49 protein-coding genes and 3 riboswitches are annotated in these 57,671 nt (G+C 29.0%); of the genes, 41 read left to right on the forward strand and 8 right to left on the reverse strand.

The annotated features are described in order from the left end of the window. Positions 1-161: 161 nt before the first annotated feature. The 7 genes from Tmeso_RS11500 to Tmeso_RS11530 all read left to right on the forward strand — a co-directional run bounded on the left by Tmeso_RS11500 (position 162) and on the right by Tmeso_RS11530 (position 8,341). Complete coding sequence (locus tag Tmeso_RS11500) at positions 162-764, forward strand: methyltransferase (protein ID WP_099191331.1); 603 nt, start codon at positions 162-164, stop codon at positions 762-764. Positions 765-828: 64 nt separating this feature from the next. Beyond that, entirely contained in the window at positions 829-1,998 is a 1,170-nt protein-coding gene (nagZ, locus tag Tmeso_RS11505) for a beta-N-acetylhexosaminidase (protein ID WP_099191333.1), read from the forward strand. Between the two features lie 273 nt (positions 1,999-2,271). Next, positions 2,272-2,373, forward strand: a riboswitch (glycine riboswitch). 2 nt (positions 2,374-2,375) lie between these two features. Next, positions 2,376-2,457, forward strand: a riboswitch (glycine riboswitch). 129 nt (positions 2,458-2,586) lie between these two features. Beyond that, on the forward strand, positions 2,587-3,711 hold the full coding sequence (gcvT, locus tag Tmeso_RS11510) for a glycine cleavage system aminomethyltransferase GcvT (RefSeq protein ID WP_099191335.1): 1,125 nt from the start codon (positions 2,587-2,589) through the stop codon (positions 3,709-3,711). 69 nt (positions 3,712-3,780) lie between these two features. Beyond that, entirely contained in the window at positions 3,781-4,173 is a 393-nt protein-coding gene (gene gcvH, locus Tmeso_RS11515) for a glycine cleavage system protein GcvH (protein ID WP_099191337.1), read from the forward strand. Positions 4,174-4,209: 36 nt separating this feature from the next. Further along, positions 4,210-5,550, forward strand: coding sequence for an aminomethyl-transferring glycine dehydrogenase subunit GcvPA (gene gcvPA, locus Tmeso_RS11520; RefSeq protein WP_099191339.1), 1,341 nt, complete (start codon positions 4,210-4,212; stop codon positions 5,548-5,550). Then, positions 5,550-7,001 carry an aminomethyl-transferring glycine dehydrogenase subunit GcvPB gene (gcvPB, locus tag Tmeso_RS11525; RefSeq protein ID WP_099191341.1) on the forward strand — a complete coding sequence of 484 codons (1,452 nt, stop codon included), beginning with the start codon at positions 5,550-5,552 and terminating at the stop codon, positions 6,999-7,001. Before gcvPA ends, gcvPB begins: the two co-directional genes overlap by 1 nt. A gap of 233 nt (positions 7,002-7,234) precedes the next feature. Continuing rightward, a complete protein-coding gene (locus tag Tmeso_RS11530; protein WP_099191343.1) occupies positions 7,235-8,341 on the forward strand; it encodes an alanine/ornithine racemase family PLP-dependent enzyme in 1,107 nt (368 codons plus the stop codon). A 79-nt stretch (positions 8,342-8,420) separates the two neighbouring features. Here Tmeso_RS11530 and Tmeso_RS11535 read toward each other — a convergent pair whose 3' ends face one another. After that, entirely contained in the window at positions 8,421-8,816 is a 396-nt protein-coding gene (locus tag Tmeso_RS11535; protein ID WP_099191345.1) for a hypothetical protein, read from the reverse strand. Positions 8,817-9,519: 703 nt separating this feature from the next. Here Tmeso_RS11535 and Tmeso_RS11540 point away from each other — a divergent pair. From Tmeso_RS11540 to Tmeso_RS11560, 6 genes are all read left to right on the forward strand, one after another. Further along, positions 9,520-10,893 (forward strand): peptide MFS transporter, encoded by a 1,374-nt coding sequence (locus tag Tmeso_RS11540; protein ID WP_099191347.1) that lies wholly within the window; start codon positions 9,520-9,522, stop codon positions 10,891-10,893. Between the two features lie 302 nt (positions 10,894-11,195). Then, positions 11,196-11,342, forward strand: a complete 147-nt coding sequence (locus tag Tmeso_RS16470; RefSeq protein WP_187296333.1) for a hypothetical protein — start codon at positions 11,196-11,198, stop codon at positions 11,340-11,342. A 186-nt stretch (positions 11,343-11,528) separates the two neighbouring features. Next, positions 11,529-12,794 carry a homoserine dehydrogenase gene (locus Tmeso_RS11545; RefSeq protein WP_187296334.1) on the forward strand — a complete coding sequence of 422 codons (1,266 nt, stop codon included), beginning with the start codon at positions 11,529-11,531 and terminating at the stop codon, positions 12,792-12,794. A 21-nt stretch (positions 12,795-12,815) separates the two neighbouring features. Continuing rightward, entirely contained in the window at positions 12,816-14,063 is a 1,248-nt protein-coding gene (locus Tmeso_RS11550; RefSeq protein WP_099191351.1) for an aspartate kinase, read from the forward strand. Positions 14,064-14,162: 99 nt separating this feature from the next. Continuing rightward, positions 14,163-15,599 carry a DEAD/DEAH box helicase gene (locus tag Tmeso_RS11555; RefSeq protein WP_187296335.1) on the forward strand — a complete coding sequence of 479 codons (1,437 nt, stop codon included), beginning with the start codon at positions 14,163-14,165 and terminating at the stop codon, positions 15,597-15,599. Between the two features lie 164 nt (positions 15,600-15,763). Then, complete coding sequence (locus Tmeso_RS11560) at positions 15,764-17,539, forward strand: methyl-accepting chemotaxis protein (RefSeq protein WP_099191355.1); 1,776 nt, start codon at positions 15,764-15,766, stop codon at positions 17,537-17,539. Positions 17,540-17,621: 82 nt separating this feature from the next. Here the strand turns inward: Tmeso_RS11560 and Tmeso_RS11565 are convergent, their stop codons facing one another. Further along, positions 17,622-18,584, reverse strand: a complete 963-nt coding sequence (locus Tmeso_RS11565) for an HD-GYP domain-containing protein (protein ID WP_099191357.1) — start codon at positions 18,582-18,584, stop codon at positions 17,622-17,624. A gap of 206 nt (positions 18,585-18,790) precedes the next feature. Further along, positions 18,791-18,877, reverse strand: a riboswitch (cyclic di-GMP riboswitch). A gap of 140 nt (positions 18,878-19,017) precedes the next feature. Continuing rightward, the gene (locus Tmeso_RS11570; RefSeq protein ID WP_099191359.1) at positions 19,018-19,605 is read right to left on the reverse strand and encodes a YdcF family protein; all 588 of its coding nucleotides are present in this window, start codon (positions 19,603-19,605) and stop codon (positions 19,018-19,020) included. A 220-nt stretch (positions 19,606-19,825) separates the two neighbouring features. Here Tmeso_RS11570 and Tmeso_RS11575 point away from each other — a divergent pair, with 220 nt between their 5' ends. The 13 genes from Tmeso_RS11575 to Tmeso_RS11635 all read left to right on the forward strand — a co-directional run bounded on the left by Tmeso_RS11575 (position 19,826) and on the right by Tmeso_RS11635 (position 34,553). Next, a complete protein-coding gene (locus Tmeso_RS11575) occupies positions 19,826-20,536 on the forward strand; it encodes an ABC transporter ATP-binding protein (RefSeq protein WP_099191361.1) in 711 nt (236 codons plus the stop codon). A gap of 2 nt (positions 20,537-20,538) precedes the next feature. Further along, positions 20,539-21,528, forward strand: coding sequence for an ABC transporter substrate-binding protein (locus Tmeso_RS11580; RefSeq protein ID WP_099191363.1), 990 nt, complete (start codon positions 20,539-20,541; stop codon positions 21,526-21,528). Further along, a complete protein-coding gene (locus Tmeso_RS11585; RefSeq protein ID WP_207653856.1) occupies positions 21,503-22,270 on the forward strand; it encodes an ABC transporter permease in 768 nt (255 codons plus the stop codon). The genes Tmeso_RS11580 and Tmeso_RS11585 overlap by 26 nt, the downstream gene beginning before the upstream one ends. A gap of 114 nt (positions 22,271-22,384) precedes the next feature. Further along, entirely contained in the window at positions 22,385-23,560 is a 1,176-nt protein-coding gene (locus Tmeso_RS11590; RefSeq protein WP_099191365.1) for a DUF1343 domain-containing protein, read from the forward strand. A gap of 249 nt (positions 23,561-23,809) precedes the next feature. Next, entirely contained in the window at positions 23,810-25,192 is a 1,383-nt protein-coding gene (locus Tmeso_RS11595) for a SpoIIE family protein phosphatase (RefSeq protein WP_099191367.1), read from the forward strand. A gap of 18 nt (positions 25,193-25,210) precedes the next feature. Beyond that, positions 25,211-25,603 carry an ATP-binding protein gene (locus Tmeso_RS11600; RefSeq protein ID WP_242967918.1) on the forward strand — a complete coding sequence of 131 codons (393 nt, stop codon included), beginning with the start codon at positions 25,211-25,213 and terminating at the stop codon, positions 25,601-25,603. 39 nt (positions 25,604-25,642) lie between these two features. Then, positions 25,643-27,637, forward strand: a complete 1,995-nt coding sequence (locus tag Tmeso_RS11605; RefSeq protein ID WP_099191369.1) for a methyl-accepting chemotaxis protein — start codon at positions 25,643-25,645, stop codon at positions 27,635-27,637. An 11-nt stretch (positions 27,638-27,648) separates the two neighbouring features. Beyond that, the gene (locus tag Tmeso_RS11610) at positions 27,649-27,927 is read left to right on the forward strand and encodes an STAS domain-containing protein (protein ID WP_099191371.1); all 279 of its coding nucleotides are present in this window, start codon (positions 27,649-27,651) and stop codon (positions 27,925-27,927) included. A gap of 203 nt (positions 27,928-28,130) precedes the next feature. Beyond that, on the forward strand, positions 28,131-28,475 hold the full coding sequence (locus Tmeso_RS11615) for a LapA family protein (RefSeq protein WP_099191373.1): 345 nt from the start codon (positions 28,131-28,133) through the stop codon (positions 28,473-28,475). Positions 28,476-28,563: 88 nt separating this feature from the next. Continuing rightward, positions 28,564-29,061: a GNAT family N-acetyltransferase gene (locus tag Tmeso_RS11620; protein WP_099191375.1), complete on the forward strand. Its 498-nt coding sequence runs from the start codon at positions 28,564-28,566 to the stop codon at positions 29,059-29,061. A gap of 174 nt (positions 29,062-29,235) precedes the next feature. After that, positions 29,236-31,026, forward strand: coding sequence for an aminopeptidase P family N-terminal domain-containing protein (locus tag Tmeso_RS11625; RefSeq protein ID WP_099191377.1), 1,791 nt, complete (start codon positions 29,236-29,238; stop codon positions 31,024-31,026). A gap of 282 nt (positions 31,027-31,308) precedes the next feature. Further along, positions 31,309-32,946 (forward strand): hydroxylamine reductase, encoded by a 1,638-nt coding sequence (gene hcp / locus Tmeso_RS11630; protein ID WP_099191379.1) that lies wholly within the window; start codon positions 31,309-31,311, stop codon positions 32,944-32,946. Between the two features lie 221 nt (positions 32,947-33,167). Continuing rightward, the gene (locus tag Tmeso_RS11635; RefSeq protein ID WP_099191381.1) at positions 33,168-34,553 is read left to right on the forward strand and encodes an MATE family efflux transporter; all 1,386 of its coding nucleotides are present in this window, start codon (positions 33,168-33,170) and stop codon (positions 34,551-34,553) included. A 174-nt stretch (positions 34,554-34,727) separates the two neighbouring features. Here Tmeso_RS11635 and Tmeso_RS11640 read toward each other — a convergent pair whose 3' ends face one another. Beyond that, positions 34,728-35,432: an ATP-binding protein gene (locus tag Tmeso_RS11640; protein ID WP_099191383.1), complete on the reverse strand. Its 705-nt coding sequence runs from the start codon at positions 35,430-35,432 to the stop codon at positions 34,728-34,730. Between the two features lie 264 nt (positions 35,433-35,696). On the opposite strand from Tmeso_RS11640, the gene gap reads away from it, so the two are divergent. From gap to cobO, 11 genes are all read left to right on the forward strand, one after another. Continuing rightward, positions 35,697-36,725 (forward strand): type I glyceraldehyde-3-phosphate dehydrogenase, encoded by a 1,029-nt coding sequence (gene gap, locus Tmeso_RS11645; protein ID WP_099191385.1) that lies wholly within the window; start codon positions 35,697-35,699, stop codon positions 36,723-36,725. A 157-nt stretch (positions 36,726-36,882) separates the two neighbouring features. Further along, entirely contained in the window at positions 36,883-37,791 is a 909-nt protein-coding gene (locus Tmeso_RS11650) for a ribonuclease Z (protein WP_099191387.1), read from the forward strand. Between the two features lie 10 nt (positions 37,792-37,801). Further along, positions 37,802-38,911, forward strand: a complete 1,110-nt coding sequence (locus Tmeso_RS11655; protein WP_099191389.1) for a metallophosphoesterase — start codon at positions 37,802-37,804, stop codon at positions 38,909-38,911. Between the two features lie 67 nt (positions 38,912-38,978). Further along, complete coding sequence (locus Tmeso_RS11660; protein WP_099191391.1) at positions 38,979-39,137, forward strand: rubredoxin; 159 nt, start codon at positions 38,979-38,981, stop codon at positions 39,135-39,137. 44 nt (positions 39,138-39,181) lie between these two features. Further along, on the forward strand, positions 39,182-40,519 hold the full coding sequence (locus Tmeso_RS11665) for a CCA tRNA nucleotidyltransferase (RefSeq protein ID WP_099191393.1): 1,338 nt from the start codon (positions 39,182-39,184) through the stop codon (positions 40,517-40,519). 304 nt (positions 40,520-40,823) lie between these two features. Then, a complete protein-coding gene (locus Tmeso_RS11670) occupies positions 40,824-41,189 on the forward strand; it encodes a DUF1292 domain-containing protein (RefSeq protein WP_099191395.1) in 366 nt (121 codons plus the stop codon). A 281-nt stretch (positions 41,190-41,470) separates the two neighbouring features. Then, a complete protein-coding gene (gene cysK / locus Tmeso_RS11675) occupies positions 41,471-42,370 on the forward strand; it encodes a cysteine synthase A (protein WP_099191397.1) in 900 nt (299 codons plus the stop codon). A 437-nt stretch (positions 42,371-42,807) separates the two neighbouring features. After that, on the forward strand, positions 42,808-44,154 hold the full coding sequence (locus Tmeso_RS11680; RefSeq protein WP_330400349.1) for a beta/alpha barrel domain-containing protein: 1,347 nt from the start codon (positions 42,808-42,810) through the stop codon (positions 44,152-44,154). 11 nt (positions 44,155-44,165) lie between these two features. Then, positions 44,166-46,100, forward strand: a complete 1,935-nt coding sequence (locus Tmeso_RS11685) for an aconitate hydratase (protein ID WP_099191401.1) — start codon at positions 44,166-44,168, stop codon at positions 46,098-46,100. A gap of 1 nt (position 46,101) precedes the next feature. Continuing rightward, positions 46,102-47,097 carry an isocitrate/isopropylmalate dehydrogenase family protein gene (locus tag Tmeso_RS11690; protein ID WP_099191403.1) on the forward strand — a complete coding sequence of 332 codons (996 nt, stop codon included), beginning with the start codon at positions 46,102-46,104 and terminating at the stop codon, positions 47,095-47,097. Between the two features lie 129 nt (positions 47,098-47,226). Beyond that, positions 47,227-47,745 (forward strand): cob(I)yrinic acid a,c-diamide adenosyltransferase, encoded by a 519-nt coding sequence (cobO, locus tag Tmeso_RS11695; protein WP_099191405.1) that lies wholly within the window; start codon positions 47,227-47,229, stop codon positions 47,743-47,745. A gap of 87 nt (positions 47,746-47,832) precedes the next feature. Here the strand turns inward: cobO and Tmeso_RS11700 are convergent, their stop codons facing one another. Further along, the gene (locus Tmeso_RS11700) at positions 47,833-49,434 is read right to left on the reverse strand and encodes a peptide chain release factor 3 (protein ID WP_099191407.1); all 1,602 of its coding nucleotides are present in this window, start codon (positions 49,432-49,434) and stop codon (positions 47,833-47,835) included. A gap of 234 nt (positions 49,435-49,668) precedes the next feature. Here Tmeso_RS11700 and yjeM point away from each other — a divergent pair, with 234 nt between their 5' ends. Continuing rightward, positions 49,669-51,186, forward strand: a complete 1,518-nt coding sequence (gene yjeM / locus Tmeso_RS11705; RefSeq protein WP_099191409.1) for a glutamate/gamma-aminobutyrate family transporter YjeM — start codon at positions 49,669-49,671, stop codon at positions 51,184-51,186. Between the two features lie 22 nt (positions 51,187-51,208). Here yjeM and Tmeso_RS11710 read toward each other — a convergent pair whose 3' ends face one another. After that, entirely contained in the window at positions 51,209-51,967 is a 759-nt protein-coding gene (locus tag Tmeso_RS11710) for a 3'-5' exonuclease (protein ID WP_099191411.1), read from the reverse strand. 114 nt (positions 51,968-52,081) lie between these two features. Next, complete coding sequence (locus Tmeso_RS11715) at positions 52,082-53,407, reverse strand: MATE family efflux transporter (protein ID WP_099191413.1); 1,326 nt, start codon at positions 53,405-53,407, stop codon at positions 52,082-52,084. Positions 53,408-53,499: 92 nt separating this feature from the next. On the opposite strand from Tmeso_RS11715, the gene Tmeso_RS11720 reads away from it, so the two are divergent. From Tmeso_RS11720 to clpA, 3 genes are read left to right on the forward strand one after another with little or no spacing between them, the layout of a single operon-like run. Beyond that, positions 53,500-54,339, forward strand: a complete 840-nt coding sequence (locus Tmeso_RS11720; RefSeq protein ID WP_099191415.1) for a MerR family transcriptional regulator — start codon at positions 53,500-53,502, stop codon at positions 54,337-54,339. A gap of 33 nt (positions 54,340-54,372) precedes the next feature. Beyond that, the gene (locus Tmeso_RS11725; RefSeq protein ID WP_099191417.1) at positions 54,373-54,672 is read left to right on the forward strand and encodes an ATP-dependent Clp protease adaptor ClpS; all 300 of its coding nucleotides are present in this window, start codon (positions 54,373-54,375) and stop codon (positions 54,670-54,672) included. Between the two features lie 4 nt (positions 54,673-54,676). Then, the gene (gene clpA, locus Tmeso_RS11730) at positions 54,677-56,905 is read left to right on the forward strand and encodes an ATP-dependent Clp protease ATP-binding subunit ClpA (protein ID WP_099191419.1); all 2,229 of its coding nucleotides are present in this window, start codon (positions 54,677-54,679) and stop codon (positions 56,903-56,905) included. A 45-nt stretch (positions 56,906-56,950) separates the two neighbouring features. Here the strand turns inward: clpA and Tmeso_RS11735 are convergent, their stop codons facing one another. Next, positions 56,951-57,631: a Crp/Fnr family transcriptional regulator gene (locus tag Tmeso_RS11735; RefSeq protein WP_099191421.1), complete on the reverse strand. Its 681-nt coding sequence runs from the start codon at positions 57,629-57,631 to the stop codon at positions 56,951-56,953. Positions 57,632-57,671 lie beyond the last annotated feature (40 nt).

The raw sequence follows: 57,671 nt of genomic DNA on the forward strand, positions 1-57,671 counted from the left end.
TTAATATTTACAATGCTGCAATAAAAGGTGAACCTATTAATAAAATTTTTGAAACTCTGAAAATTGCATAGGAATTCCGTTAGCTATGTAACTGTAAAAAATTTCAAGCAAAACTGCACTATTATAGTTAATAAGTATTTTTAGAAAAGAAAGGAAATTAAATGAAAGAACAATATTATGAAAATTTATTAAATATAAAAACAACAGGACATCAAAAATGGGATAAAAATGTGGTTCACTATCATCCATACGAGGCTACTTTATATTCTGCATTAGAAATATTATTCCAACAATATCAAGTAAAAAGTTACGATAATATTGTTGACTTTGGATGTGGTAAGGGAAGACTTGCTTTTTATATAAATCACTTTTACAAGTCAAATGTTACAGGTATAGAAATGAATGAGGATATATATATAGAAGCTATTAATAATAAAAATAGTTATTTGAAGAAACATAGAAATAATAAAAATGAAATTAAATTCTTATGTTGTTTTGCCCAGGAGTATGATATAAAGCCTATAGACAATAAATTTTATTTTTTCAATCCATTTTCTATACAGATATTTAGAAAAATTATAAATAATATTTTACAATCTGTAGAAGAATATGAAAGAATAGTAGAATTGATCCTATATTATCCATCGGATGATTATATATATTATTTAGAAAATAATACATCATTTGCATTAATAGATGAGATTATAATGGACAAGCTATATAATTGTGATAACAATGAGAGATTTTTAATATACAGATTTTAATATAATATATAATAGGCTCAGTTTAACTGAGTCTTTTTGTCTAGGTATTAAAAGGAGGTCAATAGTGAAGAAGATATTTATTTTAGTTACAACAATATTACTGGGACTAATATTAATTTTTGTAACTATAAAAAAGAAAGATACTGTTAAAAAAGTTGAAGAATATAAACAAGAGATGATAATAAAAGAAGAGTTAGAAGATAATGAAATAAATAATATTATAGATTCTTTGTCGTTAGATGAAAAAATAGGGCAAATGATAATAGTGGGTTTTGACGGATATGAAGTTAATTCGGATTTTATAGATTTGCTAGAAAATTATAAAGTGGGAGGGGTTATTTTATTTAAAAGGAACATAAAAAATGCACACCAGCTTTTAAATTTAAATAATAATATAAAAAGTATAAATTCAAAAAATAAATTAGGTTTGTTTATATCAGTTGATGAAGAAGGAGGAAGAATTACAAGACTACCTAAGGGAAGTACAAAATTCCCATCTAATCAAGTAATAGGAAAAGAAAATGATAAAGATTTGTCCTATGATATAGGTAAAAAAATTGGAACAGAGCTTGATGCTTTCGGATTTAATATGGATTTTGCACCAGTGATTGATATATACAGTAATCCTAAAAATACAGTTATAGGAGATAGATCCTTTGGGACAAATTCTGAAATAGTTAAGACATTGGGTACTGCTACTATGAAAGGATTACAAGATGCTAATGTTATTTCTGTTATAAAGCATTTTCCTGGTCATGGAGATACAACTGTAGACTCTCATATGGGACTTCCATTTGTAAGCCATGATAAACAAAGGCTTGATAAATTTGAATTAATTCCTTTTAAAGAAGCAATTAGCAAAGGAGCAGATGCAGTAATGTCAGCTCATATAGTTTTACCTGATATTGATAAAAATAAGAAACCAGCTACTTTATCTAAAATAATATTGACTGATATTTTAAGGAGAGAACTAAATTTTAATGGAGTGATAATTACAGATGATATGGAAATGGGTGCTATTGCAAAAAATTATGAAATCAAAAATGCATCAGTTGAAGCTGTAAAAGCGGGTGCTGATATTATTTTGGTATGTCATACTAAAGAAAAGCAAATTGAGGCGTTAGAGGGGTTAAAAGAAGCTGTAAATAGAGGGGACATTGATATAGAAAGAATTGATGAGAGCTTAAAAAGAATTATCAAGTTAAAGCGAAAATATAATTTAAACGATATTTAAATTGTCAAAAAAACTACTAACTTATAAGTTTGAATTAAAAAATAAAAATTAGATTTATAAAATATATAAAAAAATTTTATAAAGACAAGAAAGGTATGAAATTTTAATAACCTAGAATATAGTTATTGTAGGTAATCTACATAAAGAATATATATTTTGGCAATTACATTATATAAAAGCATAGATTTTAGAGTTGTTAAGTTGATAACAATTATTGAAATGTTCAGAAAAGTGATGTAATATAAATACAAATATTGGAATATGATTATCCACATGAGGGTAGCGCGAGATATCTTTAAAAGATAGCCGAAGGAGCAATATGAAAAAAGCCAAATTTTCATAGAAACTTTCAGGCAAAAGTATCGTTATCTGATGGGTCTCTGGAAAGTTGGATTGCTTCCACGCCGAAGGGGAAATGCACTATATTGTGTAAAATCTCTCAGGTAAAAAAGACAGAGAGATATAAAGGCATTGAAACTTGTCATGCTTTTGTATCTCTCTTTATTTATGCAAAAAAGCAAGACTATACTTATGCATATAATATCAGAATCATATTTGATATATACAAATTATCAAGGGGGAAATGGTATGCTAAATTCAAAAAAAACGGCTCTTTTTAATGTTCACGAAAAGTACGGAGGAAAGATAATTGATTTTTCAGGATGGCAACTTCCAGTGCAATATGAGAGTATAACCTTAGAACATGAAGCTACCAGAAATAAGGCGGGATTATTTGACGTATCTCATATGGGTGAGGTAGAAGTTACGGGTATAGATGCTTTTAAATTTGTACAGAACTTAGTTACAAATGATATATCTGCTCTTGAAGACAATCAGGTGTTATACACATTTATGTGTTATGAGACTGGTGGAGTAGTAGATGATTTATTAGTGTATAGATTTGATGAAGAACATTTTTTTCTTGTGATAAATGCTGGTAATATAGATAAGGATTTTGAATGGATGAATAAAAATTCAGAAAAATATAATATAGATATTTTGAATATTTCTGATAAGATATCTCAATTAGCAATACAAGGTCCTAATGCTCAAACAATATTACAAAAACTAACAGATATAGACTTAGGGGAAATAAATTTTTTCTATTTTAAGAGGAATGTAAATATAGCTGGGGTTAGTTGTTTGGTTTCAAGAACAGGATATACAGGAGAGGATGGTTTTGAAATTTATTTAGAAAACACTAAAGTAGAATATGTATGGGAAAAACTCATGGAAGTTGGAAAAAAGTTAGGATTAAAGCCTGTAGGTCTAGGAGCTAGAGATACTTTAAGATTTGAAGTTGCATTACCTCTTTATGGGAATGAACTATCTAAGGATATAAGCCCATTAGAGGCAGGATTTGAGTTTTTTGTAAAATTAGAAAAAGATGATTTTATAGGAAAAGAGGCTTTAGTTAAACAGTATACAGATGGATTGAAAAGAAAAATAGTAGGTTTTGAAATGATAGATAAGGGAATACCTAGACATGGGTATGAAGTATGGGCACATGGAAAACAAATAGGCTTTGTGACTACTGGATATGCTTCTCCTACAGTTAAGAAAAATATAGGGTTTGCAATAGTTCCTGTAGAGTATTCAAAATTAGGTACGATTATTGAAATAAAGGTTAGAAAAAAGTTTTTAAATGCTCAAGTGGTAAGCAAGAGATTCTATACTAAGAGCTATAAGAAACAACAGCCTTATCGAGTTTAACAAATTGTATGAATAGATTTATTATATATATGTTCATAAGATTATAAAAATATTAAGGGGGAATTTATTATGAAAATAGTAGAAGGACTTTATTATTCAAAGGATCATGAGTGGATTAAGGTACAGGGAGAAGAAGTCTGTATAGGGATAACAGATTATGCTCAAGATGCCTTAGGAGAAATAGTTTATGTTGAGATGCCTGAGATTGACGATGAACTGGATGCTGGAGAGGCATTTGGTGTTATTGAATCGGTTAAGGCTGCATCAGATTCTTATATGCCGGTTTCGGGCACTGTTATACAGATAAATGAAGAGTTAGAAGACTCTCCAGAACTTCTAAATAATAGTCCATATGAGAACTGGATACTAAAAGTGAAAATAAGTGATTTGTCAGAATTAGATACTTTAATGAATTATGAAGAGTATAGTGATTTTTGTAAAAACAAAAATGAGACTCATTAAGATACAATTTATGTAAAAGTATGAAGGAGGCAAGCTATGCATAGATATATTTCAAATACAGAAACAGATAAAAAATATATGTTGAATGAAATAAATGTAGAATCTGTAGAGGATTTATTTAGTGATGTTCCAGATGAACTTAGGTTGGGTAGAGAACTTAATTTAAGAGATGGAATGTCAGAAATAGAAATATTAGATAATATAAATAATATTGCAAGTAAGAATAAGAGCTTAAAAGATTTAACGTGTTTTTTAGGAGCAGGGGCATATGATCATTATATACCTTCAATTATAAAACATATAACTTCAAGATCTGAGTTTTTAACTGCGTATACACCTTATCAAGCTGAGATAAGCCAAGGAACATTGCAAGCTATATTTGAGTATCAAACTATGATTAGTGATCTAATGGGAATGGATGTATCTAATGCTTCTATGTATGATGGAGCAACAGCTTGTACAGAAGCAGCAATAATGGCTTGTTTGAATACTAAACGTAAATCTATATTAATATCTAAAACTGTAAATCCTGAGACAAGAAAAGTACTAAAAACTTATATGAATTATAGAGATATAGACGTAATTGAAGTAAATGTGTTAGATGGAGTTACAGATATTAAACATCTAAAGTCTTTGGTAAGTAAAAAAATAGCAGGATTTATAATGCAAAGTCCAAATTTTTTTGGGATAATAGAAGATTACTCTGAAGCAAGAGAACTAATACATGAGAATAAGGGACTACTAATAACTTGTGTAGATCCAATATCTTTAGGTATATTAAAGAGTCCAGGTAAACAAGGCGCGGATATTGCAGTGGGAGAAGCTCAATCACTTGGAAACGATTTGAATTTTGGAGGGCCCTATTTGGGATTTATGGCTGTTAAGTCAAAGCTTGCTAGAAAAATGCCAGGTAGAATAGTAGGTGAATCTGTAGATACGAATGGGAAGAGAGCTTTTGTCTTAACTCTTCAAGCTAGAGAACAACATATTAGAAGATTTAAAGCAACATCTAATATATGTTCAAATCAAGGCTTGAATATGCTAATGGCAACTATTTATTTGACTACTTTAGGGAAAGAGGGATTAAGAGAAGTTGCTACTCAGTCTGCTCAAAAAGCTCAGTATGCTTTTAATGAAATAACTAAGAGTGGAAAGTTTAAGCCTTTATTCAATAGACCTTTCTTTAAAGAATTTGTAGTTACTAGTGATTTGGGCAGTTCTAAGGTAAATGAGAAGTTATTAGAAAAAGGTATTTTGGGTGGATATGAACTGGATAAAGATTATAAAGAATACAAAAATAGCTTAATGTTTTGTGTAACAGAAAAGAGAACTAAGAGTGAAATAGATAGACTTTCAAGTGTATTGGAGGTGTTATGATGAGAAACTATGACAAGTTAATATTTGAAATATCTAAATCTGGCAAACGTGCATATAAGCTTCCTAAAAATGATGTAGCACAAAATGATTTGTCAAATATAATTCCACAGAAGTTTTTAAATGAAGAAGAGTTAAACTTACCCGAGGTAAGCGAGTTAGATGTAGTTAGACATTTTACTAATTTATCTAATAAAAACTATGGAGTGGATACAGGGTTTTATCCATTGGGATCTTGCACTATGAAGTATAATCCCAAGATAAATGAAGATGTGGCAGGGATGCAAAACTTAAGTATGATTCATCCATATCAACCTGAGAATACAGTTCAAGGATCTTTACAAATCATGTATGAACTAGGTGATATGTTAGCCGAAATATCGGGGATGGATAAGATTAGTCTACAACCAGCAGCTGGAGCTCATGGGGAGCTATTAGGGCTTATGATAATAAAAGCATACCATAATAGTAGAAATGATTTTAAGAGAACTAAAATAATAGTTCCTGATTCAGCTCATGGAACAAATCCTGCAACAGCAGCTTTAGCTGGCTATGAAATAGTAGAGATTAAATCAAACGAAGAAGGTTCTGTATGTATAGATTCATTAAAAGAAGCTTTAAGTGATGAAATAGCGGGATTGATGTTGACAAATCCAAGCACTCTTGGATTATTTGAAATAAATATTAAAGAGATAGCAGACTTGGTTCATAGCGCTGGAGGCCAATTATACTATGATGGTGCTAATATGAATGCAATTATGGGAATTACAAGACCTGGAGATATGGGATTTGATGTAATGCATTATAACTTGCATAAGACATTTTCAACTCCTCATGGAGGCGGTGGTCCAGGAAGTGGTCCTGTAGGAGTTAAGAAACATTTAACTAAATTTTTACCTGTTCCTATAGTAACGAAAAAGGATAACAAATATATATTAGATTATGATAGACCAGAGTCTATAGGGAAAATAAAAGGATTTTATGGGAATTATGGAGTTATCTTGAGGGCTTATACTTATATATTAGCCATGGGTAAAAACGGTATAAAAGAGGTTAGTGAGACGGCGGTATTAAATGCAAATTACATGATGAATAAATTGAAAGAAGATTATTATTTACCAATAAATCAATTGTGCAAGCATGAATTTGTATTAGGAGGTATAAAAGATAATCTACAAGTATCAACTCTTGATATAGCTAAGAGCTTATTAGACTATGGATATCATCCACCAACTATATATTTTCCACTTATAGTTAATGAAGCTATAATGATTGAGCCAACAGAGACTGAAAGTCTAGAGACTATGGATGAATTTATTCAAACTATGATAAAAATTGCAAATGAAGCTAAAGAAAATCCTGACATATTAAAGGGATCCCCATATAATACACCTGTAAGAAGAATTGATGAGGCAAGAGCAGCTAGGAATTTAATCTTAAAATGGAATGGATAGAAAAAAAAATTTGTAATGAAAAATAAAGTGTGTAACTGTAAGTTTATACACTTTATTTTTCATTACAAAAAGTAATAATTTTTTTAATATAGATTTTGAATTTAACTATTAAATCATATTTTGAATTTTTTATAATAATATTAAAATAATAAAGATTTTTTAACATATAAAATATATAATAAATTCAATACATATTGATACATAATACAGTGTTGTAAGGGGAGGGATTTAGTATGTCTAAAAATAGTGGAATAAACCAAAAATATCCGATATTAGAAATTGATTTAAATAAAATATATCAAAACACTAAATATATGGTTGATTTATGTGATTCTAGGGGTATTAGTATTGCTAGTGTGGCTAAAGGTTTCAATGGTCTGCCTAAAGTTGTTGAACAATTTGTGAATGCCGGATGTAAATATATAGCACATTCAAGAATTGAGCAAATAATTAAATTAAAAGAACATGGTATAAATGTACCATTTATGTTAATACGTATTCCTATGTTTAGTGAAATAGAAGAATTAGTTAAGTATGTAGATATTAGCTTAAATTCAGAATTAGAAACACTAAATCGTATAGAATATGAATGTAAATCTCAGAATAACAATCATAAGGTAGTACTTATGTTTGATCTTGGAGATATTAGAGAAGGCATAATTGATGAAAAAGAGTTTATTGAATTAGCTATGCACGTTGAAAATAAGCTTGAAAATGTGCAGCTATATGGAATAGGTACAAATTTAGGATGCTATGGATCTATTATGCCTACAAAGGAAAATCTTGGAAAACTATGTGATATTGCTGAAAAAATAGAAAAAAATATAGATAGAAAGCTGGATATTGTATCTGGAGGGGCAACAACATCAATTCCTTTAATAATTGATGGTAAAATGCCAAATAAAATAAATAATTTAAGAATAGGGGAAGGAATAATTTTAGCTAGAGACTTAAAAGATTATTGGGGCTATGATATTGATAAAATGAATCAAGATACATTTGTTTTGAAAGCTCAGGTTGTAGAAATAAAAGATAAGCCTTCATATCCGATTGGAGAGATGTTTATTGATGCATTTGGGAATAAACCTGATATTATTGATAGAGGAATACGCAAGAGAGCTATATTAGCTGTTGGCAAACAAGATTTTGCTTCTCATGATAAATTAATACCACAAAAACAAGGCGTTGAGATTATAGGGAGTAGTAGTGATCATTTGATTGTCGATGTCGAAAATTGCAAACAAGAGATACAATTAGGAGATATTCTTGATTTTCATATGTATTACTCGCATATGCTTTATTTAAGTGGATCTTCATCTGTAACAAAAGTATATGTATAAATATACAGTATTATCTAGAAAATGAAGAAAAAATATAAATGTCTCATATTTTAATATGAGACATTTATATTTTGTTTTTTTATTTTAAGAATTTCATTTGGTCTTTACGATGTTCTTGTTTTTCCATTGCTCTTTCAACATCTTGCTCACTCATATTCTCTTGATTATGAGATAAATATCCCTGAGAGTAATGATAATTTTTTTCTAAATTTTCAAGATCATTATCACTTTCATGTTGACCATATGCTATTATGTTTTTTAAATTTTTCATTTGGTGTTCTCTTTCGCGTTGAACTTCTTTAGAATGCTCAATTTGTTCAGGAGAAGAAATGTCGGAATGCTGCTCAAGATGACGCTCTGTTCTTGTATGCTTTTCAACCAAATCTACAAGCTCATCTATTCTACGGGCATTTTCTAAACCTAAATGCTCGCTTTTATTTGTATTTACATTATGATCTTTTTCAAATTGTTTCATTATAAAACCTCCTTAAATTCAATGTACTATTATTTTCTCATGTTTAAAAATTATAATACCTTATAAACATTTCCAACTAAAAAATTACATATAGGCAAACATGCTTTTAAATTTTTGTATTGAAAATTTATTGTAAAAATACTAATTAAATTTAAGTAAAATTAACTTAATTTGAATTAGAAAATTCAAAAGTATGAAAAATTTAACAATAATCATTGAAAACGTTATCCAAACGTGGTAAATTTAGAATATAGATAAATTTAAACATATAGATAAATTTAAACATATAAACAAAAAACAGATAGATAATTTTTAGTATGATATTGACGTATTACATTATTTGTACCTAACTTGAAATAATGGCTAAAGAAATATACTAGAGAACTATAATTAAAGTGCCTCCAAATAGTAAAAAAAATTATAAAAATTATAAATTAGATATATAAACTATATTGAGGCTATTTCGATTATATAAAGTAACACATTATTATATTAAAATTATGTTGTTATGCACAATTTTTTCTGCTTTGTAGAAAAATTGTATGTATAAAATTGGGTATTCTAAAAGTAGAAAAAAGAGGGGGGAAGTAGGTATTAGAAATAGGTAAAGCAAGTTTGCTATAGCGATTTAGCTGTCGATTTCATGAAAAAGATTGCTAAAACCGATAAGTGAAACTTAAAAATTTATGTTAGGAGGAGAATTATGAGTGAAATTACAGTAAATAACAAAAGACCTTTTGGTTTTTATATTTGTTCTATGGCATTTGTTCTAGAAAGAATGGCGTATTATTCTGCCAAAGGTATTATGTTTTTCTTTATTTCTTATACTTTAATAACAGGTGGATTAGGTCTTACTAAGGTTGAAGCTGCACTAATACAATCAAATCTTGTTGCATTTACCTATCTTGCACCACTTATCGGAGGATATATTACTGATAGATATATAGGAGCAAGATATTGTGTTCCAGTAGGACTACTTTTAATGGCTGGAGGATACTATGTTGGATCAACTGCAACAGATCTTACTGGTATGCATATGTTAGTAATACTTGTTTCTATAGGTACTGGTCTTTTTAAGGGTAACGTGTCTGCACTTACTGGATCTTTATTTACGGATAAAAAGCAACTAGACTCAGCCTTTTCAACACAATACTCATTTGTTAATATTGGTGCTTTTATAGGTACTACAGTTCTAGGAGCTCTTTATATGACAACTTTTAAACAAGGTGATGTTTTAGGCTTTAGACCTGTTTTCCAAATCTGTAGTGCTATTTGTGTAGTTAATGCTATTTGGTTTTTATTTGGTACAAGATTCCTTGGAGAAATAGGAAAAAAACCATTTAAAGCTGGAAAGAATACGGAAGTTAAAGAGGAAACTGAAGTTAAACCATTAACAAAATCTGAAAAGAAGAAAGTTTTTGCTATTGTACTTGTATCTATGTTTTCAGTAGTATTTTGGGTATTTTGGTATTTAACTTATTTAGCTGCTTACGATTATGGTGATCAGTTTATAGATATGGTTGTGAATGGATTTGAAGTTCCGCTTTTATGGTTTGACTCACTAAATTCATTTGCATGTATTGCTCTTGGACCAGTACTTGGTGCACTTTGGTTTAAATTATCGAAGAGACCTCAAGGGGATTTAAGTTTATTTAAAAAATTAGCATTAGGTCTTGGTTTCCTTGGTACAGCTTTCTTAATGCTAGTACTTGCAGAATTTTCAAGAGGTGTTGGTGCAGATGCTACATCTAAAGCAGGTCTTGTTTACCTTGTTGCATTTGGATTGCTTCTAAGTATAGGAGAAATGCTATTCTCACCACTTGGGAACTCTTTTGTAACTAAATATGCACCAAATAAAATGTATTCTGTTTTACTTGGTGTTTGGACTTTTGCTACATTCTTAGCTGGAAAATCATATGGATACCTATATGCATTGACTTCAAAATTCTCTGTAATACAAGCATATACTGCGATTCCAATAATTTTATTCGTATGTGCAATACTTTTATTCTCTTTTGATAAAAAGTTAGTAAAATTGCTTGAAGATGAAGAACTTGAAAATAAAGAATTAGTTTAAAAAGAACGAACTGCATAAAATATAAAATTCGAGATTTGTATTATAATTTTATTAAAAAAATGGCTATTTTTTCTAAGTGGCCATTTTTTTTAGCAAATTTTTATAGAATCATTAAATAACTCAGATATAGGCATTGAAAAAAAGCTTTAAGATTATTAATGGAGAATATATTCATAAAATTTTGGTATATATTAAAAATTTGGATGTAGTATATTAATTTATATGTATAACCATAAATTTACTATTTACATTCCTTCTGTCTTGGGCAAATTAAATATAATAGACAGAAGGGAGGTTTTTTAATGACTAAAAAAGCTAAAAAATTAAAAATACAAAAAAGTATACATCAAAAACATAAAAATAATACATTTAAATACACTTTAGACATTGATACTACTTTGATGGATATAAATACAGTTGTAAATGAAGGAAAAAATAAATCTTATTAAAACTAAAAGGACTGAAAAGTCCTTTTTTAATGCAGAAAAATAAATTTTATAATAAATCAACAAGGTTCAAACAAAAAAAGTATTGAAAATCAAAAAAACTGTGATATAATGTATTTTATATAAATACAAATGTCTTTTATAGAAAGACAAAAAAACAGAAATTTGATTCAAGAAAGGGGTATTGAAATGATAAAAATAGGGCTTTTAGGTTTTGGGACAGTTGGAACAGGAGTATACGAAATTATAAATAATACTGAAAATAATTTAAGAAGACTTTTGAATAAAGAGATTCAGGTTAGTAAAATATTAGTTAGAGATATGAATAAAAATAGGAATGTAGATGCCCCTAAGGATATATTCACAAAAAATCCATTGGATATATTAGAGAATCCTGAAATTGACATTGTTGTTGAAGTTATGGGAGGAATAGATGATGCTTATAAATATATATGTCTTGCATTTAAAAACAATAAACATGTTGTAACTGCAAATAAAGCTGTTGTTTCAAAATATATAGATACTTTCTTACAACTTTCTAATAAGTACAATAAAGGATTTTTATTCGAGGCAAGTGTTGGGGGGGGAATACCAATTATAAAGCCTTTAAAGCAGAGTGCTAGAATTAACAATATAAGCAATGTTAGAGGAATACTAAATGGAACTACAAATTTTATTTTGACAAAGATGTGTGATGAAAATCTAAGCTTTAATGAGGCTTTGGATATGGCTAAAAAATTAGGTTATGCAGAGGCTGACCCTACTGATGATATTGAAGGGTATGATGTTAAAAGAAAGCTTGCTATATTATCCTCTATAGCATTTAACAATAAAACAGACGTAGATAGTATTATGTGTAGGGGTATAAGCTCTATAAGTAAAGATGATATCAATATGTTTAAGAAGTTAGGGCTTGTATCAAAGTTAGTTGGAAGTGCAATTTCTAATGGTAACAACTACTCTGCAAGCGTTGAGCCTGTGCTTTTAAATGAAAGTTCTACTTTTACAACTGTTAAAGATGCATTTAATATAGTATCTATTACAGGAGATGTTATTGGTGAGTTGCAGTTTTACGGTCAAGGAGCAGGTAAAAATCCTACTGCAAATGCAGTGGTTTCAGATATATTTGATATTGTGACTGATCAATACAAAAGAGATGATTTTGTACAAAATGGAAATTTAATATCTACAGGTATAGATTTATTTGAAGGAAGATATTATATAAGGGTAAGTCCTGATAATAAGAGTGATATGTCAAAAGTTTTGAAATTGATGGATTTGGATAAACTAAAATATGAAATACTTAGTATGAATGAAAATTTAATAGTTATAACTGATGTTGTAAGAGCTGATAGAATAGAGCAGTTTATAAGTAAGTTAAATATGCTTAAAGAAGAATATTGCTATATGAGAATTGAAGAAGATATTATAAATTTAAAATATGAGGCAAAATGATGTAATAAATGGGGGAATAGTATGGAAAATATAATTGTTCAAAAGTATGGAGGAAGCTCTGTAGGGTCAATAGATAGAATAAAGAATGTTGCAAAGCAGGTTGTAAAAGCAAAATATAGCAATAACAAAGTTGTTGTAGTAGTATCGGCTATGGGGAATACTACTAATGAATTGATTGAAAAAGCTATGAATGTAAATAAAAACCCATCAAGTAGGGAAATGGATATGCTTTTATCAACTGGTGAGCAAATGTCAATATCACTTCTTGCCATGGCTATTCAAGAACTGAATGAAGAGGTAGTATCATTAAATGGATATCAATGCAAAATATTAACTGACGACAAGCACAAGAAAGCAAGAATTATGGATATCGATAGTACACGAATAAAGAAAGAATTAGAACAAGGGAAAATAGTAATAGTTGCAGGGTTTCAGGGAGTATCACAAAGCAATGATATAACTACATTGGGGAGAGGTGGATCAGATACTACAGCAGTTGCATTAGCATCTGTATTAAATGCAAGTAAATGTGAGATTTATACTGATGTAGATGGAGTATATACATCAGATCCAAGAATTATAAAAGGAGCAAAACTTCTTGATAGAATTTCATACGATGAAATGTTAGAGCTTGCAAGTTTAGGAGCTAAAGTTCTTCATCCTAGATGTGTAGAACTTGCTAGAAAATATAGAATACCCCTTGTAGTGAAATCTAGCTTTAATAATAAATGTAAAGGCACAGAGATTATGGAGGCGAATAATGTGGAGAAGGTATTGATAAGAGGAGTTTCTTTAGATGAAAGTATAGCTAAGGTTTCTATACTTGAAGTTCCAGATGAGCCAGGAATCTCATATAAATTATTTAATGAGTTATCAAATAACAATATACAGGTTGATATGATAATACAAAATATAAATAGAGAAAACATAAATGATATTTCTTTTACGGTAAAGACTGAGGATTTGAAAGATGTTCAAACTATATCAAGTGAACTAAAAAACAAAATTAATGCTAAAGATCTAGTTATAGATAAATCTGTTTCAAAAATATCAATAGTAGGAACTGGGATAGCTGGGAATTCTAATGTTGCATCTATTTTCTTTAAAAGTCTTTATGAGTTAGGAGTTAATATACAGATGATAAGTACATCAGAAATAAAGATATCTTGTATAATAGATAATAAAAAAGGAAGAGAAGCTTTGCAATATGTGAATCAAAAATTTAAGTTGTGTGGTGAATGTTATATACTTGAAGAAAAAGTTGTCTGATAGTAAGTGCTGTGGACTATAAAATTAGCCATGGCACTTATTTTTATGTTATATTAATACTTATGGATAAAATAAACATGAAAAGAGGATTATATAATTATGTTAAATTTTAAAGATTATAATTTAAGCGATGAAATATTAAAAGCTATAGATAGATTAAACTATACATCACCTACACCAGTTCAAGAAAAAGTAATTCCACTAGCACTTAAAGGAAGAGATGTTGTAGTTAAATCTCAAACGGGAAGTGGAAAAACAGCATCGTTTGCAATACCTATATGTGATAAGGTTGATTGGGATGAGAATAAGCCACAGGCTTTAATTATTACTCCAACAAGAGAACTTGCAATTCAAGTAAGAGAAGAGTTCTTTAATATAGGTAGATTCAAAAGACTTAAGGTATCTGAAGTATATGGACAATTTTCATTTAGAAGACAGCAAAAAGAGCTTAAACAAAAGACTCATATAGTAGTAGGAACTCCGGGAAGATTGATAGATCATATGGAAAGAGGAACTATAGATTTATCTATGATTAAATATTTAGTTATAGACGAAGCTGATGAAATGTTAAATATGGGATTTATAGAGCAGATTGAAGCTATAATAGAAAAACTTCCTAAGAATAGAATAACTATGCTACTTTCTGCAACTATGCCTAAAGATATACAAAACCTGTGTAAATCATATATGAAGGATTATGAGCAGATAGAAATTGAAGCTCAAAATCTAACTGTTGATAAAATAAATCAAGAAAAATATTTTATAAATGAAGAAAATAAGTTCGAATTTTTAAAGAATATCTTAGTAGTTGAAAATCCAGATAGATGCATGATATTTTGCAACACAAAAAAAATGGTTGATGAGCTTTATGATAATCTATCTGGTTGGATAAAATCTTGTAGCAAAATTCATGGTGGAATGGAGCAACAAGATAGAACCAAGGTTATGGATGATTTTAGAAAAGGTAAATTTAGACATTTAATAGCTACAGACGTTGCGGCTAGAGGTATTGATATAGATGGAATAACTCATGTTATAAATTATGATACACCTGAGGATAAAGAAGATTATGTTCACAGAATAGGAAGAACTGCTCGTGCAAGCAAATCGGGTAAGTCTATTACTTTCGTAACAGAAGATGATATGAAATTTATAGATGTTATACAAAAGTATATAAATAAGGAAATAGAATCTAAAGAACATCCAGATAAACTTACAGTAGATAAATCTAGAGATGATTTTAATGAAAAAAATAGTACAAAATTAGATATTGGCCCACTAAAGAGTGAAAAAGTAAGTGAAGGAATTATGAAGCTTCATATAAATGCAGGTAAGAAAACTAAGATGCGCCCTGTAGATGTAGTTGGAACTCTTTGCAATATAGAAGGAATGACTGCTGCTGATATAGGGATTATAAATATAATAGATGTATCTACTTTTGTAGAAATATTGAATGGAAAAGGTGAAATGGTTTATAACGCTCTTCAGGGAAGACCTATTAAGGGGAGAGTTAGAAGAGTTAGTAAGGTTGATTAAAATTATAGTAAGAAATACAGTAAGAAATTAAATATAGAACTTTATAATGGATAACAGGTAAACTATTATTGTATATTTTGCCTGTTATTTTCCGTTTACTATTTATAAAAAAAATAAAAAAGTATCCGATATCTTAATTAAGACAGTTGAAAGGGGAATTACTTATGAAAAAGATAAGCAATAAAATAATATTATTGACAATTTTTACATCTATGATTACAGCATTGTTTATAGGCGGAAGTAATATATACTCAATGAAAAAAGCAAATGACAATATGATGAAATTAGTTGAAACATCAGCTAGAGAAGATTATGACACAATGATTAAACAACAGGTTGATAGTGTGATATTTATGTTAGGCAGTATATATAGCAAATATGAAACAGGGGAAATTACATTAGAAGAAGCTAAAAAACAAGGTGCTGATTTAGTTAGAGATATTAGGTATGGAGAAGAAGGATATTTTTGGATTGATACATATGATGGAGAAAATGTTGTTCTTCTTGGGAAAGATGTCGAGGGAACGAATAGAATGAATCTGCAAGATACAAAGGGAAAGTACATAGTAAAAGAAATTATAGCTAATGGATTAAAAGAAGGAGGAGAATATACAGATTATTTTTTTCCTAAACAAGGGGAAGAAACTTCGTCTCCAAAACGTGCTTACAGTAGATCTTTTGAACAATTTGAATGGGTAATTGGAACAGGAAATTATACAGATGATATAGACGAATTCATTGCACACAAAAAAAATCTTTTACAAAAGCAGATTGAAAATAGTGTCAAAGTTACTATAGGACTATCTTTATTAGTATTGGCAATAGGGGTCATTTTATCTTTATACTTTTCCAAAAAGATAACTAATCCTATTTTAGTAATAACAGATATTGTTAATAAAACAGCTAATCTAGACTTAGCCTATGATAAAAACTTTGAAAAAATACTTGAATATAAGGATGAAACAGGCATTATATCTAAAGCAGTTGCTAATTTGAGAAAAGAACTTAGAGGAATTGTTGGGATGATACAAGAAAATTCAAGTGAACTTCTAAAACGTTCATATGGAATATCAAATTCTACTAATGAAATAGTGGGCGGGATAGAAAGCGTCAATAGGGCTATAGAAGAATTAGCTTCTGGATCATGTGATCAGGCAGAGGAAGCTCAAATGAGTGTAACAAATCTTCAAAAACTTGCAAATGAAATTAATGCATCAGTAGATGCTTCACAAAAAGTTAAAAAAGATACTGATAAGTCAAGGAAGGCAAATGCTGAGGGAATAAAGAATATGAGAATATTGGTAGATAAGTTTGAACAAACAACAAAAGCTAATGATGAGGTAGCTCAAAATGTAGATATTCTTAAAGATAAATCAAATTCAATTGGACAGATAGTAGGTACTATTGAAGATATAGCAGAACAAACAAATCTTCTAGCTTTAAATGCAGCTATAGAATCAGCAAGAGCTGGAGAGGCTGGAAGAGGATTTGCGGTTGTAGCAGAACAAATAAGAAAACTAGCAGAACAAACAGGATTATCTACAAAAAGAATAAGTGATATGATAGAAGAAATTCAAAAGCAAGTAGATGAAGTAAAGATAAATATTGGTAAAGGTCAGGACATAAATAAAGAAGCGATTGAATCTATGCAAGAATCTGAAAAGTCATTTGAAAGTATAGATACAACTATCGAGAATATGGCACAGAATATAGACAGCCTGATTCAAAATATAAATCTTGTGAATAAAGATAAGGATGAAGTTGTAGTCTCAATAGAAGGAATATCAGCCATAACACAACAATCAAGCGCATCGACTCAAATGGTTTTATGTTCTATGGAGGAACAAAGCAATATAATCCAAGATATATCAAGTAATGCTAACGATTTAAAAAATGTAGCCGATACATTAGATCAAGTAGTTAAAAAGTTTAGTTTATAAAAAAATATATAGTATATAAATTCATTTAGGATTTTGTATTAAAAAAATACCCTGCAGGGTATTTTTTTAATACAAAATGATTTTAGTTATTATCTATAAATAAAGTTAATTCTTCTAAAAGATTATAATATTTATTTTTTGTCTTAACAATAGGTCTCATTGGCATATATTTATTCTGATGACATACTACACCTATATCTCCATTACTAAGCTTAACTTCCATACCTGTTGGGTATATATATATACTTTTTTTAAAAATGTTAACTATATTTACATCAAAGTAAGTAGATGATTTTCCTATAATTTCTTCAAAAGCTTCAAAAGGCTGTAATCCTTTTTTTGAGATTAAATTATCATATTCACTACATATTGCAACTATTTTTGAAAACTCATATATATCATTTCCATTTTGTTGATTTGGATATCCTAACCCATCAACCCTTTCATGGTGTTGAAGTGCTATTATATAAGAAGTAACGTTGATTCCTTTAGTATTTCTTAAAATATCTATTCCTTTAACTGTATGTTGTTCATCATCAGTTAAAGCGTATCCTATATCATGTAAAAATGCACCCAATGTTAGATTATACATTTTTTCATAATTATAGTTCGAATTTATACCTATAATAGCAGAAAGAATGGCAACATTTAAACTATGAACATATATACTATTTTCTATATTTCTTACTCCGTTAGAAACTGAAAGTGTATTTTCTGAAATAGATAAATTTTGTAAAATTTCTTTGAGTAAATTTGTTATCTTTGATTCATCAAAATATCCATTTTTTTTTATTGAATTAAATGCATCTTCTAAAAGCATTATACATTTTAATTGAGTATTTACATCAATAACATCTTCTACTATAATATCTTCAGTTCCTTCTTCTTCAACATAAGCACTATAAATACCAAGTTCATTTAGTTTTTTTATGGAAAAATTTGATAGTTTTCCTCCTTTGTTTAATACAACATGCCCATTTTTATTATAAACAGGTTTTGCCAACTCACTTCCAATGTATTTGTCTGATAAAAAAATTAATTTCATACACGCAGTCCTCCCTGACTATAATTTGATATAGTATTCTAATACTATTAGAAATCTATAAAAATAAAAAAGATGTCTATAGAACATAGACATCTTTTGCCTTAACATTTTTTATGTTATACATTTTAGTACTAAACAATTATCTGTTTTTAGATTTATTTAATACACAAAATAAAACTTATTAAAATAAGTTTTATTTTTTATTTTTCGGCAAACTGGCAATCATAGGATTTATATCCCTTAGACCCATGTCTTTGCGTCCTTACCTTTAGGTAAGTTTGCTATTATCGTTATATATTATTTTTTTATTATCAATATATCCTATTATAACAATGTTTTATTTAATATAAAAGGATTATTTATCATGTCATATGTTAATATTATGTTAAATAGGGAATATATCAAACATTTAAGGTCTCATTGACGAGCATTTTTATCTATCAAAAATGAATGATTTTATCACTGCAAAATACTCTCGTATAAAATACTTAGGAGCTATATGAGTGATTGTTTTAGATGGCATACCGTAAGCGATAAACCCTAATCTCTTAGCTATAAACTTAGATCTGAATAAATGAAATTCATTTGTAACAATCATAATTTTATGATTGTTTTTACCATCCAAATTTTCAAGAATTTGTTTTGTGAATTTTAGATTTTCAATTGTACTTGTAGATTTATCTTCCTGTATAATTTTATTTTCATCTACTCCATTTAAAACTAAGTAGTCTCTCATAGCTTGAGATTCAGGCATATTTTCTCCCCTACCCTGACCTCCAGAAACAATTATTTTAGTATCAGGATTATTTTTTATAAACTCTAAAGATTTATTCATACGATCTAATAATGTAGGAGATAAAACATCACCCCAAAGACCTGATCCTAAAACTACTAAATATTCAGCATCATATTTCTTATCTTCTTGCCCATGGATTATAATAAGTCCTTCAATAATAATAAAAGAAACTATTAATATTAAAACTATTATTTTAATCACTTTTGATATAAATCTTCTTCTCATATTTGATTCATCCTTTTTATATATTATTTATATTTATATTATATTCGTATATTAGAAAAAATCAAATTGATTTACTTGCATTAGTATCGTAAAATTGATAATAAATGTAAAATATTATATAATTTAAAATATATGATAGTAGGAGACAGAAAAATAAGAGAGTGTTTAGAAATAATAGTAGATATTAAAAATTATTGGGAAAAATTATAGGGAGATATTTATGATTTGCAAACTAAAAAATATATATAAAAAATTTGATAACTTAGATGTTTTAAGCAACTTAAATTTAGATATAAATAAAGGAAAAATTATCTGTATAGTAGGTCCGTCAGGATGTGGTAAATCAACACTTTTAAATATTGTGTCTGGACTAATTAGACCTGATAAAGGAGATATTATAGGTGATTTGAATAGTGTGGGATATGTTTTTCAAGAAGATAGATTATTGCCTTTTAAAACAGTTTATGAAAATATAGCTATTGTAGGTAAAGAGAAAAATCACAAAAAAATAATGGACTTAATAAATGATGTTGGGCTTGATGGATTTGAAGAATCATATCCAAATAAACTAAGTGGTGGTATGAGGCAAAGGTGTTCAATAGCGAGAGCTTTTTACTTTAATTGTGAAATACTTTTAATGGACGAGCCTTTTAAGTCCTTAGATTATAATCTTAAGGCTAACATGATAGATTATTTAATAAAATTATGGGACAAGTCTAAAAACTCAATACTATTTGTTACCCACAGTATAGATGAAGCAGTTCTGTTAGGAGATAAGATTATAGTTTTATCAAATAGACCCACTAGTGTATTAAAAATTTTTAATATTGATATTCATCAAAGCAAAAGAAGTTTAACGAATGATTATATTACAGATGTGAGAAATAGAATAATAGACTTACTGATAATTTCAAATAATAAGGGGGAATAGTTATGAAAAAAATTTTAAGTTTAATATTAGGATTAGTCATAGTTGTAGTATTATTTGTAGGTTGTACGAGTACTAATGAACAGATACAAAAAGAAAGTACACCTTTAAATATTAAGGTTGCTACACCTGCTGGAACACCTACTATCAGTATGATTAAAATGTTTAAAGAAAATCCATCAATAGATAATAATGTAAGTATCAGTTATGAAAGTGTAAAATCAACCGATATTTTATCTTCAAAGATATTATCTAATGAGGCTGATATATTCATAGTACCTACGAACCTAGCTGCAAACTTATATAATAAAAATTCTGGCTATAAGATAGCTGCATCTACTGTATGGGGAACTTTTTATTTAGTAGGAAATCAAGATGTATCGAATTGGGGAGACCTTAAGGGTAAAGAAATAGACATGATAGGAAGAGGATTAACTCCTGATGCTATATTTAGATACTTACTTATTCAAAACAATATAGACCCTGATAAAGATGTGAAATTGAATTATTTTGGAGGTGCTTCTGAGCTAGCTACAAATTTTATTTCAGGGAAAAGTAATTTTTCATTAATGCCTGAGCCTATGCTTACTAAAGCTTTGATAAAAAGAAATGATAGTAAGATTTTAATAGATTTACAAAAAGAGTGGAAAACGAATACCAAGTTAAATTCAAGTTATCCTCAAGCTTCTTTAATAGTTAGTGAAAAATTAATAAACAATCATCCAGAGTTTGTTAAAAGTTTTTTAGATGAGTATGAAAAATCTATAGATTGGGTTAATCAAAATCCTAGTGAAGCTGGAAAGTACTGTGAAGAGTTGGATATGGGACTTTCTAAGAATATAGTAGAAAAATCAATTCAAAGATGCAATATAGATTATGTAAGTTCTAAGAATGCGAAAGAGGCTATAGAAAAGTATTTAAGCATATTGTTTGAATATGATTCTAAGCTTGTCGGAGGTAAACTCGTAGATGAAGACTTCTATTTCACAAAATAGATTGTATACCATGATTTCTATATTATCTATTATAGTGCTATGGAAATTTCTTTCTATATGGTTAGACAATCCAATAATGATACCATCAACTGAGAGTACTTTTTTTGAATTTATAAATATAATTAAATCTAAAGATTTTGATGTAATAATAATTTCTACTTTAACTAGAGTAATAATTGGATTTTCAATATCATTTATACTAGCATTAATTCTAGGAATTTTATCTGTTTTTTTAAAACCTGTATATTATTTATTAAGACCTATAATAGTTATTCAAAAAGCAACTCCTACTATGGCAATAATACTTCTTGCTATAATATGGTTAAAATCTGAGTCAGCACCTATTTTAGTTGGATTTTTGATAATATTTCCTATTATATATTCTACCGTTATACAAGGAATCCAAAATGTTGATATAAAACTTATAGAAATGGCTAGGATTTATAAATTAAGGAAAATCGTAGTTATAAAGGATATATACATACCATATATTATGTCTTCTTTAATATCGGTTGCCTCGGCTACTATAGGACTTAATTTAAAGGTAATAATAGCAGCCGAGGTTTTGAGTCAACCGAGAGTTTCTATAGGAACGAGTTTTCAAATTGAAAAAGCAAATTTAAATACTGCTGGAGTTTTTGCATGGGCTTTAGTTAGTATAATTATTGCTGGAGGATTTGATTTGATTATAAAGGTAGTTAGCAGTTATATTATAAAAAGTGAAGTAGGAAGAGATTATTAAAATAATTTATATAAAGTATCCTGTACAAAATTGTTGTACAGGATATTTTAATGTCTTACAAATAATGCAAAATAATGATAAACTTTAAATAAATATAAAATTGGGGGAGGTATTATGAAAACTTTTTTTGCTTTTTTGATTTCAATGTCTATGATTGCTTCAAATCCAGCACAACAACTAAAAGATAATAAGGTAGTTTTAGGAAATGAAAGGTTAATAAGCGAGTACAGTGAGTTAATAGATTCAAAAAATATAGGAATTGTAACTAATCAAACTGGAGTTGATAGTTTAGGTAAAAATACATTTGAAAAGCTTTACGATTATGAAAATACTAATTTAACAGCAATTTATACTCCAGAGCATGGATTAGATGGATTAACGCCAGCAGGCAAATATGTAAAATCTTATACAGATTCTAGTATGAATATTCCTGTATACAGCTTATATGGGGAAACTAGAATGCCTAGTGAGGATATGCTTAAAGGTGTGGATGTTTTAGTTTTTGATATACAAGATATCGGTTCTAGAACATATACATATATTTCTACTTTAAATTACTGTATGGTAGCAGCTCAAAAGTATAATAAACAAATAATAGTTCTTGATAGACCCAACCCTATAGGAGCTAATAAAGTTGAGGGTTTTGTTCTTGAGGACAAGTATAAGTCGTTTGTAGGAATAGATAATCTTCCTATGTCTCATGGAATGACTGTTGGAGAACTAGCTAAGTTTTTTAATAGAAATATTGGTGCGAATCTAACTGTTGTGCCTATGCTAAATTATAGTAGAGATATGATATATCAAGATACAGGATTGCCATGGGTTATGACGTCTCCTAATATACCAAATATAGAATCTGCTTTTGGATATATGGCAACTGGTATTGGTGAAGGAACAGGAATAGGGCAAGGAGATAAATTTACTTGGATAGGTGGAGATGGAATAGATAGCAATAAGTTTGCTGAACTTTTAAACAATTCAAATCTTGAAGGTGTAGAGTTCATTCCAGAAAGCAAAGGAGATAAGGGTGGAGCAAGACTTAATGTAACAGACTATCATAGATTTAATCCTTGTAAGGTAGGTACATATGCTTTAACATATGCACATGATTTAACAAATTTTAAGGTTCCAAAGAGTGGTAAAAAGATAATTATGTTTGAAAAAATAATGGGAACTTCAAAATACGGAGAGTTGCTTGAAATGAAGTATACTCCTGAGCAAATAGTAGATTATTATCAAGGTGATTTAAATAAATTTAAGGTTGAAAGAGCTAAATATTTAATTTATTAAAATAAAGGGGGATAACAAAAAAATTAAAAGTATGTCTCAAAGAATTGGTGTAATTGAAGAAGAGTTGAAGATTATAAAAGATTAAGTTGAATTAAGTTATAAAAGCACATAATAGACTTATAATATATGCTTGAATTATTTAAGTGAATTGTCAAAAATTTTCAAGAATTATGTTATAATACGAATTGATGGTATTTATAGAAAAAATAACATATTAACGGTTTATTTAATATAGGAGATGAACATAACTTGGATTTAGAAAGAGTTTTAAAAGGAATTTCAGATATTATAGGTGTATACAAACCTGATAATACAATTTTATTTTATAATAAAGCGGGGTATGACTTCTTTAAAAAAAGCCATAAAGAAGTTAAGGGGAAAAAGTGTTATGAGATGCTTAATAGGAATAAAAAATGCCCTGATTGTCTTTGTGAAGAAGCAATTAAAACTAAGCAAATAAGATATGGAGAAAAATATATTCCGGAAATCAATAAATACCTGGAATATAGATACAGTCCTGTATTAGATGATTCAGGACAAGTGATATTTATTGTTGAACAATTAAGAGATGTTACGGATAAAAAGAATCTTGAGAATATACTTAAAGAAAGTGAAGAAAGATATCGTCAAATTGTCGATATATCCCCAGATGCTATAATTATTACTGTAGGTAGTGAGATTGTTTTGGCAAATAAAGAGGGGTTAAAATACCAGAATAATCTTATTGGACAAAATATATATCAATATTCTCCTGATTTTGCAAAAACTATGTATAAAAGAATGAATCAAATATTAAAAAATAAAATAAAAAAAACTACATTTGATTATAAAATTGTTCTTAGTGATAATACAAAAATAGATGCAGAAATATCTTCAAGTTATTTAATATATAAAGGGAAACCAGCTGTTCTTTCTATAATTAGAGATATTACAGAAAGAAAAAGGGAATTGAATTCTGCTGCTAAGATACAAAAAGAGCTTTTAAAAAAGCCTTGTGATATATTGGATAAAGTATATATGGAGTCTCTTTATATACCAGCAAAAACAGTTAGTGGAGACTTCTTTTATACTCATAAAGTAAATGAAGATTTACTTGTTGGGATAATTGGAGATGTAAGTGGTAAAGGAATTACAGCTGCTCTTAATATATCGGCATTTAATGTTTTGTTCAATGAAGAAGTTTTGATTAATAATGATCCATCTAAAATCATCGATAGTTTAAATAAAAAGTCTGTTAAATATTTAGGAGAAAGATATATAGCAGTATGTTGTTTTAGTTTTGATTTTAAAAAAAATGAATCAAAGATAGTAGGAGCTGGGATTAATCAATTTATATATCAAGATAATAAATGTGATACTAAAAATAGAATTGTAAAAGGTCCATTTCTTGGTATGTTTGAAGATAGCAAATTTGATGAAAAGATAATTAATTTTAAATCAGGTGATAAATTCTATTTTTTCACAGATGGTTTAGATTTTATATTTGATAACGATGAAATAAAAGAAATGTATTTAAAAACTAGTACAATAGATGAATTTAAAAATTATATTAAAAGTTCTTTGAATAATATGTTAACTGATGTAGAAGGAATAAAAGATGATTGCACATTACTTGCATTAGAAATAAAATAGAGTGAGGTGGAATTTGGCATGACAATGAAGAAAAATGAATTTGTTTTATATGGATTAGATAATTATAAACAGGTTATTGATAATGTTATTAATGAATTAAATATTTCACATGATTGTTTTGATATTAAACTGATACTTACAGAGTCTTTAACAAATGCTTTTAAGCATGGAAACAATAGTGATAATTATAAGCCTATTTATTTAAGATATATTTATAATAATATGAACATAGAATTTGAAATAGAGGATTGTGGTAATGGATTTAAAAGTTTGAGTATTCCAAATAAACTATCAGATGAAAATTTATTAAATGATAGTGGAAGAGGATTATTTCTTATAGAGTGTATTGCTGATAATATTGAGTTTAAAGAGAATAAATTAATTATACAAAAATATTTAAATGTCGGATAAAAAATTGGCTTCATGCTAATTAGTAAATGGAGGATAATAATGAAAATAAGTTTGAAAACCAAATTGATTTCTATGTTTTTTATATTTATATCAATTCCACTTCTTGTTTTAGGAGTTACTTCTAGCTTTATGACTTCGAGTTCAATGCAGCATACAACTGAGGAAAATTTGAGAAAACTTACTGAACAAACAGCAGAGTTTATACAACAAGATATAGATTCTGTAAGTAAGTATGTTCAAGTTTTGACCTATGATTTAGATATAGCTAAGACAGCAGCTGGATATAATGAAAATAATCATGAGGTATATACATATTTATCAAAATTACAAGAAGAAAATAAAGACAGAATAGATTCTTTATATATTACAGATGAATTTGGTAAAGAAATTATGAGTACTAGAAATGAAAAGTCTGATGTTGATTTAAGTGATAGAGAATATATTCAAAAGGCATTAAATGAATCTTTTTCTCAAAGTGATGTTATATTAGATAAAGATATTAATGAGCCTATAATAGCTATTGCTTATCCCTTAGTAATTGATAGTAAAGTTGTAGGTACAATATGCGCAAGCATTAAATTTGATAATATTTCAAGTCGTGTATCAAAAGTTAAAGTAGGAGATAATGGTTATGCTTACATGATTGATAAAAATGGAATGTTTATATCTCATCCTGAAAAAGAAAAAATATATAATGAAAATATAGGGGATATAGATAATAATGAGTTAAAAGCTTTAGTGAAGAAAATGAAGTCTGGTGAGGCTGGTGAAGGATACTATACGTATGAGGGGGCATATAAATTTGTAAAATTTGCTCCTGTTAATGATTGGATTGTAGCAGTAACAGCTGACTACAAAGAATATATGGCTCCGGCACTATCTATTAGAAAAATTACAATAATAACAATTGTATTATCTTTATCAATTATAATGTTATTAGCTTATTTTATAACAACTAAAAATATTATAAATCCTATTAAGAATTTAGAGGAACTAATGATTAAAGCAGGAGAAGGAGACTTAACAGTTAGATCGAATATAAATACAAATGATGAAATACAGGTGTTAGGTGAATATTTTAATGATATGATTGATCATCAAGCAAATATAATAAAGCATGTTAGAAGTGGATCAGAAGAATTAACAGCATCATCAGAAGAATTAGCAGCATCATCAGAAGAGATAAGTGCCTCAACAGAACATATAACTGATAATATACAAGGTGTTGCATATAATGCACAAAACCAAAATAAATCAATAATTGAAACATCTGAAGTTCTGGTTCAACTTTCGAGTCTGATTCAAATAGCAAAAAATAAAGTAATTATAGCTAAGGAAAATTCTGATAATACTATGAATACGGCTAAACAAGGAAGGATAAAAGTTGAGGAGACAGTTAAGGCTATTGAAGATATTAGTAAGGTATCAAATGAAACACAAGATGTACTCAAAGTATTAGATAATCTTTCTAAAAAAGTTAGTGGCATCATCAGTACAATTAATAATATTTCAAGTCAAACGAATTTATTAGCATTAAATGCTTCTATAGAAGCTGCAAGGGCTGGAGAACATGGAAAAGGATTTAGTGTAGTAGCTGATGAAGTTCGTAAGCTTGCAGAACAAACAAATATTGAATCAAATGAAATATCTTCACTGGTAAATGAGATGGTAATTCAAATAGAAAAAGCAGTTAGTTCAATGAATATAGGGAAACAAGTAGTCGAGAATGGAGTAGTTGTAGCAAAAGAAACAGATGAATCATTTATAAATATTATACATGCAGTAGAGCAAATAAGTAATGCTGTTAATCAAGTTGTAGATGTAACAAAAGATGAAGTTGCAAGTTCGGATCAAATAATACAGCTTATTGATTCTGTAGCAACTACTACTGAGACTACATCTCAAAGCAGTGAACAGGTTGCAGCAGCCGCTCAGGAGCAGTCTTCTATAATTCAGAATTTAGCTGCTAGTGCAGAAGAAACTAGTGCCATGGCGGTTAGCTTAAATAGTCTTGTAGAAAAATTTAGAATTTGAGGTGAACATAGATGAATGAAGTAAAAATATCAATACCAGAAAATTTCGCAGTAGATGAAGCAGCAGAATTTAGACAGAATATGAATAATTTGATAACCGAAGGTAATAAGAACTTTGTACTTAACTTTAATAATTGTACATTTATTGATAGTACAGGACTTGGAGTATTAGTAGGAATATATAAAAAGTGCGCTGAGTTAAATGGGAGTTTAACACTTAACTCAATAGATCCAAAAGTTATGAAGATTTTTGAGTTGACAAGATTAGATAAGGTATTTGAAATTAAATAATTTAAAAAGACTCAAAGAGTTAAATGTGACTCGTTGAGTTTTTTTATTTACTAGTATATATAAATTAATAATATTAATTCTCAGAAAAATTAAAAAGGAATTTAAAAATAAATGTCGAATTGTAATGAAATAAGGATAAATAAGTAAAATTGAGCTGAAATCCAAATAATGTATAATGGTTTTTTTAGTAAAGGGGGAAGTTTATGCAATTGGGATTTATCATTTCTTTAATATTTGCAATTTTAGTAGCATTATTTGCTGTACAAAATTCTGGTAGTGTGGTTATAAGTTTTCTATTTGCTGAATTCAATATTTCTCAAGCTCTTGTGATTCTGATTTCAGCAGCTTTAGGTGCAATAATTGTTATGTTACTAGGGTTTATAAAACAAATTAAACTAAAGCTTAAAATAAAAGAACAGTCAAAGAAAATTAAAAGTTTAGAAGAAGAAAACAAATTATGCAATAATAAAATTGAAGAATTTGAAAATAATCTAGATGAAAAGAAAATGGATACTTTAGAAGATAATAAAATAGATATTAATGAATAAGTAAAAAGACAACTCTTGGATTAATCAAAATGGGAGTTGTCTTTTATATATTATACAAGGGTGAAAATAAATTGAGGTGTAGATTAAAATGATGTTTAAGGTAAATGGGTTTAGAGTAGAGGAACTTAATAATAAGGATTTAAATGAAATTGTTGAGGTTTATAATTCTAATAAAAATTTTTTGATTAGCCATATGGATAAAAAAGAAATAACAATTGAATGGATGATTGAAGAATTGAAGTCTATGAAAGAAATTGGATTTTTATGCTGTAAGATAGTAGATATGAACTCGGAAAAAATAGTTGGAGTAATAGATTTTAAGGTAGATAAGGAAACATACTTATCTTTACTTATGATACATAATAATTATAAAAATAAGGGTTTAGGAAGATTAATATATAAGGGGTTAGAAAAATATGCATTATCTTTAAAAAGTAATTGTATAAGAATAGATGTAGTTGCTGATTATGACGATTCAGTAATTGAGTTTTGGACTAAAAATAGATTTGTTAAGTTTAAAGATACTATACTTAATTGGACGGGTAAGGATTTGGATGCTATTGTTATGAAGAGGAATTTGACCTAAATACAAAATATAATTTAGGTAGGTGATTATAATAGCTTTCTATAATGAAATGCCTAAGAAGAAATTATTTTGTATATTTATTCCCATATATTATCTTAATTGTTATATTTTTTTAGAGATTTTATGTTATAATTTGCACTAGAAGATATACAATGTTGAAAGGAGATTAATATAATGAAAGTATCTGAAAAACTTACAAATTTAAGAAAGTTGATGGCAGAAAAAAATATTGATATGTATATTGTCCCTACTGCCGATTTCCATCAAAGCGAATATGTTGGTGAACATTTCAAAGCTAGAAAATACATAACAGGTTTTACAGGTTCTGCAGGAACTGCTATTATTACAATGGATCATGCAGGTCTTTGGACAGATGGAAGATATTTTCTTCAAGCTGGGGAACAACTTGAAGGAACAACTGTTGAATTATTTAAAATGGGAGAGCCAAATGTTCCAACTATAGAAGAATATATTGAAAGCACACTTTCTGAAAAAGGAATACTTGGATTTGATGGTCGTGTTATTTCAATGGGAGAAGGACAAACGTATGAAAAAATTGTAAAAAACAAAAATGGATCTATATGCTATGATTGTGACTTAATTGATGATATATGGGAAAATCGTCCAGCACTTTCTAAAAAACCCGCCTTTGCTCTTGATATAAAATACACTGGTGAATCTACAGCTTCTAAATTGGAACGCATTAGAAAATCAATGAAAGATGCAGGTACAAATACACATGTAATTACATCTTTAGATGATGTAGCATGGACTCTGAACATACGTGGAGATGATATTGAATTCTTCCCTCTAGTTTTAAGCTATTTAATCATTACAATGGATGAAGTACATCTTTTTATAAATAAAGATAAATTAAGCGATGAAATAATATCAGAGCTTATGAAAAATGGGGTAACAGCTGTTCATCCGTATAATGATGTATATGAAGAAGCAAAAAAATTCACTAGTTCTAATGTATTGTTACTTGACCCTGTTAGAACAAATTATGCATTATATAATAACATCAATAATGATGTTACAAAAGTAGAAAAAGAAAATCCATCTGTTTTATTTAAAGCTATGAAAAACCCGACTGAAATTAAAAATATAAAAAATGCTCATATTAAAGATGGAATAGCACATACAAAGTATATTTATTGGTTAAAACAAAATATAGGCAAAGAAACAATTACAGAGATTAGTGCATCTAATAAACTAGAAGAGCTTAGAGCAGAACAAGAAGGATTTATTCGCCCAAGCTTTGAACCAATATCTGCGTTTGGTCCACATGGAGCGATTGTTCACTACACTTCTTCTCCAGAAACTAATATAGAACTTAAAAAAGGATCTTTATTCCTAACAGATACAGGTGGTGGATACTATGAGGGGTCTACTGACATTACAAGAACAATTGCACTAGGAGAAATACCACAAATAATGAAAGATCACTTTACTATAACTTTACAAAGTAATCTACGCCTTGCAAATGCAAAATTCCTTTATGGATGTAATGGTATGAATTTAGATATAGTTGCACGTGCTCCGTTCTGGAACCATAACTTGAACTTTAATCATGGAACAGGTCACGGAGTTGGATATTTAATGAACATTCATGAAGCGCCAACAGGATTTAGATGGCAGTACCGTGCACATGAAATTCATCAAATTGAAGAAGGTATGATTCTTACAAATGAACCAGGTATATATATTGCAGATTCCTACGGAGTTAGAATTGAAAACGAAATGATTGTATGCAAAGGTGAAAAAAATGAATATGGTCAATTTATGTACTTTGAACCAATCACTTATGTACCTATAGACTTAGATGCAGTAAACCCTGACATCTTAAATATAGAAGAAAAAGCATGGTTAAATGAGTATCATAAGACAGTATACGATAAGATTTCACTATACTTAAATGAAGACGAAAAAGAATGGTTAAAAGAATATACTAGAGAAATATAAAAATATAGAGTAGTAGGCATAGCCATCAAGCTAAGAGAGTAGAATATACTTCAATGAGTTTGGTGGCTACTTTTTAGTTACTTTTACTTTTAAGTATTCAAATTAAGTTACTTTTTCATATGAAAATAAAGTAAATGAGGATATTTTCATAAATATATCTTAAAAACTTCATTTAGGGAACCTATGTTACGGAATAAACTCTACTAATATAGTAAACTTTACTCATAGCAACACAACATAAGAAAATTAATTAAACATAATATAAATGAGGAGGAGTTAACTATGGGTATGTTTTGTTATCAATGTCAAGAGGCTGCAGGATGTAAAGGGTGTACAGTAAGAGGGGTATGTGGTAAGAATGAATCAGTAGCTAAGTCACAGGATATATTAGTTTATGCAAGTAAAGGACTTGCGATAGTAAGTAATGAGGGAAGAAAGGTAGGAGTTATAGATTCTAAGGTAGATAAGTATATAACTGAAAACTTATTTACTACAATAACCAATGCTAACTTTGATAGAGATGCTATCATAAATAGAGTTAAAGAAACTTTAAGATTGAGAGAAGAATTAAAGGTTAAGGTTGAAGAAGCTGGTGGAAATGTAACTGGTGATGCAACAGATTGGTCTGCGGTTACAGAAGCTGAATTTGATATAAAAGCAGAGACTGTTGGAGTATTATCAACAGAAAATGAAGATGTGAGAAGTTTAAGAGAACTTATTATTTATGGATTAAAAGGATTATCAGCTTATATGAAGCATGCTATGAACTTAGGATACAATAATGAAGATGTTCATGGTTTTATGGCTAAGGCTTTAGCGGCAACACTTGATGATAGTTTAACTGCTGATGATTTAGTGGCACTTGCTATGGAAGCTGGAAAATATGGTGTTGATGGAATGGCTCTATTAGACCAAGCTAATACAGGAACTTATGGACATCCAGAGATAACTAAAGTTGATATAGGTGTTAGAAATAAGCCCGGTATATTAATATCAGGGCATGATCTAAAAGATTTAGAATTATTGTTGAAGCAGACAGAGGGAACTGGAGTAGAGGTATATACCCATAGTGAAATGCTTGCTGGACAGTATTATCCGGAATTTAAAAAGTATTCTCATTTTGCAGGAAACTACGGAAATGCATGGTGGAAGCAAACAGAAGAATTTGAAAAATTCAATGGACCTATATTAATGACTACAAACTGTGTGGTACCTCCAAAGGATTCATATAAGGATAGATTATTTACAACAGGAGCTTCGGGAGTGCCTGGATGTAGACATATAAATGCTGATGAAAATGGAAATAAAGATTTCAGTGATATAATAGAAATGGCTAAAAGATGTGAGGTTCCAACAGAGATAGAAAAGGGAGAAATAGTAGGAGGATTTGCTCATAACCAAGTATTAGCTCTTGCTGATAAGGTTGTAGATGCTGTTAAATCTGGTGCTATAAAGAGATTCTTTGTAATGGCTGGTTGTGATGGTAGAGCAAAATCAAGAAACTATTATACTGATTTTGCTAAAGCTATACCAAATGATACAGTTATATTAACTGCTGGATGTGCAAAGTATAAATATAACAAACTTGATTTAGGAGATATAGGTGGAATACCAAGAGTTTTAGATGCGGGACAATGTAACGATTCATACTCATTAGTAGTAATTGCTTTAAAACTTAAAGAAGTATTTGGGCTTGATGATGTAAATGAATTACCTATATCTTATAATATAGCTTGGTATGAGCAAAAGGCTGTAATAGTTTTATTATCACTTTTATACTTAGGTGTTAAAAATATTCACCTAGGACCAACATTACCTGCATTCTTATCTCCAAATGTTGCTAAGGTATTAGTAGACAACTTTGGAATAGCTGGAATTACTAATGTGGAAGATGATGTAAAAATATTTATACAAGGTTAGTTAATATGAATACGTTTGAAAATTACAAAAAAGTGGGGGTGTAATTAGCCCATCCTTACAATGGCAATCTGTATTAAATATATAATATAAACTATTCAAAACTATACTCATATAATATTGGGTATAGTTTTTTGTTGTAGAATAGTTGCAAAAGCAACTAATATTATATATAATACCTAGTATGGAAAAAATGTTCGTACAATTAAATAGGAGGTGTATTCATGGAAAAACAGAAAAGACTCGGAACTGAAAATATAGGTAAATTACTTATCGAATTTTCATTTCCTGCAATTATAGGTATGTTAATTAACATATTATACAATATTGTAGATAGAATTTTCATAGGAAAAGGAGTAGGCGCTATTGCTATATCTGCGGTAGGATTAACTCTTCCATTCAGTACTATAATAATGGCATTTGGAATGCTTGCCGGCATAGGAGGTTCTGCTTTAATATCTATCAGACTCGGAGAAGGAAAGCATGATGAAGCTGAAAAAATACTTGGAAATACATTTATACTTTTAAGTATTATTTCTGTTTTAGTGACGGTTGTGGGTATTGGATTTTTAGATTCTTTACTTAGATTATTCGGGGCAAGTGATTTGACATTTAATTATGCTAAAGAGTATATATTTATAATACTTGCTGGAGCTGTATTTAATGCAGTTGGATTTGGTCTTAATGCATCTATTCGTTCTGACGGAAGCCCAAAGACTGCCATGATGACAAATTTGATAGGAGCTATAACTAATATAATTCTTGATTATGTATTTATAATGAAAATGGGTATGGGGATAAAAGGAGCAGCTATAGCTACTGTTATAGGGCAAACTTTAAATACTATATGGGTTCTTAGATATTTTATGTTTAATAATAATTCTTCTATGAAGCTTAAAGTTAAGAATATGAAGCTGGATATTAATATAGTTAAGGGAATATTTGCAATAGGAATGTCTCCGTTCTTAATACAAATTGCAGCAAGTGTTGTTAATGTACTTGCCAATAATACATTAAAAACAAATGGAGGAGATTATGCGATAGGTGCTATGAGTATACTTATAAGCATTACAATGATATTTTTGATGCCTGTATTTGGAATAACTCAAGGTGCACAGCCTATATTAGGATATAATTATGGAGCTGTTAAAATAGATAGGGTTAAAAAATCTTTAATACTTGCAATAAGCGCAGCATCTGCACTTTGCATAACAGGATTTGTATTTGTAGAATTTTTTCCAAGTTTTATGATATCTATATTTAGTGATGATGAAAACATACTCAAGATAGGTACAAATGGACTTCGGATATTTTTATGTATGATCCCTGTTATAGGATTTCAAATAGTAACATCAAATTTTTTCCAAGCCATTGGTAAAGCTAAAATTTCTATTGTACTTAGTCTGTCAAGACAGGTGCTCATATTAATACCAATGCTTATATTATTACCTAAATTATATGGACTTAAAGGAGTCTGGATTGCATATCCTATATCTGATTTTTCATCTTCGTTAATTACATTAGTATTTTTAATAAAAGAATGGAAGATTATGAGTGAAACAGAAAAAAATGAAGAAATTATAGATATAAATAAAATAATTGAAATATAAGAAAAAAGGTGCTAGAGAAAATCCCTAGCACCTTTTTTTATTCTATAGGAACTATATTATTTTTGGTTTTTCTGATAACTTATTGAAAAGGTCGTACTTGCAACTATTTTTGAGCAACGGAGCCTGGAAGGATCGTTGGCGACATGAGTCACCGCGTTAGCGAGTAGACGAATTTTATATTACATTTCCATCTGTCGATATTATAAATTCATTGTATGAAGCTTTTGTTTTAGAATTTAAGATAGCTTCTTTTACTGCACGAACTAATCCTGAGCAACAAGGTACTGACATTCTTGTAACTGTTATACTATTTATATTTTTGGTTTTAAATATTTCCGTAAGCTTATCTATATAGTATTGGTTGTCATCAAGCTTTGGGCATCCTATAACAGTAATTTTATTCTTCATAAAATCCATGTGGAAGTTTGAGTAAGAATATGCACAACAGTCTGCTGCAATTAATATATCTGCATTATCCCAAAAATCAGCTGAGGGACTTGCAAGTTTTAACTGTACAGGCCATTGCTTTAATTGGGAATCGATAGTATTTATTTCTTTAGTACCTGAGCCTTGACATTCGCATCCTGAATTGCTTTTCAACACTTTGCTTACAGATCCAGGACATCCACCAGAAGGTGTTTTCTGATTAATGGCATATCCTTTTCTAGATTTATCAAATTCCACAGTTTCTTTTTCTGTTAATTTTATTGCATCAACTGGACAAGCAGGTAAACACATTCCTAATCCATCACAATAAGAATCGCTAGTTAATTTTGCTTTACCGTTTATGACTTGTATAGCTCCTTGATGGCATGCATTAGCACACAATCCACATCCTATACATTTTTCTTGATTTATTTCAATTATTTGTCTTTTCATTTTTAAATCCTCCTTTAATATGATGTTGTTATATGTATATTATATACTATGTTTTTATTTGTTTAGAGAACAAATGTTACGAATAATATAAAACTACAATAAAAAAATACATTTTCATGTATACAAAATAGGATGAATATGTTAAACTGTAAAAAGTATAACACATTATAAATAAAAACACACACTAATCTAGTGGTAATGGCAACAATGTGTTATTCTAAATATTATATATTAATAACTACTACATAAATGGAGGGTTTTAGAATGAGTATTAAAGTGGGAATTAATGGATTTGGAAGAATAGGAAAAAACGTATTAAAGGCATGGTTAGAAAGAAAATCGGATATAGAAATAGTGGCTATAAATAGTACTAGTGGACCTGAAAAACATGCACATATATTTAAATATGATTCTTTATACGGAATTTTAAATGAAGAAGTTACAGCTACTAATGATTCTATAATAATAGGTGATAAAGAAATTAAATTTACAGCTCATAGAGATCCAGAACAAATTCCTTGGAAAGAATTAGGGGTTGATATTGTTGTAGAATCAACTGGGTTATTTACAAATAGAGAAGCATGCAGTAAACATATAAAAGCAGGGGCAAAAAAGGTTATAATTTCTGCTCCTGGAGTAGATGAAGATATAACTATAGTTATGGGTGTTAATCATAATGATTACGATTCAGATAAGCATCATATAATATCTAATGCATCTTGTACTACAAACTGCTTAGGACCTGTTGCTAAGGTCATTAACGATGAGTTTAAAATAGTAAAAGGACTTATGACTACTGTACATGCTTATACTAATGATCAAAAAATATTAGATCTTCCTCATAAGGATTTAAGAAGATCTAGAGCAGCAGCAGAATCAATTATACCTACTTCTACAGGAGCTGCTAAGGCAATAAGCAAAGTTATACCAGAACTAAGCGGAAAATTAAATGGAATGGCTATGAGGGTACCTATCCCAGTGGTTTCAGTTGTGGATTTAGTTCTTGAACTTGAAAAAGATGTTACTGTTGAAATGGTTAATAGTAAATTAAAAGAAGCTTCTGAAGGTGAACTTAAAGGAATATTAGGGTATAGTGATAAGCCTTTAGTATCGATTGACTATAAGAAAGACTATAGATCATCTATAGTTGATGGATTATCTACTATGATGATTGGAGATAATATGTTAAAGGTTGTATCTTGGTATGATAATGAGTGGGGATACTCTAATAGAGTTATAGATTTGGCAACGCATATAGGTGAAGTTAAAAATATGAATAAAGCTAATGCTTAATCAAAAAATACTTGTTTTGTAACTACAAAACAAGTATTTTTTTATACATTAAATCTTTTAACGGGTATTGTTTGAAATTTTTAGAATAAAGACTTTTTTATATATTATAATATGAATAGGAAAACTATATAATATAAAGATAAAAGGAAGTGATTAAATGTTGGATGTTTGTTTGTTAGCACCTGGAGGTGTTATGCCGTTTTACGATAGATTTCTTACATCTATGATTGTGAGCTGTAATGGAAGTATGGCACTTGTAGATTGTGGAGAAGGGACTCAGATTCTTTTAAAAAAGCTAAAATGGGGTTTGAAAAATATAGATATAATTTGTTTTACTCACTATCATGCAGATCATATAGCTGGACTTCCGGGACTTTTAAGTACGATAGGGAATTCGGGGAGAGAAGATGAATTAATACTAATTGGACCTAGTGGATTGCAAAATGTGGTTGAGGGTCTTATGGTTATAACTCCTCAACTTCCATATGATATAAAGCTTATTGAGACTTCTGATAAATTAGTTGAATATATACATAAGGATTTTGTAATAAATTCACTACCTGTACAACATAGTGTTGATTGTATGATGTATAGCATTGAAGTTATGAGAACAAGAAAATTTGATAAAGATAAGGCTGAAAGTCAAAGTGTACCTATGAAATATTGGAGTAGGCTTCAAAAAGAAGAAATAATAGAAGATGATGGAATTATATATACCCCTGATATGGTACTTTCGAATAGAAGAAAAGGACTTAAAATTTGCTATTGTACAGATACAAGACCTCTTCCTGGAATTGTGGAGTTTATAAAAAATGCTGATCTATTTATTTGCGAAGGTATGTATGGTGATGATGCTTATGCTGAAAAAGTAAAAGATACAAACCATATGCTGTTTTCGGAAGCGGCAAATCTTTCTAAACAGGGGGATGTTAAAGAATTATGGCTTACTCATTTTAGTCCAGCGCTTCAAAATCCATATGAGTTTTTAGATGTAGCTAAAAACGTTTTTCAAAACTCTGTTATAGGTGAAGAACTAATGGTTAAGGAATTTAAATTTACAGATTAAGGAGAAATGTATGGGGTTAAATAGTACAATAATGAGTTTAAAAGAAGAAAAAAGCTTTAGACTTATAAGTGTAAGTGATATTCATGGTGGATTGTATTTATTCAAGAGATTAATTGAAAAAGTAGAGTTTAAAAGAAGTGATTATTTGGTTATAATAGGTGACTTTATTGAAAAAGGAAGGTTTAATAAAGAAACTCTTTCATATATAAGAGAATTATCTAAAAAAGACAATGTTATAGTATTAGCTGGAAACTGTGAAGCGTTTGTAGCAAGCTTAGTTTTAGAGAAATATAATTCTCAAAAGTTAATTAGATATATAAAGTATAAGACTCATAAAAGTATATTTGATGAGTGGATTAAAGAACTGAATATAAATATTTATGAAATTAGTGGAAAATATTTACAAAATATATTGCTTACAAATTATAAAGATGATATAGAATTTTTAGGATCGCTACCTGTTGCTTTAGAACTTGAGGATTTTATATTCGTTCATGCAGGTATAAGTGAGAAGATGTATTGGAAAAAATCAAGTCTTAAGACATTTTTATACTGTGAACAATTTTATAAAAAAGATAATAAAAGTGGTAAGACTGTGGTTGTAGGACACTGGCCAGCGTCGAATTACAAGGACTATACTATTAACTGTGATTCTATAATAGATACTGAAAAGAAGATTATATGTATTGATGGTGGATATAATGTAAAGAAGATTGCTCAAATAAATGCACTTATAATTGAAAAAACAAATCAGATATACAATATCTATAATGAAAGTGCTGATGAATTTGATAAATATATAGTAAAAGAAGGTTCATTTGGGACGAAAGAAATTCCCCAAAAAATACGGTGGCCTAATAATAAAATTGAGATTATAAAGCGAAGAAAAGAATTTTCAGTGTGTAAAAGGGTGGATACAGGAGAACTTATTAATATAAAGAATGAAGTAATAGAGTTAGGAAGTGAAGGATATTACTGTAACCAAGACTACCAAGAATATTACCTGACTACTTATAGAGGGCAAGTGATAGACGTTGTAAATATATATGGGAATTATGCACTTGCTAGATTGGATGGTGAATACGGATGGATTAAAAAAGATTTGATAGAAAAGCTCTAAGTAGTCATTATAAATTATGTAGTTTGAAAATATAATAATTGGGTATAACTCAAGTGGAGGGATGCTTATGAAAAATTATAAATGTAGTGTATGTGGATATGTCTATAAACCTGAAAGAGGAGATTGGACACATGATATAGAGAAAAATACTAGTTTTGAGAATTTACCTGAGGATTGGAAGTGCCCTACTTGTAATCAATCTAAAATGGCATTTGAAGAAGTTTAGATTTTGTATTAAACTGGTATAAGTAGGTAAGAAAGGTGAGGATTATGAATATAGATATACCAGTAGAAGTTCAGAAGATATTAGATGTATTAAATCAAAATAATTATGAAGGTTTTATAGTTGGTGGATGTGTAAGGGATACTCTTTTAAAAAATACACCTAAAGATTGGGATATAACCACGAGTTGCATGCCTGAAAAAACCATGAAAATATTACATGATAAGGGTATTAAATCTATTCCAACAGGAATTAAGCATGGGACTGTGACTGCGGTGATAAATGATAATCACTATGAGATTACAACTTACAGAATAGATGGAGAATATAAAAATAATAGACGTCCTGAAAGTGTAGAATTCACTGATGAAATAGAAGAAGACTTATCAAGGCGTGATTTTACTATTAATGCAATGGCATATAATCATAAATACGGTTTGTGTGATCCGTTTTTAGGTCAACAAGACTTAAAAAAAGAAATTGTAAAGTGTGTTGGAAATCCTTTAAATAGATTTGAAGAAGATGCACTTAGAATATTAAGAGGAGTAAGATTTGCAACTAGGTTAAATTTCAAATTAGATGAAGCTACAAAACATGCTATGAAGGATAAGGGGAATTTACTTTTAAATATTAGTGAGGAGAGAATAAGAGAAGAAATTTGTAAAATACTGCTTACTGATAAACCTTCACTGGGATTTAATATTCTTAAAGAATTAGATTTGTTAAAATACATTCTTCCTGAGCTTGATGAGTGTGTGGGGTTTGATCAAAAGAATTTTTATCATAATAAAGATGTATTTGATCATATTATGTCTGTTGTAGATTATACACCTTGCAATATAAAAACTAGACTTTCTGCTTTGTTTCACGATATTGCAAAGCCGATATGTTTTAGTATAGATGAAAAAGGTGTAGGCCATTTTTATGGACATGACATAAAAGGTGAAAGACTCACTAAAAAAATATTGAAAAGGCTTAAATTTGATAATAAAACTATAGACGATGTTTGTATACTAGTTAAAGAACATATGAATATGCCAAATCTTGAAAATAAGAAATCTATAAAAAAATTTATAAATAGGTCTAAAATAGAAAATGTATTCAATCTTATAGACCTGAAAATAGCTGATAGAAAATCTGGTACAGATTGTGATAATATAGGATTAATTTTAGAACTTAAAGATATTATTGAAAAAATCATAAATCAGAAGGAGCCTTTATGTATAAATGATTTAGCTATTAATGGAAATGATATAATTGAACTTGGCATAAAGCCTGGTAAAAAAATAGGTGAGATTTTAAATGAATTGAATGAGTTGGTATTGAAAGATCCGGAGTTTAATACGAAAGAATATTTGATAGATATAGTGAGAAAATATATATAGTAAATTATAAAAATTCAAATCTATAAAGAATATTGATTAAACAACTGAACTTGCAACTATTTTTAAGTAGCAGAGTCGGAGCGTCGTTGGCGGAATGAGTTATGCGTTAGCATAAAGCGAATTTTTTATAATGAATAGAAAATTATATTACTTTTAATTGTAGGTAAATATAATTTATGTTATGAGTTTCAAAAAAGTCTACATTGGAATCTTTAGAGAATAAAGACTTTTTTACTTTATAATTATAATTAGATGTGAGATACTGTAATAGTAAAAAAATATATAGAATAGAAGGTGTATTAATATGAGTAATGAAAAAAAGCATAATTGTGGATGTGGAGGACATGAAGATCATCATGAATGTGGATGCGGTGGACATGAGCACGATCATGGAGAAAATCATGAGTGTGGATGTGGAGGACACGAGCATGACCATGAAGAAGCTCAAATGATATACTTAACGTTAGATGAAGATGAAGAAATAGCTTGCAAAGTATTGACTATATTCGAAGTGGAAGGTAATGAGTACATATCTTTATTACCTGAAAACTCAGAAGATGTATATATATATAAATACAAAGAGACTGAAGAAGGACCAGAATTAGCACAAATAGAAGAGGATGATGAGTTTAATAAAGTATCACAAGCATTTTATGATTTATGTGATTAATAAAATTCGCTAATTTAAAAATTATATAATTTTCTATTTGTTATGAAAAGACGACTAATAGCTAAGATTAAGCTATTAGTCGCCTTTTTTATTTCTAAGTAAATGATATAACTTTAGATCTATACATAATAGTAATTAAAAAATAAATCTTGAATTATCAAAATGATAATGATAAAATGAGAAGTATCCAAATGGTATAAAATGTAATATATTTATGATGAGAGAATGTAACTTAATTTAAATAAAAATATATAATGTTATTAGATTTGGGGGGGAATTGTATGATATTAAATAATATTATAGAGTCAATAGGAAACACGCCGCTTATAAATTTAAGTAAATTAACTGGAAGCAATATATACGCTAAAGCTGAGTTTTTAAACCCGGGGGGTAGTATAAAGGATAGGATAGCTAAGTTTATGATAGAACAAGCTGAAAAAGATGGAGTGTTAAAAAAGGGTATGACTATAATAGAACCTACATCTGGAAATACAGGTATAGGGATATCTTTAGTTGGAGTTCAAATGGGATATAAGGTAAAGATTGTTATGCCTGAGAATATGAGTGAAGAAAGAAAAAGAATTATAAAAGGACTTGGGGCTGAACTTATACTAACACCTAAAGAAGAAAGTGTAGAAGGAGCTTTAAATGAGGTGAAAAGACAGATGGATTCAAGTGATAATATATTTGCTTTAAATCAATTTAGTAATATTAATAATCCGTTGATACATTATAATACAACGGCGGTTGAAATATTTGAAGATATGAATGAAGACGTGGATGTATTTGTATCAGGGCTTGGAAGTGGAGGAACTCTGCAGGGAATAGGAAAATATTTAAAAGAAAAGAATCCTGATTGTATGATTATAGCAGTCGAACCAAAAGGAGTATCTGCTCTTAATGGTCATAGTGCTGGAACTCATAAGATACAGGGTATCGGTGATGGATTTATACCAGATGTATTGGATGTATTTTTAATGGATAAGGTTATAGAAGTTAGTGATGAAGATGCTATTTCAACTTCTAGACAATTAGCAAATGTATGTGGATGCTTAGTTGGAGTTTCAGCAGGTGCTAATGTATGGGCATCTATGAGTATGGCAAAACAATATCCGGATAAAAAAATAGTTACTATACTTCCGGATAGAGCAGAGAGATATTTTAGTGAAGGACTTTTATAATAGAAAATTTGTATTTAGAATAATTCATTGAAAGATTAAATTTTTAAAAATGAGTCTTTCGGAAAATGAAATTTAGTTAAAAAAAAGGTGTAAAAAAGGTTGGGAAATACCTTTTTTACACCTTTTTTTTACGTAAAATGAAATTTATATATAAAAATATTGCATTTTGTGGTTGCAAACATGAAGTAGGCATGTTAGAATATGAAATATGAAATAAATAATAAATCATAAATTAGAAATTTCAAAATAAAAATACTTTGTTTTATAATTTGAATATTAAGAAATACAAACTTATAAGTATTGAAAATAGGCAATTTAATATGAATTTCAGAATGTGAAAATATAAAAACAAAGCAAATGTAAAAATAAACCATATGAAATATTGAATGTTAATTAATTCAAAAAAGCAATGTATTTTAAAAGGGGGTTGTGTTGTTGTGAAAAGTTCTGTTGTAAATTTGTCAAATCCAAATTACTTTAAAAATGTGTTTCCTTATTCTCAAATTCCTAAGGTAGAGTTTAATAATATTTTACTGCCTATGGATATTCCGGATGAGATATGGGTAACTGATACAACTTTTAGAGATGGTCAACAGTCTATGTCTTCTTTTAGTGTAGATCAAATACTTAAGTTGTATGATTATCTGCATAAGATAGATAATGAATCGGGGATTATTAGACAATCTGAATTTTTTCTTTATTCAAAGAAAGATAGAAAAGCAGTTTCGAAGTGTATGGATAGAGGATACACTTTCCCTCAGATAACTTCTTGGATTAGAGCTAAGAAAGAGGATTTAAAATTAGTTAAAGAAATGCAGATTAAAGAAACAGGAATGCTTATGTCTTGTTCTGATTATCATATATTTAAAAAATTAAAAACAACAAGAGAAAATGCTCTTAATATGTATTTAGATATTGCAAAAGAAGCTATTGAAAATGGAATAGTTCCAAGATGCCATCTTGAGGATATTACTAGAGCTGATTTTTATGGATTTGTAGTTCCACTAGTAAGATCTTTGATGGATTTATCAAAAGAATCTGGAGTTGAAATAAAGATAAGAGCTTGTGATACATTAGGGCTGGGAGTTTCTTATACAGGAACATCTCTTCCAAGAAGTATACCTGGAATTATACATGGACTTAGAAATGAATGTAATGTTTCGTCTAAGTCTATAGAGTGGCATGGACATAATGATTTTTATTCTGTTGTAACGAACTCTGTTTCAGCTTGGCTTTATGGTGCATCTTCTGTAAATACTACTTTATTTGGTATAGGGGAAAGAACTGGAAACTGTCCTATTGAGGCTATGCTTTTAGAGTATGGTCAAGTAAAAGGTGATATTAAAAACATGAATCTTAAAATTTTATCTGAAGTTAGTGAGTATTTCCAAAGGGAGATGGACTATGATATCCATCCACAGACTCCTTTTATTGGAAGCGAATTTAATGTAACAAAAGCTGGAATACATGCAGATGGTATATTGAAAGATGTGGAAATATACAATGCTTTTGATACTGAAAAAATACTAAATAGACCTATAGTAGTATCTGTTAATCAATATTCAGGTGTTGCTGGTATTGCGGCTTGGATTAATACTTATTTTAGATTAAGTGAAGGTCAAAAAATATCTAAGGATGATGATAGAATATATCCTATTAAAAGATGGGTAGATGATCAATATGCAAGTGGAAGAACTACAGTTATATCCAATGAAGAATTAAAGAAAATAACTTATATATATTTACCGCAAATAGAAAAAATAGAAAAAACACAAGCAGTTTAAGGAGGGGTAATATGAATCTTACAGTGGCTCAAAAAATTATTAATAGTCGTATTGTTAGCGGGGAGTTTAAAAAAGGTTGTGAGATTGGAATAAAAATAGATCAAACTTTGACGCAAGACTCTACAGGAACTATGGCATATCTTCAACTTGAAAATATGGGTATAGATAAAGTTAAAACTAAAAAATCAGTAGCTTATATAGATCATAATACAATTCAAGCAGGACCTGAGAATGCAGATGATCACTTATATATTCAAACGGTTGCTAAAAAATATGGTATATATTTTTCAAAGCCTGGAAATGGAATATGTCATCAGGTTCATCTTGAAAGATTCGGGGTTCCAGGGCAAACTCTTCTTGGGTCGGATAGTCATACTCCTACTTGTGGGGGAATTGGTATGCTTGCGATTGGAGCTGGAGGACTTGATGTGGCTGTTGCCATGGCAGGTGGGCAATATTATATTAACACTCCTGATATAGTAAAAGTAGAATTAATAGGGAAACTAAATAAAGGCGTATCTGCAAAGGATATAATATTAGAGGTACTAAGAAAATACACAGTAAAAGGTGGAGTTAACAAAATATTTGAATACTGTGGTGAAGCTTTAAAATATTTAAGTGTTCCTCAAAGAGCAACTATAACTAATATGGGAGCAGAACTTGGTGCTACAACATCTATATTTCCATCAGATAATGTCACTTATGAATTTTTGAAGGCTCAGGCAAGAGAGAAAGACTATGTTGAGATACTAGCAGATGAAGGAGCTATATATGATGAATCTATAATTATAGATTTAGATAAACTAAAACCTCTAGCAGCGTGTCCTCATAGTCCTGATAATGTAGTTCCTGTTAATGAACTCAAAAATATAAAGGTAAACCAAGTTGCAATAGGAAGCTGTACTAATTCATCTTTCGTAGATATGATGAAGGTAGCTGAAATTTTAGATAATAAAACTATTGCAGAGCATGTATCGCTTGTTATAGCTCCAGGATCTAAGCAAGTATTAAATATGCTAGCTGCAAATGGGGCCTTGGCTAAAATGGTATCTGCTGGTGCCAGAATATTAGAATCAGCATGTGGACCTTGCATAGGAATGGGTCAGGCACCTAGTACTGGAGGGGTATCTCTTAGAACTTTTAATAGGAATTTTAAGGGAAGATCGGGAACGACATCTGCTGATATATATATAGTAAGTCCTGAGGTTGCGGCTGTATCTGCTATAACAGGATATTTAACGAGTCCTGAAGAAATAGATAATACAGAAATTTGTATGCCTGATAAATTCTTGATAAATGATAATTTAATCGTGCCTCCTGCTGAAGAAGGAGAAGAAATCGATATAATAAAAGGTCCTAACATCAAGGATTTTCCTAAAACAGAGCCTTTAAAAAATAAATTAAAAGGGAAAATATTAATAAAGGTAGATGATAATATAACCACTGATCATATTATGCCATCGAATGCAAAATTACTTCCTTATAGATCAAATATTCCTTATTTATCTGAATACTGTTTTAATCCATGTGATCCTGATTTTCCTAGCAGAGCAAAAGAGTTTAAAGGTGGATTTATATTAGGTGGATTAAACTACGGTCAAGGATCTAGCCGTGAACATGCAGCTTTAGCACCATTGTATCTTGGAATTAAAGCTGTGATTGCAAAATCTTTTGCACGAATACACAAGCAAAACCTTATAAATAATGGAATACTTCCTTTAACTTTTGAAAATGATAAAGACTATGATGATATAGATTTAATGGATGAAATATTGATTGATGATAATTTTAAAAATATAGATACGGGTTTATTTGTATTAAATAATATAACTAAAGATAAGAATTATAAAGTAAGCCTAGATATAACAGACAGACAAAAGAAAATGATATTATCAGGTGGTCTTTTGAACTTGATAAAGGAAAATAACGATATAGGGGGAGCTTAATATGTCAAATAAAATAACTTTAATTCCGGGAGATGGAATAGGACCTGAGGTAGTATATGCTACAAAGGATATTATAGATAAAAGTGGAGCAGACATTGATTGGGAGATATTAAATGCTGGTATGTGTGTAATGGATGAATATAATACACCTTTGCCGGACGGGGTTATATATAGCATAAAAAAGAACAAGGTGGCACTAAAAGGACCTATAACGACTCCTGTAGGAACAGGATTTAGAAGTGTAAACGTGGCATTAAGACAAGAACTTAATCTATATGCAAATATAAGACCTATTAAGTCGTATGAAGGTATAAATTCCCTTCATAAAAATGTAGACTTTATAATTGTAAGAGAAAATACAGAAGATCTTTATGCTGGCATAGAACATAAAGTGTGTGATGAAGCTTGTGAGAGTATAAAGATAATAACTAAAAAAGCATCTGATAGAATTGTTAAATTTGCATTTGAACTTGCTAAAAAAGAAAATAGAAAAAAAGTAACTGCAACTCATAAAGCAAATATAATGAAGTTATCAGATGGATTGTTTTTAAAATGTGCAAAAGATATAGCTAAAGATTATGATATAGATTTTGAAGATGTAATAGTCGATGCTATGAGCATGAAGCTTGTTATGAATCCGCAAAATTATGATATAGTAGTTGCACCTAATTTGTATGGGGACATTTTATCTGATATGAGTGCTGGTTTAATAGGAGGCTTGGGCATGGCCCCGGGTGCAAATATTGGAGACAATATAGCTGTATTTGAACCAGTTCATGGATCAGCACCAGATATAGCAGGGAAAAACTTAGCTAATCCGATATCTTGTATACTAACAGGTGTTATGATGCTCAAGTATATAGGTAAGGATGATGCTGCTTTAAGAATTGAATCTGCACTACAAAAGGTATTTAAACAAAAAGATAAATTGACTAAGGATTTAGGTGGATTACTTGGAACAAAAGAATTTGCACAGGCTGTTATAGAAAATATGTAGAAAAATTTATTTATTATATTTAAAAAGTAGCTATCTAGATTTGATTTTTATAAAATCTAGATAGCTACTTTTTTGTACTTTTGATAGGTGTTTTCAAGTATAATTATAATTAGAAGGGGGATGATTTTTATGGAAGAAAAAGGTTATATACATGTTTACACTGGTAATGGTAAAGGCAAGACAACTGCTGCTTTAGGTCTTTCACTTAGAGCGGTATGTGCTGGGAAAAAGGTATTTTTCGGACAATTTGTGAAAGGCATGAAATATAGTGAAGTTAAAGCCTTAGAATATTTGCCTAATTTTGAAATGGAACAGTTTGGATTAAATTGTTTTATATACAATGAACCTAGTACAGATGATATAGAAATTGCAATACAAGGTCTTCAAAAAATAAAAGATGTAATAAATTCGTCAAAATATGATGTTGTAGTATTAGATGAAATTAATATTGCCCTTTATTACAAATTATTTGAGGTAGATGAAGTACTAAAAATTCTAAAAAATAAACCTAAACATATAGAAATTATATGTACTGGAAGATTTGCAAAAGAAGAGATTATCGAAATTGCAGATCTTGTTACAGAAATGAAAGAAGTTAAACATTATTATAATGAAGGCGTAATGGCGAGAGAGGGAATTGAGTGTTAGATAATAAAGAATAAAAAAACTACCTAGTTTTCTTTTATAAAAAACTAGGTAGAGATTTATTTTGTATATTTTATATTGCCCATAAGACTAATATATAGAAGTCTCGCTTAAAACTAATCCTTCATTTCTATTAACTAATTGAGTAGGAGACCACTCGCTTTGGAATAAGAATGCAGGATTTTTATCCTTATCTTCAACAAGAATAGTATCCATTGTCATAGACATACTATTAGCATCAAAGCTTCCGATTTCTGCCCAACGTATAAAACGGTAAGGAAGAGTCTGCATTGTTATATCAACACTATATTCATTTTTTAATCTATATTCTAGTACTTCAAGTTGTAAAACGCCTACAACTCCTACTATAAGTTCTTCCATGCCTATATTAGGGCGTTTATAAACTTGAATAGCACCCTCTTCTGATATCTGAGTAATTCCTTTTAAGAATTGTTTTCTCTTTAAAGAATTTAAGGTAGAAATTCTAGCAAAGTGCTCAGGAGCAAATTGAGGAATACCTTTATATTGTAATTTTGATTGTTTTTCAGATAGAGTGTCTCCGATATTGAAGATTCCAGGGTCATGTATACCTATTATATCTCCTGGATAAGCAGAATCTACAATAACACGATCTTGAGCTACAAATTGTTGAGGTTGAGCAAGTTTAACTTTTTTGCCTCTTTGAACGTGATTTACTGTCATACCTTTTTCGAATTTACCAGAGCATATTCTTAAAAAAGCTATTCTATCTCTATGAGCCTTATCCATATTAGCTTGAATCTTGAATATAAATCCTGAGAAGTTATCAGACTCAGTATCTACAATACCCATATTACTATCACGAGGTGTTGGTGGAGTTGTTATATCTAAGAATGATTCAAGAAACGGCTCGACACCAAAGTTCGTAAGGGCACTTCCGAAAAACACTGGAGTTAGCTCCCCTTTTGATATTTGATCTAAATTAAATTCATCTCCAGCTATATCTAGTAGTTCTATATCGTTTAATAGTTGTTCATGAAGTGAATCACCTAATAGTTCAGCAAATTTTTCATCATCTACTTTCCCTATTACAGATTTTGCTATAGATTGTCCGTGATTTCCATCATTGAATAATTCTATTTGATCTTTTTGGCGGTTAAACACTCCTTTAAAGTCTTTACCTGACCCTATTGGCCAATTAACAGGACAAGAACGGATGCCTAATACATTTTCAATATCCTCCATTAACTCAAAAGGGTCTTTTCCCTGTCTATCCATTTTGTTTATAAAAGTGAATATTGGAATTCCTCTCATTTTACAAACTTGAAATAATTTCTTTGTTTGAGCCTCCACACCTTTTGCAGAGTCTATAACCATTACGGCACTGTCTGCAGCCATAAGTGTTCTATAAGTATCTTCACTGAAGTCCTGGTGTCCAGGGGTATCTAGTATGTTTATACAAAAATTATTGTATTCAAATTGAAGTACACTAGATGTAACTGATATACCTCTTTGTTTTTCTATCTCCATCCAGTCGGATACAGCGTGTTTTTGAGATCGTCTAGATTTAACAGATCCAGCTTGGTGAATTGCTCCTCCGTATAATAAAAATTTTTCAGTTAAAGTAGTCTTTCCTGCATCTGGATGGGAAATAATTGCAAATGTTCTTCTTCTTCTAACCTCATCGATAAAACTTAAATTTTGTTGTGACATTTTAAAACTCCTCTATTATTATAAATTTTAATTTATATTTATATAAAAGCCTAACATTATAATGTTATAACCTTATTGCTAAACTGTCAATTGATATTTAATGTATTGGTAAATAATAGATATATAAAAAAAACTATACGGATAAAAAAAATAATATAAAAATATTGATTTTTCTGTAGATTGTTATATAATAAACATGAAAACATTTCAAAAAAAATCGCAAGGAGGAGAAAAATGGCTTCTAGTACTAAAAATACTCAAAAATTGACTTTAATATCTTTAATTTTAATGATTTTCACATCAGTATTTGGATTTAATAATATCCCAAGGTCTTTTTATTTAATGGGATACGGTGCTATTCCGTGGTACATAATATCAGCTATAACGTTTTTTATACCTTATGCATTTATGATGGCTGAATATGGGGCTGCATTTAAAAATGAAAAAGGTGGAATATATTCTTGGATGTCAATATGTATTGGGCCTAAATACGCATTCGTTGGTACGTTTATGTGGTATGCATCGTATGTAATTTGGATGGTAAATGTTGCATCTGGAATATGGGTAGTGTTTTCAAATGCTATATTTGGAACAGATACTACAGCATCATGGTCTTTATTTGGACTTTCAGCAACTCAAACACTAGGTATATTAGCTGTCGTATGGATGATGTTTGTAACAGTTGTATCTAGTAAAGGTCTGGATAAAATAAGAAAGATAACTTCTATAGGAGGAACTGCTGTTGCTCTACTTAATGTAGTTTTAATAATAGGGGGAATACTTGTTTTAATAGGAAATGGTGGAGAATTAGCTCAACCTATAAATAATGCAAGTGCATTTGTAAAATCACCAAATATAGCGTATTCAAATCCTGTATCAGTGCTTTCATTCCTTGTATTTGCTATATTTGCATATGGTGGTATAGAGGCAATTGGTGGACTTGTTGATCAAACTGAAAATGCAGAAAAAACATTCCCTAAGGGTGTTGCAATATCAGCGATTATTATTGCTATAGGATATGCTATAGGTATATTCTTTGTAGGTATATTTACTAATTGGAATGATATTTTATCTACTGATGCTGTTCACATGGGTAATGTAGGTTATGTTGTTATGAATAATCTTGGATACCAATTAGGACAAGCATTTGGAGTAAGTCAAGGTATATCTATTCAAATGGGAAATTGGATGGCTAGATTTGTAGGTATTTCTATGCTATGTGCATTAACTGGAGCATTTTTCACATTAACATATTCTCCACTTAAGCAATTAATAGAAGGTACTCCTAAAGAATTATGGCCAAAGAAAATAACTGAAACAAAGGATTCGATGCCTGTTAACGCTATGTGGATTCAATGTATTATAGTTAGTGTAATAATACTTCTTGTATCTTTTGGTGGAGATACAGTTTCTAAATTCTTTGTAATATTGGTAGCTATGACTAATGTAGCTATGACTATACCTTATATGTTTGTAGCTGGAGGATTCTATTCATTCAAGAAAAATAAAGAAATCGAGAAGCCTTTTGAAGTATATAAGACTGAAAAAGCTTCTTTAATAAGTATGATTGTAGTAATATTTACTATTGGATTTGCTAACTTCTTCTCTATAATACAACCTGCTATGAATGGAGATATGACTACAACTGTTTGGAGTATAGCAGGACCGATATTCTTCTCAATAGTAGCATTGGTTATATATTCTAGATATGAAAAAGATATGAAATCACAAAAAAACAAAACATCAGCATAATTAAAAGACTCATGATTAAATTTTAATCATGAGTCTTTTTTGCATTATCAATAGTGAATTGATTTGTCTTTCCCATCATATAAGCAAGTTTTATAATCTTTTTTTCATGTCTAGTCATTTTTCTGCAATACATTTTTTCGAATTGCATAAATAAGGCATTGATATCAACTTTTTGCTTTGAACTATTGGACCTGGCGGTTCTATTTGCATCATATGTTTCGGGAGTTATATTTTCATTGTATATGATTTTAAATATTTTACTTGTATAATAGGCATCATTAAAAGCATTATGAAATTCTTTATCAAGTGGTATTTTAAAAGTATCTACGGCTCTTTCAAGCCCTACACTAAAGCCTTTCGTAAATTTAAGATGTTTAGTAGTGTGATTTTGAACATCTATATATTTCATATTAACAGGTAAGTTTAATTCGTGGTAACGAATATTTCTAAATAACTCTTTAAGATCTACTTTTCCCCATACACAAAAAATACTGGATTCATCTATGAATTTTAAAAAGTCATTGTAAACTTTGGGAAAGTAATCTGCTTTACGTAGTTGATTCATATCTATATTGGTGAGTTCTTGTATATACGGATGTATAGATGTATATATTGTAGGTTTTATAAGTTTATCAAAAGTTCCTATTAAATTAAAGCTCTCATCTAGTTTGATTGCACCTATTTGAATTATTTCAAATGGACATTTCTTGGTTTCTTCTTTTGATGTGGATTTACTAGATCTTGGTTGATTGAATTCTAAGTCGTATATTATGTAGTTCATGGTAATTACTCCTAACTATATAGAGTTGATTTTAGTTTTTCACTACGCATAGTGGAAAATACGTATACATAATATTATACATTAAATATAGGGAGTATAGTATTATTTATAAAGTTAATACATGTAAGTATTTTTATATTTTTTTATAAATATAGCAGAAATGAACATAGTTATGAATTCGGCAAAAGGAACTATTAACCAAAGTCCGTTTATTTCAAATAGAGGAGGGAATAAGTATGCTCCCAACAAAATAAAAACAAATGTTCTTGAAAATGAAGTTATAGAAGAAATTTTACCATTAGAAAATGCTGTGAAAAAAGCTGATGTAAATATATTTAATCCTACAAATAAAAAGCTAAATGAAAATATTCTAAGGCCTATCAAAGTTAAACTATATATACTACTATTTGAACTTACGAATATATTTACTAGAAATGGAGCAAAAACTATTGATATAGTAAAAATTATTAAAGAAGAAACTAGAATGAACGTTTTAGAATGTTTAAAGGTTTCTCTTAATTTATCTATATTCTTAGCACCATAGTTAAAGCTTACTAGTGGAGCTATGCCAGAAGTAAATCCCAAATATGTTGATACTAATAAAAAATGTATATATAATATTATGCTCAGTGCAGCTACACCGTTTTCACCTGCATATTTTAGGGCTAGTATATTGAATAAAAATGTAGTTATTCCAGTTGATAATTCCGATACCATTTCAGATGAACCGTTATACATAACATTTTTTAATAAATTAAAATTTAATTTTGGAATACAAAACCTTAAATTTGATTTGGATGAAAAAAAATATAAAAAACCAAACGTGGAAGATACTAATATTCCAAGTCCGGTAGCTAAACCAGCTCCTAGTATTCCAAGATTAAATAGTTTTATAAATACATAGTCAAAAATAATATTTACAACTCCTCCTATTATGGATAGGAATAGACTGAAATTAAAATCACCATCGGATCTAACGAAAAACTCAAACATAGTTTTAACTATAAATATTGGAGTTGATAATATAATTATAGTTCCATAGGGAATACAGTATGGTAAAAGGATATCGGTTGCACCTAAAAATTTAAATATTTTAGTAGAAAATACTATACCAACAATAGCTAATATTATTCCTATTATAACCCCAGAATAAACAAGTAAAGATAATGCTTCATTAGCGACTTTATTATTTTTTTCCCCAATCAGTTTTGAGATTAAGGCACTACCCCCTGCTCCCAACATTATACTAAATCCCAAGATAATATTGAAGATAGGCAAAACTATGTTTATGCTAGCTAAAGCATTGGAACCAGCAAGTTTTGAAACAAATATACCATCTATAATTGTATAAAGAGATATAAAAACCATAGATATGATTGCTGGAGCTACGAATTTCAGAAATTCTTTGAATGTAAACTTTTTAGAAAATAAATAATCCATAATAACCTCCTATAATTAATATCAATATATAGTATAATAGTATGTACAGTAACTATACAGTCAATACTTTAATTGTTAAAAGGGTGATAAGTTTGGAAAAAAGATTAATGAATGAGTACCTTACTATAGGAGAATTTAGTAAATTATGCGGAGTTTCCAGAAAGACACTTATATTTTATGATAATATAGGTATTTTTTCTCCAGAGTATAAAAATGAAAAAAATTATAGATACTATAGGCTTAATCAGTTTGATGCTTTTAGTATACTTACAGATCTTAGGGATATTGGAATGTCGTTAAATGATATAAAGAATTATTTAAATAAAAAAAGTCCTGAAAACTATTTAAATATGCTAAAACAGGAAAATTATAAAATAAAAAAAAGAATTAATAAATTAAAAAGAATAAGTAATAATATTGAAAACAAAATAGAAGTAGCATATAGTGGTATTAATGCTACAAAGAATGAAGGAGTATATATTAAAAAATTTGATGAAGAATATCTTATAGTATCTGATTTACATAATAGTTCACAAGAAACAGTTATGATTGATATAATAAAGTTTTTGAATTATTGTAATGAAAATGATATAGATTATGGATATCCTATTGGGGCAATGCTTAGTAAAGAGTCTATAGAGAATAGGGTATATAAAAAGATTTTAAAACTATTTGTGAAAAGTGATCATAAATTAAAAGATTGCAATATGCATATAAAAAAAGAAGGGTTGTATGCGTGCATTATTCATAAAGGAAGTTATGAAAAAACTTATGAGTCATATGAAAAATTATTACAATATATACATGATTCTGGATATGAAATTGAAGGTGGTTCTTATGAAAATACATTATTAGATTTCTTTGCAGTAAAAAGTGAAGGCGAATATTTAACAGAGATATCTATACCAATTAAAAAAGTTGAACTACTTTAATGAGAATTACTTATTGAAATTGGAGGCATAAATATGGAAACTAACATTATAACTATAGAAAAGAATAAGATAAAAATAAAAAAACCAAAACATTATAAAGTAATTATGCACAATGATGATTATACTACTATGGAATTTGTAGTATATATACTTATAAATATATTCAATAAAAAAATTGAAATCGCAAATAAAATAATGATTGATGTACATAAAAAAGGGATTGGAATTGCGGGAGTATATCCTTATGATATTGCAGCTACTAAGGTGTCTATAGCTATGAATATGGCAAAAGAAGAGGGATTTCCTTTTAAACTTACTATTGAAGAGGAGTAAAAATATGAATATAACAAATATAGTGAATGAAGTAATATTAAATGCTTATGAAGAAGCGAAAACAAATAATTGCGAATATGTTACAGTAGAACACTTACTTTATGTGTCGTTATATTACTGTAAAGTTATAGATTCTTTGAAGGAATGTGGAGCAAATATAGACGAATTGAAAAATAATTTAAAGATATATATAGATGAATATATAAGTAAAGTAGATGATTTTGAACCTTTAGAGAGTGTGGCATTTCAGCAAGTCATTATAATTGCAAATGCTCAAGTTAAAAGCTGTGGTAAAAATGTTATAGATATAGAGCATTTATTAGCAGCTATATACAGTTTAGAGGATAGCTATGCTAAATACTACTTACTAGATCAAGGAGTTACAAAGAGGGACTTAGTATATAATTTGGGTAATAGTATTGAAGAAGAATATGAGGTAGCAGATGAAGCGTATTATGACTATGATACTGAGGAAGAAATAAAAAGCGAATCTATGATAGATAAGTATTCGTTAAACCTTACTGAACTTGTAAATAGTACAAAAAGTGATCCGCTTATAGGAAGAGAAGATATATTAGATAGAACTATTCAAATACTTTGTAGAAGAAATAAAAATAACCCTATTCATATAGGTGAGCCTGGTGTGGGAAAGACATCTATCACACTTGGACTTGCAAGATTGATTATTGAGGAAAAAGTTCCTGATAAACTGAAAAAAGCTGAAATATTTTCTCTTGATATAGGTTCTATGTTGTCTGGAACAAAGTATAGAGGAGATTTTGAAGAAAGGATAAAAAAGGTATTAGACAATATAAAAAAACATGAAAATCCTATAGTATACATAGATGAAATCCACAATATAGTAGGGGCTGGGGCGTTAACTGGATCTTCATTAGATGCATCTAATTTATTAAAACCATATTTATTAGATGGAAAAATTAGATTTATAGGTGCTAGTACTTTTGATGAGTATAAAAAGTACTTTGAAAAAGATAAGGCATTAAATAGAAGATTTCAAAAGATAGAAATTAAGGAACCGACTATAATAGAAGCTATAGAAATATTAAAAGGTTTGAAGGAAAACTACGAAAAGTATCATAATGTAAGATATACAGATAAGTCTATAGAAAGTGCTGTTATACTAAGTAATAAATATATAAATGATAAATTTTTACCTGATAAGGCTATTGATATAATAGATGAAGCAGGGGCTTATGTTAGAATGAGTAACAATAATGAAGAAAAAATAGTTATAGATGAAAATATAATAGAAAAAATACTATCAAAAGTATGTAATATACCTAAAGAAACTGTAGAAAATAATGAGATAAATTCTCTTAGAAATTTAGAAAAGGTCTTGAAAAGAAATATATTTGGACAAGATGAAGCTATTAAAGAGATTACAAGATGTATTAAGATGTCAAGGGCTGGTCTTAACGAAGACAATAAACCTGTTGCATCTATGCTATTTGTAGGTCCTACTGGAGTTGGAAAGACTGAAGTGGCTAAAAATATATCTAAAACTTTAGGTATAGAGCTTATAAGATTTGATATGAGTGAATATACAGAAAAACACTCAGCTTCTAAACTAATAGGGTCACCTCCTGGGTATGTAGGTTATGAAGAAGGGGGGCTACTTACGGACTCTATTAGAAAAAACCCTCATTGTATTTTACTTTTAGATGAGATAGAAAAAGCTCATACAGATATATTAAATGTATTGCTTCAAGTTATGGATAATGCAACACTTACTGATAATCAAGGAAAAAAATCTGACTTTAAAAATGTGATAGTAATAATGACTTCAAATGCAGGTGCTAAAGATATTGGGAAAAACTTTGTAGGATTTGGAGATAGATGTATGAATTCACAAGCAATAGATGATGAAGTAAAGAAAATATTTAGCCCTGAGTTTAGAAATAGACTTGATAAAGTAGTTAAATTCAATCATGTAGATGGTGATATGGCAGTTAATATAGCTAAAAAAGAACTTGAAAAGTTTAAACAAAAACTAAATCAAAAAAATATATTGATTGATTTTAAGAGTTCTTGCGTTGAATATATATCAAAAACAGGAGTATCAAAAGAGTTTGGAGCTAGAGAAATTATAAGGGTTATAGATTCAAAATTAAAACCATTACTTGTAGATGAAATTTTATTTGGAGATTTAAGTGAAGGCGGAAGGTGTATGGTGGAAGTAGTTAATGAAGAATTTAAGCTTAATATATTCTAGAAAAAGAGGTATAAAAGCTCAGACTTACAAGTCTGAGCTTTTATACTATATATACAAATTTTTAGATAGTTTTCTTAGTTCCGCCTCTTTTAATATATACACTATTTTGTCATCGCATTTTATAATTTCTCTCGATTCGAGAGTATTAAAGGTTCTGTTTAGATGTCTATAAGTTGTACCTAAAAACTGAGAGATTTCTTTAAATGATGAGTTAAGTTGTATATAATTTTTATCTGTTATATGTTCTACTATATAACTGGATAACCTGTTTATAAGAGGATACATAAGATTATAGGAACTATTGTTACCTGTTGCATCTAACTTTTGACTTAGTGAATTTATTATATGCTTTAAAAACTTAGGATTGTCACAATAAGTATCTCTTAATAATTTAGAAGGAAGTGCTATTAAATATGTATTTTCAATTGCTTCAACATTGCAGCGAACGGGTATATTATTTAGAAGTTCTAAATCTCCTAATGAATCAAAATCAGTATAAAACTTAAGTAATATAGATTTACCGTTTTCTAAAAGATATGATATTTTTATTTTACCATCTACAAATAAATAATAATAATTTAGTTCGGATTCAGCTTGAAGTATAGATTCGTTTTTCTCGTAGTAGTGCAGTTGGGAGTATTGCAATATATTATCATCAAATATATCAAATATATTATGTTTAATAATATATTGATTTAAAAGAATATAGTCTGAAATTTTCTGCATAAAGCCTCCTTGTATGACATATGTCATATTAGTGTTTATA

The organism is Tepidibacter mesophilus, from assembly GCF_002724055.1.
In the GTDB taxonomy this organism is placed as follows: Bacteria; Bacillota; Clostridia; order Peptostreptococcales; family Peptostreptococcaceae; genus Tepidibacter_A; species Tepidibacter_A mesophilus.

Coding starts and splice junctions, on each gene's coding strand:
- yjeM (WP_099191409.1), top strand. CDS start 49,669: ATGGCTTCTAGTACTAAAAATACTCAAAAATTGACTTTAATATCTTTA.
- Tmeso_RS11545 (WP_187296334.1), top strand. CDS start 11,529: ATGATAAAAATAGGGCTTTTAGGTTTTGGGACAGTTGGAACAGGAGTA.
- Tmeso_RS11700 (WP_099191407.1), bottom strand. CDS start 49,434: ATGTCACAACAAAATTTAAGTTTTATCGATGAGGTTAGAAGAAGAAGA.
- hcp (WP_099191379.1), top strand. CDS start 31,309: ATGGGTATGTTTTGTTATCAATGTCAAGAGGCTGCAGGATGTAAAGGG.
- Tmeso_RS11670 (WP_099191395.1), top strand. CDS start 40,824: ATGAGTAATGAAAAAAAGCATAATTGTGGATGTGGAGGACATGAAGAT.
- Tmeso_RS11610 (WP_099191371.1), top strand. CDS start 27,649: ATGAATGAAGTAAAAATATCAATACCAGAAAATTTCGCAGTAGATGAA.
- Tmeso_RS11635 (WP_099191381.1), top strand. CDS start 33,168: ATGGAAAAACAGAAAAGACTCGGAACTGAAAATATAGGTAAATTACTT.
- Tmeso_RS11600 (WP_242967918.1), top strand. CDS start 25,211: ATGACAATGAAGAAAAATGAATTTGTTTTATATGGATTAGATAATTAT.
- Tmeso_RS11555 (WP_187296335.1), top strand. CDS start 14,163: ATGTTAAATTTTAAAGATTATAATTTAAGCGATGAAATATTAAAAGCT.
- Tmeso_RS11650 (WP_099191387.1), top strand. CDS start 36,883: ATGTTGGATGTTTGTTTGTTAGCACCTGGAGGTGTTATGCCGTTTTAC.
- Tmeso_RS11540 (WP_099191347.1), top strand. CDS start 9,520: ATGAGTGAAATTACAGTAAATAACAAAAGACCTTTTGGTTTTTATATT.
- gcvPA (WP_099191339.1), top strand. CDS start 4,210: ATGCATAGATATATTTCAAATACAGAAACAGATAAAAAATATATGTTG.
- Tmeso_RS11715 (WP_099191413.1), bottom strand. CDS start 53,407: ATGGATTATTTATTTTCTAAAAAGTTTACATTCAAAGAATTTCTGAAA.
- Tmeso_RS11565 (WP_099191357.1), bottom strand. CDS start 18,584: ATGAAATTAATTTTTTTATCAGACAAATACATTGGAAGTGAGTTGGCA.
- Tmeso_RS11685 (WP_099191401.1), top strand. CDS start 44,166: ATGAATCTTACAGTGGCTCAAAAAATTATTAATAGTCGTATTGTTAGC.
- Tmeso_RS11590 (WP_099191365.1), top strand. CDS start 22,385: ATGAAAACTTTTTTTGCTTTTTTGATTTCAATGTCTATGATTGCTTCA.
- Tmeso_RS11735 (WP_099191421.1), bottom strand. CDS start 57,631: ATGCAGAAAATTTCAGACTATATTCTTTTAAATCAATATATTATTAAA.
- Tmeso_RS11500 (WP_099191331.1), top strand. CDS start 162: ATGAAAGAACAATATTATGAAAATTTATTAAATATAAAAACAACAGGA.
- gcvPB (WP_099191341.1), top strand. CDS start 5,550: ATGAGAAACTATGACAAGTTAATATTTGAAATATCTAAATCTGGCAAA.
- Tmeso_RS11575 (WP_099191361.1), top strand. CDS start 19,826: ATGATTTGCAAACTAAAAAATATATATAAAAAATTTGATAACTTAGAT.
- Tmeso_RS11655 (WP_099191389.1), top strand. CDS start 37,802: ATGGGGTTAAATAGTACAATAATGAGTTTAAAAGAAGAAAAAAGCTTT.
- Tmeso_RS11605 (WP_099191369.1), top strand. CDS start 25,643: ATGAAAATAAGTTTGAAAACCAAATTGATTTCTATGTTTTTTATATTT.
- Tmeso_RS11690 (WP_099191403.1), top strand. CDS start 46,102: ATGTCAAATAAAATAACTTTAATTCCGGGAGATGGAATAGGACCTGAG.
- Tmeso_RS11725 (WP_099191417.1), top strand. CDS start 54,373: ATGGAAACTAACATTATAACTATAGAAAAGAATAAGATAAAAATAAAA.
- Tmeso_RS16470 (WP_187296333.1), top strand. CDS start 11,196: ATGACTAAAAAAGCTAAAAAATTAAAAATACAAAAAAGTATACATCAA.
- Tmeso_RS11530 (WP_099191343.1), top strand. CDS start 7,235: ATGTCTAAAAATAGTGGAATAAACCAAAAATATCCGATATTAGAAATT.
- Tmeso_RS11560 (WP_099191355.1), top strand. CDS start 15,764: ATGAAAAAGATAAGCAATAAAATAATATTATTGACAATTTTTACATCT.
- Tmeso_RS11660 (WP_099191391.1), top strand. CDS start 38,979: ATGAAAAATTATAAATGTAGTGTATGTGGATATGTCTATAAACCTGAA.
- clpA (WP_099191419.1), top strand. CDS start 54,677: ATGAATATAACAAATATAGTGAATGAAGTAATATTAAATGCTTATGAA.
- Tmeso_RS11620 (WP_099191375.1), top strand. CDS start 28,564: ATGATGTTTAAGGTAAATGGGTTTAGAGTAGAGGAACTTAATAATAAG.
- Tmeso_RS11570 (WP_099191359.1), bottom strand. CDS start 19,605: ATGAGAAGAAGATTTATATCAAAAGTGATTAAAATAATAGTTTTAATA.
- Tmeso_RS11710 (WP_099191411.1), bottom strand. CDS start 51,967: ATGAACTACATAATATACGACTTAGAATTCAATCAACCAAGATCTAGT.
- Tmeso_RS11585 (WP_207653856.1), top strand. CDS start 21,503: ATGAAGACTTCTATTTCACAAAATAGATTGTATACCATGATTTCTATA.
- Tmeso_RS11550 (WP_099191351.1), top strand. CDS start 12,816: ATGGAAAATATAATTGTTCAAAAGTATGGAGGAAGCTCTGTAGGGTCA.
- Tmeso_RS11640 (WP_099191383.1), bottom strand. CDS start 35,432: ATGAAAAGACAAATAATTGAAATAAATCAAGAAAAATGTATAGGATGT.
- Tmeso_RS11535 (WP_099191345.1), bottom strand. CDS start 8,816: ATGAAACAATTTGAAAAAGATCATAATGTAAATACAAATAAAAGCGAG.
- Tmeso_RS11625 (WP_099191377.1), top strand. CDS start 29,236: ATGAAAGTATCTGAAAAACTTACAAATTTAAGAAAGTTGATGGCAGAA.
- gcvT (WP_099191335.1), top strand. CDS start 2,587: ATGCTAAATTCAAAAAAAACGGCTCTTTTTAATGTTCACGAAAAGTAC.
- gcvH (WP_099191337.1), top strand. CDS start 3,781: ATGAAAATAGTAGAAGGACTTTATTATTCAAAGGATCATGAGTGGATT.
- Tmeso_RS11665 (WP_099191393.1), top strand. CDS start 39,182: ATGAATATAGATATACCAGTAGAAGTTCAGAAGATATTAGATGTATTA.
- Tmeso_RS11580 (WP_099191363.1), top strand. CDS start 20,539: ATGAAAAAAATTTTAAGTTTAATATTAGGATTAGTCATAGTTGTAGTA.
- gap (WP_099191385.1), top strand. CDS start 35,697: ATGAGTATTAAAGTGGGAATTAATGGATTTGGAAGAATAGGAAAAAAC.
- cysK (WP_099191397.1), top strand. CDS start 41,471: ATGATATTAAATAATATTATAGAGTCAATAGGAAACACGCCGCTTATA.
- Tmeso_RS11615 (WP_099191373.1), top strand. CDS start 28,131: ATGCAATTGGGATTTATCATTTCTTTAATATTTGCAATTTTAGTAGCA.
- cobO (WP_099191405.1), top strand. CDS start 47,227: ATGGAAGAAAAAGGTTATATACATGTTTACACTGGTAATGGTAAAGGC.